Annotated in this window: 54 protein-coding genes and 1 tRNA gene (2 of these 55 running past the window's edge); 32 read left to right on the top strand and 23 right to left on the bottom strand. The window is 69.8% G+C overall.

All coding sequences use genetic code 11. The annotated features are described in order from the left end of the window. On the top strand, nt 1–2,182 hold the 3' portion of the coding sequence (pyc, locus tag RSP45_RS15260) for a pyruvate carboxylase (RefSeq protein ID WP_415392583.1). Its footprint begins 1,259 nt before the window's first position; 2,182 of the gene's 3,441 nt are visible here — the last part of the coding sequence; the start codon falls outside the window, past its left edge; it ends in the stop codon at nt 2,180–2,182. Between the two features lie 103 nt (nt 2,183–2,285). Here pyc and RSP45_RS15255 read toward each other — a convergent pair whose 3' ends face one another. Continuing rightward, on the bottom strand, nt 2,286–2,741 hold the full coding sequence (locus RSP45_RS15255; protein ID WP_415392582.1) for a hypothetical protein: 456 nt from the start codon (nt 2,739–2,741) through the stop codon (nt 2,286–2,288). Further along, a complete protein-coding gene (locus RSP45_RS15250) occupies nt 2,734–3,357 on the bottom strand; it encodes a DUF5671 domain-containing protein (RefSeq protein ID WP_415392581.1) in 624 nt (207 codons plus the stop codon). Before RSP45_RS15250 ends, RSP45_RS15255 begins: the two co-directional genes overlap by 8 nt. Nucleotides 3,358–3,571: 214 nt before the next feature. Here RSP45_RS15250 and RSP45_RS15245 point away from each other — a divergent pair. After that, nucleotides 3,572–3,646, top strand: a tRNA-Gly gene (locus RSP45_RS15245). A gap of 107 nt (nt 3,647–3,753) precedes the next feature. On the opposite strand, the gene RSP45_RS15240 is transcribed toward RSP45_RS15245, so the two are convergent. Further along, nucleotides 3,754–4,755, bottom strand: a complete 1,002-nt coding sequence (locus RSP45_RS15240) for a D-glycerate dehydrogenase (RefSeq protein WP_324331511.1) — start codon at nt 4,753–4,755, stop codon at nt 3,754–3,756. Between the two features lie 123 nt (nt 4,756–4,878). Between RSP45_RS15240 and RSP45_RS15235 the strand changes: the two genes are divergently transcribed. After that, nucleotides 4,879–5,514, top strand: coding sequence for an SH3 domain-containing protein (locus RSP45_RS15235; RefSeq protein WP_415392580.1), 636 nt, complete (start codon nt 4,879–4,881; stop codon nt 5,512–5,514). An 81-nt stretch (nt 5,515–5,595) separates the two neighbouring features. Here RSP45_RS15235 and RSP45_RS15230 read toward each other — a convergent pair whose 3' ends face one another. Then, nucleotides 5,596–5,754, bottom strand: a complete 159-nt coding sequence (locus RSP45_RS15230; protein WP_415392579.1) for a hypothetical protein — start codon at nt 5,752–5,754, stop codon at nt 5,596–5,598. 232 nt (nt 5,755–5,986) lie between these two features. Between RSP45_RS15230 and RSP45_RS15225 the strand changes: the two genes are divergently transcribed. Then, a complete protein-coding gene (locus tag RSP45_RS15225) occupies nt 5,987–7,951 on the top strand; it encodes a DEAD/DEAH box helicase (protein WP_415392578.1) in 1,965 nt (654 codons plus the stop codon). Nucleotides 7,952–7,964: 13 nt separating this feature from the next. Here the strand turns inward: RSP45_RS15225 and RSP45_RS15220 are convergent, their stop codons facing one another. Further along, nucleotides 7,965–8,717, bottom strand: coding sequence for an SDR family NAD(P)-dependent oxidoreductase (locus RSP45_RS15220; RefSeq protein WP_415392577.1), 753 nt, complete (start codon nt 8,715–8,717; stop codon nt 7,965–7,967). Nucleotides 8,718–8,978: 261 nt separating this feature from the next. On the opposite strand from RSP45_RS15220, the gene RSP45_RS15215 reads away from it, so the two are divergent. From RSP45_RS15215 to RSP45_RS15160, 12 genes are all read left to right on the top strand, one after another. Next, entirely contained in the window at nt 8,979–10,772 is a 1,794-nt protein-coding gene (locus tag RSP45_RS15215) for a sigma-54-dependent Fis family transcriptional regulator (protein WP_415392576.1), read from the top strand. 121 nt (nt 10,773–10,893) lie between these two features. Beyond that, entirely contained in the window at nt 10,894–13,047 is a 2,154-nt protein-coding gene (locus tag RSP45_RS15210; protein WP_415392575.1) for a hydantoinase/oxoprolinase family protein, read from the top strand. A 15-nt stretch (nt 13,048–13,062) separates the two neighbouring features. Beyond that, nucleotides 13,063–15,372 carry a hydantoinase B/oxoprolinase family protein gene (locus RSP45_RS15205; protein ID WP_415392574.1) on the top strand — a complete coding sequence of 770 codons (2,310 nt, stop codon included), beginning with the start codon at nt 13,063–13,065 and terminating at the stop codon, nt 15,370–15,372. A 55-nt stretch (nt 15,373–15,427) separates the two neighbouring features. Beyond that, a complete protein-coding gene (locus tag RSP45_RS15200) occupies nt 15,428–15,931 on the top strand; it encodes an acetone carboxylase subunit gamma (RefSeq protein ID WP_415392573.1) in 504 nt (167 codons plus the stop codon). 125 nt (nt 15,932–16,056) lie between these two features. Continuing rightward, nucleotides 16,057–16,470: a hypothetical protein gene (locus RSP45_RS15195; RefSeq protein ID WP_415392572.1), complete on the top strand. Its 414-nt coding sequence runs from the start codon at nt 16,057–16,059 to the stop codon at nt 16,468–16,470. Nucleotides 16,471–16,637: 167 nt separating this feature from the next. Continuing rightward, nucleotides 16,638–17,735, top strand: coding sequence for an NADH:flavin oxidoreductase/NADH oxidase (locus tag RSP45_RS15190; RefSeq protein ID WP_415392571.1), 1,098 nt, complete (start codon nt 16,638–16,640; stop codon nt 17,733–17,735). A 225-nt stretch (nt 17,736–17,960) separates the two neighbouring features. Continuing rightward, nucleotides 17,961–19,361 carry a cytochrome B6 gene (locus RSP45_RS15185; protein WP_415392570.1) on the top strand — a complete coding sequence of 467 codons (1,401 nt, stop codon included), beginning with the start codon at nt 17,961–17,963 and terminating at the stop codon, nt 19,359–19,361. Nucleotides 19,362–19,376: 15 nt separating this feature from the next. Next, nucleotides 19,377–20,093 (top strand): DUF4142 domain-containing protein, encoded by a 717-nt coding sequence (locus RSP45_RS15180; protein ID WP_415392569.1) that lies wholly within the window; start codon nt 19,377–19,379, stop codon nt 20,091–20,093. A 7-nt stretch (nt 20,094–20,100) separates the two neighbouring features. Continuing rightward, complete coding sequence (locus RSP45_RS15175; RefSeq protein WP_415392568.1) at nt 20,101–21,387, top strand: SDR family oxidoreductase; 1,287 nt, start codon at nt 20,101–20,103, stop codon at nt 21,385–21,387. After that, a complete protein-coding gene (locus RSP45_RS15170) occupies nt 21,387–21,860 on the top strand; it encodes a DUF2269 family protein (RefSeq protein ID WP_073064036.1) in 474 nt (157 codons plus the stop codon). Before RSP45_RS15175 ends, RSP45_RS15170 begins: the two co-directional genes overlap by 1 nt. A 109-nt stretch (nt 21,861–21,969) precedes the next feature. Continuing rightward, complete coding sequence (locus RSP45_RS15165) at nt 21,970–22,524, top strand: SWFGD domain-containing protein (RefSeq protein WP_415392567.1); 555 nt, start codon at nt 21,970–21,972, stop codon at nt 22,522–22,524. 204 nt (nt 22,525–22,728) lie between these two features. After that, a complete protein-coding gene (locus tag RSP45_RS15160) occupies nt 22,729–23,136 on the top strand; it encodes a hypothetical protein (protein WP_415392566.1) in 408 nt (135 codons plus the stop codon). Between the two features lie 133 nt (nt 23,137–23,269). Here RSP45_RS15160 and RSP45_RS15155 read toward each other — a convergent pair whose 3' ends face one another. Beyond that, nucleotides 23,270–23,641 carry a hypothetical protein gene (locus tag RSP45_RS15155; RefSeq protein WP_415392565.1) on the bottom strand — a complete coding sequence of 124 codons (372 nt, stop codon included), beginning with the start codon at nt 23,639–23,641 and terminating at the stop codon, nt 23,270–23,272. Nucleotides 23,642–23,650: 9 nt separating this feature from the next. On the opposite strand from RSP45_RS15155, the gene RSP45_RS15150 reads away from it, so the two are divergent. Then, on the top strand, nt 23,651–24,811 hold the full coding sequence (locus RSP45_RS15150) for a hypothetical protein (RefSeq protein ID WP_415392564.1): 1,161 nt from the start codon (nt 23,651–23,653) through the stop codon (nt 24,809–24,811). A gap of 71 nt (nt 24,812–24,882) precedes the next feature. Here the strand turns inward: RSP45_RS15150 and RSP45_RS15145 are convergent, their stop codons facing one another. Together RSP45_RS15145 and RSP45_RS15140 are read right to left on the bottom strand one after the other, a co-directional pair. After that, nucleotides 24,883–25,629: a hypothetical protein gene (locus tag RSP45_RS15145; protein WP_415392563.1), complete on the bottom strand. Its 747-nt coding sequence runs from the start codon at nt 25,627–25,629 to the stop codon at nt 24,883–24,885. A gap of 79 nt (nt 25,630–25,708) precedes the next feature. After that, on the bottom strand, nt 25,709–26,257 hold the full coding sequence (locus tag RSP45_RS15140) for a cysteine hydrolase family protein (RefSeq protein WP_415392562.1): 549 nt from the start codon (nt 26,255–26,257) through the stop codon (nt 25,709–25,711). A gap of 214 nt (nt 26,258–26,471) precedes the next feature. On the opposite strand from RSP45_RS15140, the gene RSP45_RS15135 reads away from it, so the two are divergent. The 4 genes from RSP45_RS15135 (at nt 26,472) to RSP45_RS15120 (ending at nt 29,010) form a co-directional block, all read left to right on the top strand. Beyond that, nucleotides 26,472–26,660, top strand: a complete 189-nt coding sequence (locus RSP45_RS15135) for a hypothetical protein (RefSeq protein ID WP_415392561.1) — start codon at nt 26,472–26,474, stop codon at nt 26,658–26,660. 209 nt (nt 26,661–26,869) lie between these two features. Next, nucleotides 26,870–27,994: a sensor histidine kinase gene (locus RSP45_RS15130; RefSeq protein WP_415392560.1), complete on the top strand. Its 1,125-nt coding sequence runs from the start codon at nt 26,870–26,872 to the stop codon at nt 27,992–27,994. A gap of 251 nt (nt 27,995–28,245) precedes the next feature. Beyond that, nucleotides 28,246–28,419: a hypothetical protein gene (locus RSP45_RS15125; protein ID WP_159435562.1), complete on the top strand. Its 174-nt coding sequence runs from the start codon at nt 28,246–28,248 to the stop codon at nt 28,417–28,419. A 111-nt stretch (nt 28,420–28,530) separates the two neighbouring features. Further along, the gene (locus RSP45_RS15120; RefSeq protein WP_073064015.1) at nt 28,531–29,010 is read left to right on the top strand and encodes a sigma-70 family RNA polymerase sigma factor; all 480 of its coding nucleotides are present in this window, start codon (nt 28,531–28,533) and stop codon (nt 29,008–29,010) included. Between the two features lie 147 nt (nt 29,011–29,157). Here RSP45_RS15120 and RSP45_RS15115 read toward each other — a convergent pair whose 3' ends face one another. After that, nucleotides 29,158–29,655 (bottom strand): ferritin-like domain-containing protein, encoded by a 498-nt coding sequence (locus tag RSP45_RS15115; protein WP_415392559.1) that lies wholly within the window; start codon nt 29,653–29,655, stop codon nt 29,158–29,160. A 137-nt stretch (nt 29,656–29,792) separates the two neighbouring features. Here RSP45_RS15115 and RSP45_RS15110 point away from each other — a divergent pair, with 137 nt between their 5' ends. After that, nucleotides 29,793–30,338, top strand: a complete 546-nt coding sequence (locus RSP45_RS15110) for a hypothetical protein (RefSeq protein ID WP_415392558.1) — start codon at nt 29,793–29,795, stop codon at nt 30,336–30,338. 96 nt (nt 30,339–30,434) lie between these two features. Here the strand turns inward: RSP45_RS15110 and RSP45_RS15105 are convergent, their stop codons facing one another. The 5 genes from RSP45_RS15105 to RSP45_RS15085 form a co-directional block, all read right to left on the bottom strand. After that, nucleotides 30,435–31,172, bottom strand: a complete 738-nt coding sequence (locus RSP45_RS15105) for an ABC transporter ATP-binding protein (RefSeq protein WP_415392557.1) — start codon at nt 31,170–31,172, stop codon at nt 30,435–30,437. Continuing rightward, nucleotides 31,169–31,975: an ABC transporter ATP-binding protein gene (locus tag RSP45_RS15100; RefSeq protein ID WP_415392556.1), complete on the bottom strand. Its 807-nt coding sequence runs from the start codon at nt 31,973–31,975 to the stop codon at nt 31,169–31,171. The genes RSP45_RS15105 and RSP45_RS15100 overlap by 4 nt, the downstream gene beginning before the upstream one ends. Then, the gene (locus RSP45_RS15095) at nt 31,972–33,105 is read right to left on the bottom strand and encodes a branched-chain amino acid ABC transporter permease (RefSeq protein ID WP_415392555.1); all 1,134 of its coding nucleotides are present in this window, start codon (nt 33,103–33,105) and stop codon (nt 31,972–31,974) included. The genes RSP45_RS15100 and RSP45_RS15095 overlap by 4 nt, the downstream gene beginning before the upstream one ends. Before the next feature lie 4 nt (nt 33,106–33,109). Then, nucleotides 33,110–34,138: a branched-chain amino acid ABC transporter permease gene (locus tag RSP45_RS15090; protein ID WP_073064003.1), complete on the bottom strand. Its 1,029-nt coding sequence runs from the start codon at nt 34,136–34,138 to the stop codon at nt 33,110–33,112. Between the two features lie 96 nt (nt 34,139–34,234). Beyond that, nucleotides 34,235–35,584 carry a substrate-binding protein gene (locus tag RSP45_RS15085; protein WP_303731283.1) on the bottom strand — a complete coding sequence of 450 codons (1,350 nt, stop codon included), beginning with the start codon at nt 35,582–35,584 and terminating at the stop codon, nt 34,235–34,237. 168 nt (nt 35,585–35,752) lie between these two features. Between RSP45_RS15085 and RSP45_RS15080 the strand changes: the two genes are divergently transcribed. Continuing rightward, the gene (locus RSP45_RS15080) at nt 35,753–37,309 is read left to right on the top strand and encodes a helix-turn-helix domain-containing protein (protein WP_415392554.1); all 1,557 of its coding nucleotides are present in this window, start codon (nt 35,753–35,755) and stop codon (nt 37,307–37,309) included. On the opposite strand, the gene RSP45_RS15075 is transcribed toward RSP45_RS15080, so the two are convergent. The 5 genes from RSP45_RS15075 to RSP45_RS15055 form a co-directional block, all read right to left on the bottom strand. Then, a complete protein-coding gene (locus tag RSP45_RS15075) occupies nt 37,288–40,059 on the bottom strand; it encodes an ATP-binding protein (protein ID WP_415392553.1) in 2,772 nt (923 codons plus the stop codon). The two genes, RSP45_RS15080 and RSP45_RS15075, sit on opposite strands and share 22 nt — an antisense overlap. Next, complete coding sequence (locus RSP45_RS15070; protein ID WP_415392552.1) at nt 40,059–40,313, bottom strand: hypothetical protein; 255 nt, start codon at nt 40,311–40,313, stop codon at nt 40,059–40,061. The genes RSP45_RS15075 and RSP45_RS15070 overlap by 1 nt, the downstream gene beginning before the upstream one ends. Nucleotides 40,314–40,322: 9 nt before the next feature. Beyond that, nucleotides 40,323–40,715, bottom strand: a complete 393-nt coding sequence (locus tag RSP45_RS15065) for a response regulator transcription factor (RefSeq protein ID WP_415392551.1) — start codon at nt 40,713–40,715, stop codon at nt 40,323–40,325. Nucleotides 40,716–40,837: 122 nt separating this feature from the next. Further along, entirely contained in the window at nt 40,838–41,317 is a 480-nt protein-coding gene (locus RSP45_RS15060; RefSeq protein ID WP_415392550.1) for a hypothetical protein, read from the bottom strand. A 37-nt stretch (nt 41,318–41,354) separates the two neighbouring features. Further along, a complete protein-coding gene (locus RSP45_RS15055) occupies nt 41,355–42,176 on the bottom strand; it encodes an AraC family transcriptional regulator (protein ID WP_415392549.1) in 822 nt (273 codons plus the stop codon). Between the two features lie 72 nt (nt 42,177–42,248). Between RSP45_RS15055 and RSP45_RS15050 the strand changes: the two genes are divergently transcribed. The 9 genes from RSP45_RS15050 to RSP45_RS15010 all read left to right on the top strand — a co-directional run bounded on the left by RSP45_RS15050 (nt 42,249) and on the right by RSP45_RS15010 (nt 51,712). After that, nucleotides 42,249–43,643: an SLC13 family permease gene (locus RSP45_RS15050; RefSeq protein WP_415392548.1), complete on the top strand. Its 1,395-nt coding sequence runs from the start codon at nt 42,249–42,251 to the stop codon at nt 43,641–43,643. Nucleotides 43,644–43,698: 55 nt separating this feature from the next. Further along, nucleotides 43,699–43,917 carry a hypothetical protein gene (locus RSP45_RS15045; RefSeq protein WP_415392547.1) on the top strand — a complete coding sequence of 73 codons (219 nt, stop codon included), beginning with the start codon at nt 43,699–43,701 and terminating at the stop codon, nt 43,915–43,917. Continuing rightward, the gene (locus RSP45_RS15040) at nt 43,917–44,570 is read left to right on the top strand and encodes an ATP-binding cassette domain-containing protein (protein WP_415392546.1); all 654 of its coding nucleotides are present in this window, start codon (nt 43,917–43,919) and stop codon (nt 44,568–44,570) included. The genes RSP45_RS15045 and RSP45_RS15040 overlap by 1 nt, the downstream gene beginning before the upstream one ends. Before the next feature lie 558 nt (nt 44,571–45,128). Then, nucleotides 45,129–46,532, top strand: coding sequence for a hypothetical protein (locus tag RSP45_RS15035; protein ID WP_415392545.1), 1,404 nt, complete (start codon nt 45,129–45,131; stop codon nt 46,530–46,532). Further along, on the top strand, nt 46,438–46,920 hold the full coding sequence (locus tag RSP45_RS15030; RefSeq protein WP_415394087.1) for an alginate export family protein: 483 nt from the start codon (nt 46,438–46,440) through the stop codon (nt 46,918–46,920). Before RSP45_RS15035 ends, RSP45_RS15030 begins: the two co-directional genes overlap by 95 nt. Nucleotides 46,921–46,963: 43 nt before the next feature. Beyond that, nucleotides 46,964–48,076, top strand: coding sequence for an SDR family NAD(P)-dependent oxidoreductase (locus RSP45_RS15025; protein ID WP_415392544.1), 1,113 nt, complete (start codon nt 46,964–46,966; stop codon nt 48,074–48,076). A gap of 70 nt (nt 48,077–48,146) precedes the next feature. Beyond that, on the top strand, nt 48,147–49,202 hold the full coding sequence (locus RSP45_RS15020) for an SDR family NAD(P)-dependent oxidoreductase (protein WP_415392543.1): 1,056 nt from the start codon (nt 48,147–48,149) through the stop codon (nt 49,200–49,202). Nucleotides 49,203–50,214: 1,012 nt separating this feature from the next. Beyond that, nucleotides 50,215–50,748, top strand: a complete 534-nt coding sequence (locus RSP45_RS15015; protein ID WP_415392542.1) for a helix-turn-helix domain-containing protein — start codon at nt 50,215–50,217, stop codon at nt 50,746–50,748. A gap of 220 nt (nt 50,749–50,968) precedes the next feature. Further along, the gene (locus tag RSP45_RS15010) at nt 50,969–51,712 is read left to right on the top strand and encodes a sulfite exporter TauE/SafE family protein (protein ID WP_415392541.1); all 744 of its coding nucleotides are present in this window, start codon (nt 50,969–50,971) and stop codon (nt 51,710–51,712) included. Nucleotides 51,713–51,751: 39 nt separating this feature from the next. On the opposite strand, the gene RSP45_RS15005 is transcribed toward RSP45_RS15010, so the two are convergent. From RSP45_RS15005 to RSP45_RS14990, 4 genes are all read right to left on the bottom strand, one after another. Then, complete coding sequence (locus RSP45_RS15005; protein ID WP_415392540.1) at nt 51,752–52,765, bottom strand: YeiH family protein; 1,014 nt, start codon at nt 52,763–52,765, stop codon at nt 51,752–51,754. Nucleotides 52,766–53,576: 811 nt separating this feature from the next. Further along, nucleotides 53,577–54,938, bottom strand: coding sequence for an FtsX-like permease family protein (locus RSP45_RS15000; RefSeq protein WP_415392539.1), 1,362 nt, complete (start codon nt 54,936–54,938; stop codon nt 53,577–53,579). Further along, on the bottom strand, nt 54,938–55,618 hold the full coding sequence (locus RSP45_RS14995; RefSeq protein ID WP_415392538.1) for an ABC transporter ATP-binding protein: 681 nt from the start codon (nt 55,616–55,618) through the stop codon (nt 54,938–54,940). Before RSP45_RS14995 ends, RSP45_RS15000 begins: the two co-directional genes overlap by 1 nt. A gap of 6 nt (nt 55,619–55,624) precedes the next feature. Then, nucleotides 55,625–55,933: the 3' portion of a hypothetical protein gene (locus RSP45_RS14990; RefSeq protein WP_303729859.1), read on the bottom strand. 147 nt of this gene lie beyond the right edge of the window; 309 of the gene's 456 nt are visible here — the last part of the coding sequence; the start codon falls outside the window, past its right edge; it ends in the stop codon at nt 55,625–55,627.

The following is a 55,933-nucleotide window of genomic DNA, read 5'->3' as shown; positions in this document are numbered from 1 at the left end:
GCGGGGCGTCTCGACCAACATCGACTTTGTCATCAACCTGCTGAAACACCCGGTGTTCCTGTCTGACCAGGCCACCACCAAATTCATCGACACCACGCCCGAACTGTTCGAGTTCGCCCCCCGCCAGGACCGCGGCACCCGCATCCTGAACTATCTGGCCGACATCAGCGTGAACGGGCACCCCGAAACCGCCGGCCGCCCGCGCCCCGCCCGCGCCCGCGCGCCGGTGCCCCCCGCGCCGCGGACCGGAGCCACGGGCCAGCCGCCCGAGGGCACCCGCCAGATTCTGGAACGCGAGGGCCCGCAAGGGGTGGTGGCGTGGATGGAGCAGCAGCGCCGGCTGCTGATCACCGACACCACCATGCGCGACGGGCATCAGTCGCTGCTGGCGACACGGATGCGGTCCATCGACATGATCCGGGTCGCGCCCTCTTACGCGGCGAATCTGCCCGGGCTGTTCTCGGTCGAATGCTGGGGCGGGGCGACCTTCGACGTGGCCTATCGCTTCCTGCAGGAATGTCCGTGGCAGCGGCTGCGCGACATCCGCGCAGCGATGCCCAACGTGATGACGCAGATGCTGCTGCGGGCGTCGAACGGGGTCGGCTATACCAACTATCCCGACAATGTGGTGCAGGAATTCGTGCGCCAGGCGGCCGAGACCGGGGTCGATGTGTTCCGGGTGTTCGACAGCCTCAACTGGGTCGAGAACATGCGCGTCGCCATAGATGCGGTGATCGATTCGGGCAAGCTGTGCGAGGCCGCGATCTGCTATACTGGCGACCTGCTGGACCCCGCCCGCGCCAAGTATGACCTGAAATACTACGTCGCCATGGCTCAGGAGCTGCGCGCCGCCGGTGCCCATGTGCTGGGCGTCAAGGACATGGCCGGGCTGCTGAAGCCCGAGGCCGCGCGGGTGCTGTTCGCCGCGCTGCGCGACGAGGTGGGACTGCCGATCCATTTCCACACCCACGACACCAGCGGCATCGCCAGCGCCACCGTGCTGGCGGCGGCGGAAACCGGGGTGGCGGTGGTGGATGCGGCGATGGACGCGTTCTCGGGCGGCACCTCGCAGCCCTGCCTGGGCTCGATCGTGGCTGCGCTTTCCGGCACCGACCGCGACACCGGGCTGGATCTGGCCGCGATCCGCGAGATTTCCAACTACTGGGAACGGGTGCGCGATCTCTACTGCGCCTTCGAGGCCGGCAGCCGCGCCCCGGCCTCCGAGGTGTATCTGCACGAGATGCCGGGCGGCCAGTTCACCAACCTCAAGGCGCAGGCGCGCTCGCTCGGGCTCGAGGACCGCTGGCACGAGATCGCGCAGGCCTATGCCGACGTGAACGCGATGTTCGGCGATATCGTCAAGGTCACCCCCAGCTCGAAGGTGGTGGGCGACATGGCGCTGATGATGGTGGCGCAGGGGCTGACGAGGGCGCAGGTCGAGGACCCCGCGGTCGAGGTCGCCTTCCCCGATTCGGTGGTCGACATGATGCGCGGCAACCTGGGCCAGCCGCCCGGGGGCTGGCCACCGGCGCTGCAACGCAAGGTGCTGAAGGGCGAGGCCCCGATCACCACCCGCCCCGGCGCGCTGATGCCGCCGGTCGATCTGGCCGCCGCCCGCGCCGAGCTGGAAGCGGCGCTGGAACGCCCGGTCGACGACGAGGACCTGAACGGCTGGCTGATGTATCCCAAGGTGTTCACCGACTATGCCGAGCGTCATCGCATCTACGGCCCGGTCCGCACCCTGCCCACCCCGGCCTTCTTCTACGGGATGGAGCCGGGCGAGCAGATCAGCGTCGAGATCGACCCCGGCAAGACCCTGGAAATCCAGCTGCTGACGCTGGGCGACCGCGACGACGCCGGCCACGTCAAGGTGTTCTTCGAGCTGAACGGGCAGCCGCGCACCGTCCGCGTCCCCGACCGCGGCGCCAGCGCCACCGCCGCCGCCCGCCCTCGTGCGGAATCCGGCAACCCTGCCCATGTCGGCGCGCCGATGCCGGGGGTGGTGGCCAGCGTGGTGGTCCAGCCCGGGGCCAGCGTGCAGCCCGGCGACCTGCTGCTGACCATCGAGGCGATGAAGATGGAAACCGCCATCCACGCCGACCGCGCCGGCCGGATCAAGGCGATCCATGTGGCGCCCGGCGCGCAGATCGACGCCAAGGACCTGCTGGTCGAGCTGGAGTGAAGCAAGGGGGCACTCGCGCCCCCTCTGCCGCGCGCGGGCGCGCGGCATTCACCCCCTGAGGATATTTGCGACCGCCCGAAGCCCTTGGCGGTGCGGGTTGCGCTCAGGCGGGGGCGGCGGCCGGCGGCGCCGGCTGCGGCCGCGCGGGCAGCGTGTAGATCAGGCAGTCGCCGTCGCGCCGCTCGCCGCCCCAGCGATAGGGAGGGTCGGCCGGGGGCAGCTCGAATGCGGCGCAGAGCCGGTATTTCCCGTCGGCGAGCGGCTCGATCCGATAGGGTTCGCCGCTGCGGCTGTCGGTCAGCGGCACCGGGCCGGGGCAGCCCTCGGTCGGGGACAGATCGGCGGGCAGCTCGCGCGGACCCGAATCGCCGACCAGGCACGAGATATGGCTGGACAGGCGCGACAGATCGGCGGCGCGCGCGTCGTCGCGGAGTTCCTTGCGCGCATGCACCGGCCCGCCCGCGATCGCCAGCCCGGCGACCACCGCCCCCGCCGCCAGCGCGGCGATGGCCCAGCTGGCCCAGCCCTGCCCCTGTCTGCGCCCGCCCGGCTCAGTCATCCAGCTCTCCCCGGTAATAGGCGAACACCAGCGTGCCCACGGCGGCGATCAGCGCCGCCTTGGCGGCAAAGCGCGGCGTCAGATCGCCGTTCAGCAGCGAATAGATCACCGCCACCAGATCGCCCAGCAGTGCCAGCGAGGCCAGCAGCAGCGTCATCGCCGCGAACCACTTGCGCACCAGCGAGCGGCGGCGGCCGCTGTCCTGCGCGGTGTCCCGCATCACCCTGCGGTTGAGCAGCAGGAACAGCGGCACGGTGGGAATCAGCGTCGCCATGCTCCACCGCATGGACGAGGTGGAGGGATAGTAATAGCGCTGGTCCGGGTCCGGCAGCAGCGCCTCGATCACCTCGAAGCCCAGCATGGTGACATGCCAGCAGATCAGCCCCAGCAGCAGGAACAGCAGCCCGTAGATCAGCCCCTCGCGCGCCGAGACATAGGCGCGGGGCCGCGGCACCGGCGGCAGCCCGGGCGCCGCGGGCAGCCAGGCGGCCAGTGCGGCGGCGATCTCGCGCCCGCTCCACCCCGCTTGCGTCAGCGCCCCCGCCAACTCGTCGCCGCTGCGCCCGGAGGCCAGTCCCGCGCGCACGAAATCGTTCAACTCGTCGCTTCGCGCCATGTATTGCCGCCCCTGTGGTCCGCCGCCATTGGCCAGCAGCACGCCGCCCGCGTCAAGAGCCGCCCCCCGGCGGCAGGCATCTTCTGTCCCCAAATATCCCCGCCGGAGGCTCCGGCCGCGCCAATGGGCGAGACGGTGCATTTTACCTCTTGCACCCCCCGGCAAGCTTGTCTAAATCCCCCTCCACCGGCAGCGGATGCTACCGGGACGGGGCGCGGGCGTAGCTCAGGGGTAGAGCATAACCTTGCCAAGGTTAGGGTCGTGAGTTCGAATCTCATCGCCCGCTCCAATCGAAAAAGGCCGGTCCTGCGGGGCCGGCCTTTTCCGTTCCCGGATCGTCCACGCGACCACGCGCAAGAAAACGCCCCGCAGCAGCTGCGGGGCGTGTGTGTCGACTTACAGCATCGAGGGCAGCACCATGTCCGGCGGGCGGTGGCCGTCGGCAAAGGTCTTGATGTTGATGATGACCTTTTCGCCCATCTCGTTGCGCCCCTCGACCGTGGCCGAGCCCATATGCGGCAGCAGCACCACGTTCGGGGCCTCGCGCAGCCGCGGGTTGATGTCGTGGCCGTGCTCGAACACGTCGAGCCCCGCCCCCGCCAGTTCGCCCGCGCGCAGCATCCTGGTCAGGGCGTTCTCGTCGATCACCTCGCCGCGCGAGGTGTTCACCACCACCGCCGTCGGCTTCATCAGCTTCAGCCGCCGCGCGTTCAGCAGGTGAAAGGTCGAGGGGGTGTGCGGGGCGTTGATCGACAGGATATCGATGCGCGCCAGCATCTGGTCGAGGCTTTCCCAATATGTCGCCTGCAGGTCGGATTCGACCTCTGGGCGCAGCCGGCGGCGGTTGTGGTAATGCACCTGCATCCCGAAGACATTGGCCCGCCGCGCCACCGCCTGCCCGATCCGGCCCATGCCCAGGATCCCCAGCCGGCGCCCGCCGATGCGCCCGCCCAGATGCGCGGTGGGCGACCAGCCCTGCCAGCGGCCGGACTGCATCTCGGCCAGGCCCTCGGGGATGCGGCGGGTCACGGCCAGCATCAGCGCGATCGCCATGTCGGCGGTGTCCTCGGTCACGACCCCGGGGGTGTTCGTGACCTGGATGCCGCGGCTGCGGGCCGAGGCCACGTCGATGTGATCGAACCCCGCCCCGTAGTTGGCGATCAGCCGCAGCCGCTCGCCCGCCTGCGCCAGAAGCCCCGCGTCGACCTGGTCGGTGATGGTGGGGACCAGAACGTCGCTGTCCCGCATCGCCCGCGCCAGTTCCTCGCGGGTCATCGGGGTGTCGGTTTCGCGCAATGACACGTCGAACAGCTCGGCCAGACGCGCCTCGACCGCCTGAGGCAGGCGGCGGGTCACGACGACCTTGAGCCGATCACGCTTGGGTGCGATGTCAGCCATGTGACCTCTCTTCCAATGCCGGATTACGTTTGGCAAACTGCCCGCAAGCCGGGGCTTGCACAAGACCCCGGACGGGCGGGCAGACATGCCGCGGTGCTTTCCGCGGCCGGCAAGGAAGACGACATGACCAAGCGATCCGGGGCAGAGGCTGCACGGACCGGGTATCCGGGTTGGGCGGCGCTGCTGGCCGCGGCGGTGACCGCTGCCGCGCTGTGGGGGGCGCCGGCCGCCGCGCAGGACGGGGGCGCCGACCCGGCGATCGAGATCGACCGCAGCGACGTGACCGCCGATTCCCTGATCAGCCGCCATCAGGCCACCCCGCGCGACCCCAATCGCGGCCCGGTCACCAACCTGCCGCTGCCCCGCTACGTCAGCCTGAAGGGGGGCGAAGGCAACGCGCGGCGCGGCCCCTCGCTGTCGCACCGCATCGACTGGGTGTTCCGCCATCCGGGGATGCCGCTGCTGGTGGTGGCCGAGTTCGGGCACTGGCGCCGGGTCGAGGACCAGGACGGCGCCGGCGGCTGGGTGCATTATTCGCTGCTGTCGGGGGTGCGCACCGCCATCATCACCACCGACATGGCCGAACTGCGCAGCCGCGCCGACCTGAACGCCTCGGTGCTGGCGCGGGCCGAGGCCGGCGCCATCGTACGGCTGCACGAATGCACGCCCGACTGGTGCCGGGTGTCGGGCGGCGGGGAAAAGGGCTGGGTGCCCAAGACCTCGCTGTGGGGGGTGGATCCCGACGAGATCCGCGACTGAGCCCGCAGCCGGGCCGGCATTCCAGCGCCGGCGCGCCTGGGGACGGCAGCCCCGTGGACGGCACCGGCGCCGGCTGGCCGGTCAGGGCGTGACCACCGTCACGGAATCGCCGCCGGGCGGGGTGACGACCTTGACCGGATCGCTGCTCGGGGTGGTGATGGTGGTGGTGGTCGGCCCCGGGGTGCAGGCCGCCATCGCCAGGATCGCGGCCACCGCCAGGGCGGGCTTGATGCAGGACATGTCGGGTCTCCTTCCTGTGATGAGGGTGCGGCGGATCGCCGCCTGATGGAAACGCCGGACCCCCCGGTTTTCGTTCCCCCACCGTGGCATACGGGGTTGACTTCGCGGCGCCGGGGCGGCAGGAACCCGGCTTTCGGCCCATGGACACCGGGGCGGCAGGCCATGGCGGCCCGCGCGCAAGGGGCTAGGTGCCGTCCCACGGATGCGCGCCATCCCCTTCAGGCTGATTACAATGACCGATCACGAACTCGCCGCGCCGCTGGCCGCGGCCTTGGCTGCCAAGGGCTATGCCAGCCTCACCTCTGTCCAGCAGGCGGTGCTGACCCCCGAAACCACCGGGCGCGACCTGCTGGTGTCGGCGCAGACCGGCTCGGGCAAGACCGTGGGTTTCGGGCTGGCGATGGCCTCGGACATCCTCGACGACGGGCAGCTGCCGCTGGGCGGGCTGCCGGTGGCGCTGGCCATCGCCCCCACGCGCGAACTGGCGTTGCAGGTGGCGCGCGAGCTGGGCTGGCTTTACGCCGGGACCGGGGCGCAGATCGCTACCTGCGTAGGCGGCATGGATTTCCGCACCGAGCGCCGGGCGCTGGACCGCGGCGCGCAGATCGTCGTCGGCACCCCCGGGCGGCTGCGCGACCATCTGGAACGCGGCAGCCTGGACCTGTCCACCCTGCGCGCCTGCGTGCTGGACGAGGCCGACGAGATGCTGGACCTCGGCTTCCGCGAGGATCTCGAGTTCATCCTGCAATCCGCCCCGGCCGAGCGCCGAACGCTGATGTTTTCGGCCACCGTGCCGCCCGCCATCGCCAGGCTCGCGACCGAGTTCCAGCGCGACGCCCTGCGCGTGGTCGCGACCGGAGAGGCGCGCCAGCACGGCGACATCGCCTATCGCGCCGCCAGCGTCACCCTGCGCGACCGCGAGAACGCCATCTTCAACCTGCTGCGTTTCCACGATGCCCGCACCGCCATCGTGTTCTGCAAGACCCGCGCCAATGTGAACCACCTGCTGGCGCGGATGGGCAACCGCGGCTTTCGCGCCGTGGCGCTGTCGGGCGAGCTCAGCCAGCAGGAACGCACCCACGCCCTGCAGGCGCTGCGCGACGGGCGTGCGCAGGTCTGCATCGCCACCGACGTGGCCGCGCGCGGCATCGACCTGCCGGGGCTCGAGCTGGTGATCCACGCCGACCTGCCGACCAATTCCGAAACCCTGCTGCACCGTTCGGGGCGCACCGGCCGGGCGGGGTCCAAGGGGATCTCGGCGCTGATCGTCACGCCCGCGGACTACAAGAAGGCGCAGCGGCTGTTGCAGGGGGCGCGGGTGACGGCGGAATGGGGCAAGGCGCCCTCGGCCGACGAGGTGCGGGCGCGCGACGATGCGCGGATGCTGGACCACCCGGCCCTGATCGCCGACGCGGATGACGAGGCCGAGGCCGCCGACCGGCTGCTCGAGCGTTTCGACGCAAGACAGGTCGCCGCCGCCTTTGCCCGGCTGTGGCGCGAGGGGCGTCCGGTCCCCGAGGAACTGGCCGACGCGCCCGTTCCCGGCGGCCCGGCCCCTGCCCCGCGCGAGCGCGGCGATTTCAGCGATGCCGCCTGGTTTTCGCTGTCGGTCGGCCATACCGGCCGCGCCGAGGCGCGCTGGCTGCTGCCCAAGATCTGCGAGGCCGGCGGCATCACCCGCGACGCCATCGGCGCGATCCGCGTGCGCGAGACCGAAAGCTTCGTGCAGATCGCCGCCGCCATGGCCTCGCGCTTTGGCCCGCTGACCGAGATCGAGCCGGGGCTGGTCATGCGCCGCATCGACGGCGAACCCGCCGATGACCGCGCCCCCCGCCCCCGCACCGCCGCACCCCGCCGCAGCGCCGCCCCCGAACCCTCGCACCCGCCGCGGTGGCAGCCGCTGCCGGACGCCGACGGCCAGCCGCCGCAGGCGCCGGCGAAATACGGCGCGAAGAAACCCGGTGCGGGCAAGTTCGGCGCCGAGAAATACGGCACCCCCAAATACGGGGCCAGGAAATACGGCGCCGAGGACCCGCGGCCCGACGAGCAGCCGGACGCACGGCCCGCCACTCCGCGGGCGAAACGCGCCGCCGCGGCGGCGCCCGGGGCCAGGCGCCCGGCCAAGCCTGCGGGCGGTGCGGCACGGCCGCAGCGCCCGGGCAAGCCGCGGGGACCGGGCAAGCCGCCGCGGCGCTGAGCCGGGGTGCCGTTCAGGCGGCGGTATAGCCGCCGTCGACCACCAGCGCGGCGCCGGCCATGAAGCTGGCGCCCTCGGACAGCAGGAACGCCGCCGCATGGGCGATCTCCTCGGCCCGGCCCAGCCGTCCGATGGCGTGCTGCCCGACCAGTGCGGCGCGGGTGTCGGCGTCCAGCGCGTCCAGCAGCGGGGTGTCGACATAGCCCGGGTGGATCGAGTTGATCCGCACCCCCTGCGCCGCATAGGCCAGCGCGGCCGAGCGGGTCAGCCCGGTGACCCCGTGTTTCGCCGCCACATATGCGGGCGCACCGGGATTGCCGACCAGCCCCAGGATCGAGGACATGTTCACGATCGCCCCGCCCCCCGCGGCCAGGATCGCCGGGATCTGGTGGCGCAGCCCGTATTGCACGCCGCTGAGGTTGATGGCGATGACGCGCTGCCAGTCCTCGGGGGACAGCTCGCCCGCCGGCAGCAGCGTGCCGCCGATGCCGGCATTGTTGAAGGCCATGTGCAGGACGCCGAACCGCTCGACCGCCAGCGCCACCGCCGATTGCGCATCCTCGGGGCGGGACACGTCGCCCGCATGGGCCACCGCCTGCCCGCCCGCGTCCCTGATCGCGGCGGCCAGCGCCTCGGCCTTGCCCGAATCGATGTCCGACACCACCAGCCGCAGCCCGTTGTCCGCCAGCAGCCGCGCCGTCGCCTCGCCGATGCCGGAACCCGCGCCGGTGACAAGGACGGTATCGCCTTTGAAGCTGTATTTCATGGAAATCTCCGTGGTTTGCCGGGTGCTCGGGCGCCGGATGCCGGCCGCGGCCGCTTTGGCGCGGCCGGATGATGCGCCCGCGCCCCAGAATAACTCCGCCCCCGCCCGTGGCCAGAGCATCGCGCCGCCTGCGTCGATATGTGGCCACCCCCGTCCCCGCACCGGCGGCGCACCGCCCGCGCCGGGATGAATCGTTGCGGCACTGCGGCCCGTGTGCAAGATAATCGCGAGTGCACGGACCGTTTGTCAGGGGAGGGGCTGATGGTCGCCAGCATTTCGAAATCCGATTGGGAAAGTTTTCGTGCTGTCGGGCGGGTGCCCCCCAGCATCCGCGAAGTCGTGTTGCAAAGCTGGAAACGCTCGTCAAAGCTGGCCATGGCTTCGCCGAAATACGCCCCGATGCTGGCGCCTGACGACCTGCATACGACCCGGACCCGCGCTCGGCGCCTGCGGCAGGCGGCACAGGCGGCGCTGTCCAAGGCCGATTTCCTGCTGCGCCAGTCCGGCAACATGCTGCTGCTGTGCGATCACGATTGCGTGGTGCTGGATGCGGCGGGTGATTCGGACACCATCGCCCGCGGCCGGGAAAACCACCTGCATCTGGGCGGGAAATGGTCCGAAACCGCCATCGGCACCAACGCCATCGGCACCGCGATCCACCTGGGACGCTCGGTGCAGGTCGACGGGCCGGAACATTTCTTCGAGGAAATCCAGCGCTGGAACTGCGCGGCCAGCCCGATCAAGGACCCCGGCACCGGGCAGCTGCTGGGGGTGCTGAACATCTCGTGGTCGGCGGGGCAGAAACAGCCGGGCAGCACGGCGCTGTCCTCGGCCTTTGCGTTGCAGGTGGAAAGCGAGCTGGCCCACCGGCTGGCGCAGGACCGCCAGCTGCTGCTGCAATGTCTGCACCAGCGCCGCCTGTCGGAACCGGTGCTGCTGCTGGACCGCACCGGCGCCGAGATCTTTTCGTCGGGCGAGTTCGCCCATGCGCCCGAGTTTTCGCAGGCGCTGGCCGGGCTGCGCCAGCGCCTGCCCGAGCTGATCGAGCTGGGCGCCGACCGCGCCGCCGAGGCGCTGGCCGGCCATCTGCCCGACGCGGCGCTGGACGTGATCGAGCCGCGCGCCGATGCGATCGGGGTGGTTATCTCGCTGAAAGCCCGCCGCGCCCGGCGCAAGCCCGAGGCGCTGGACCTGGCGCAGCTGGGCCGCACCGGCGCCACCATGGCCGAGCTGGTGGCGCAGGCGCAGCGGCTGCTGGACACCAGCCTGCCGATCCTGATCGAGGGCGAGACCGGCACCGGCAAGGCCACGCTTGCCCGCGCCATGCACGACGCCGCGTCCGCCGCCCGCGCCGGCCGCTTCACCATGCTGGAATGCGCGCTGCTGTCGGACGAGGGGCTGCGCGCGGACATGGCGCGCGGGGCGCTGGCGCTTGACGGCGGCACGCTGTGCCTCGACAGCCCCGGCCGCGCCAGCCCGGCGGTGCAGAAGCTGCTGCTGAGCGTGATCGAGACCGCCGAGCGCGCCGGCTGCCGGGTCATCACCCTGGCCTCGCGATCGCTGTTCCAGATGATGCAGGACGGCAGCCTGCACCGCGAGCTTTACTATCGCATCGCGGGCGCAAGGCTGACCATCCCGCCGCTGCGCGACCGCCCGGCGGAAATCCCGCTGTATCTGCAGGCGATCCTGGCCCGGCACCGGCAGGAAAACGGCGGGCGCGAGCTGCGCTTCACCGCCGGCGCCATGGCGGTGCTGCGCGCGCATTCCTGGCCCGGCAACCTGCGCGAGATGCAGAATCTGGTCTCGGCCCAGTCGGCGCTGTCGCGCAGCGCGCTGATCGACGCCCGCGACCTGCCGCCGGAAATCGGCCGCCCCCCGGCCGAGCCCCTGCGCGAGGACAGCCTGCTCGACGTCGAAAAGGCCGAGATCATCGCCGCGCTGGACGCCACCGCCGGCAACATGACCGAGGCCGCGCGGCGGCTGGGGATCGCGCGCTCGACCCTCTATCTCAAGCTTGACGCCTACGGGATCGCGCGGCCGCGCAGCAAGCCGTAAGGCGCGTCCGCAGCATGTCCGTCAGCCTGTCCGAATATCGGACACCCCGCCGATCACGCCTGATTCCATCCTGACCCCGACCCGCCAGCCATGGCGGGCCGGTCAAAGGGAGGAGTGAGACGTGCCACTTGACAGCAAGAACAAGCGGTCCGTGCAGGTGCTGGGCATCGACGCCGGCGGGACCATGACGGACACATTCTTCGTGGATGCCGACGGCGATTTCGTCGTGGGCAAGGCGCAATCGACGCCGCAGGACGAATCCATCGGGCTGATCGAATCCTCGCGCGAGGGGCTCGAGGCCTGGGGGCTGAACCTGTCCGACGCGCTGGCCTCGTTGCAGACGGGGGTCTATTCCGGCACCGCGATGCTGAACCGCGTGGTGCAGCGCAAGGGGCTGCGCACCGGGCTGATCGTCAATGCGGGGATGGAGGATTTCCACCGCATGGGCCGCGCGATCCAGGCCTATCTGGGCTTCGCATACGAGGACCGCATCCACCTGAACACCCATTACTACGACGACCCGCTGGTGCCGCGCCACCTGACCCGCGGCGTGATGGAACGCGTCGACATGTTCGGCACCGTGGTGATCCCCCTGCGCGAGGAGGGCGCAAGGAAAGCCGCGCGCGAGCTGATCGAGCAGGATGTGGAAGGGATCGTGATCTCGTTCCTGCACAGCTACAAGAACCCCACGCATGAGCGCCGCGTCCGCGACATCGTGCTGGAAGAGGTCAAGGCCGCGGGCAAGGACATTCCGGTGTTCGCCTCGGTCGACTACTACCCGCTGCGCAAGGAAACCCACCGCACCAACACCACCGTGCTCGAGGCGTTCGCGGCGGAGCCCTCGCGCAAGTCGCTCAAGCAGATCTCGGCCGCGTTCCAGGAACATGGCGCAAAGTTCGACATGCGGGTGATGGCCACCCACGGCGGCACCATCAGCTGGAAGGCCAAGGAGCTGGCGCGCACCATCGTGTCCGGCCCCATCGGCGGCGTGATCGGGGCGAAATACCTGGGCGAGACGCTGGGCTATTCCAACATCGCCTGCACCGACATCGGCGGCACCTCGTTCGACGTGGCGTTGATCACCCAGAACGAGCTGACCATCAAGAACGACCCCGACATGGCGCGGCTGGTGCTGTCGCTGCCGCTGGTGGCGATGGATTCGGTCGGGTCGGGCGCCGGCACCTATATCCGGCTGGACCCCTACACCAAGGCGATCAAGCTGGGACCGGACAGCGCCGGCTATCGCGTGGGCGTCTGCTGGGCGGAGTCCGGGGTGGAAATCGTCACCATTTCCGACTGCCACGTCATCCTGGGCTATCTGAACCCCGACAACTTCCTGGGCGGGCAGGTCAAGCTGGACCGAGAGCGCGCCTGGAACGCGATGAAGGAACAGGTGGCCGACCCGCTGGGCCTGTCGGTCGAGGATGCCGCCGCCGGGGTGATCGAACTCTTGGACAGCGACCTGCGCGACTATGTGCGCTCGATGATTTCGGGCAAGGGGTCGAGCCCCAGCAACTTCGTCTGCTTCAGCTACGGCGGCGCGGGGCCGGTCCACACCTACGGCTATACGCAGGGGATGGGGTTCGAGGACATCATCATCCCGGCCTGGGCCGCGGGCTTCAGCGCCTTCGGCTGCGCGGCGGCGGATTTCGAATACCGCTACGACAAGTCGCTGGACATCAACATCGCCACCGATGCCGCCGACGGCGCCAAGGCCGATCAGGCCCGCATCCTGCAGGCGGCCTGGGACGAGCTGAAGGAACGCGTGCTCGAAGAGTTCGCCATCAACGGCTATTCCGCCGACAGGGTGACGCTGCAACCCGGGTTCCGGATGCAGTACCGCGGCCAGCTGAACGACCTTGAAATCGAATCCCCGATCTCGTCGGCCGCGACCGCCGAGGACTGGGACAAGCTGGTCGAGGCGTTCAACGACACCTACGGCCGGGTCTATGCCGCCTCGGCCCGCTCGCCCGAGCTGGGGTATTCGGTCACCGGCGCGATCATGCGCGGCATGGTGCCGATCCAGAAGCCCAAGATCCCGCATGAAGAGCTGGGCCCGGAAACCCCGCCCGAGGGCGCGAAACTGGGCACGCGCAAGTTCTACCGCCACAAGAAATGGGTGGATGCGCAGCTGTACCAGATGGAAACCCTGCAACCCGGCAACCGCATCACCGGCCCCGCGATCATCGAATCCGACGCCACCACGCTGGTGGTGCCCGGCGGCTTCGAGACGTTCCTGGACGGCCACCGCCTGTTCCACCTGAAAGAAATCTGAGGGGAGGAAAGACCAATGAACATCCAAGCCAATTTCGAGGGCATCGTCCGCGGCGGCGAGACCCTGAAACAGCACCGCGACCGGCTGATGGAGGCCACCAAGCGCACCGGCCATTACGCCGGCATCAAAAAGCTGGAACTGCGCGACAGCCAGCCGATCCTGTACAACAAGCTGTTCTCGCGGCTGCGGGCCGGGGTGGTGGACGCCCGCGAGACCGCCAAGAAGATCGCGGCCAGCCCGATCGTGGAGCAGGAAGGCGAGCTTTGCTTCACGCTCTATAACGCGGCGGGGGACGCGATCCTGACCTCGACCGGGATCATCATCCACGTCGGCACCATGGGCGCGGCGATCAAGTACATGATCGAGAACGACTGGGAATCGAACCCCGGCATCAACGACAAGGACATCTTCTGCAACAACGACAACCTGATCGGCAACGTCCATACCTGCGACATCCACACCATCGTGCCGCTGTTCCACGAGGGCAAGCTGATCGGCTGGGTCGGCGGCGTGACGCACGTGATCGACACCGGCTCGGTCGGCCCGGGCTCGATGTCCACGGGACAGGTGCAGCGCTTCGGCGACGGTTATCAGATCACCTGCCGCAAGATCGGCCAGAACGACACGCTGCTGCGCGACTGGCTGCATGAAAGCCAGCGCTCGGTGCGGACCACGCGCTACTGGATGCTGGACGAGCGCACCCGCATTGCCGGCTGCCACATGATCCGTGATCTGGTCGAGCAGGTGATCGCCGACGAAGGCATCGATGCCTATATGAAATTCGCCTATGAATCGATCGAGCACGGTCGGCAGGGCCTGCAGGCCCGCATCAAGGCGATGACCATCCCGGGCAAATATCGCCAGGTCGGTTTCGTCGATGTGCCTTACGAGCACGAGGATGTGCGGGTGCCTTCGGATTTCGCGAAGGTCGACACGATCATGCACACCCCGTCCGAGATCACCATCCGCCCCGACGCAACATGGCGGCTGGACTTCGAGGGCTCGTCCCGTTGGGGCTGGCATACCTACAACGCCCATGCGGTCAGCTTTACCTCGGGTATCTGGGTGATGATGACGCAATCGCTGATCCCGACCGAGATGATCAACGACGGCGCCGCCTACGGGACCGAGTTCCGGTTGCCCAAGGGCACCTGGATGAACCCCGACGACCGCCGGGTGGCCTTCAGCTATTCGTGGCACTTCCTGGTCAGTTCCTGGACCTCGCTGTGGCGCGGGCTGTCACGCAGCTATTTCGGGCGCGGCTATCTGGAGGAGGTGAACGCCGGCAACGCCAATACCTCGAACTGGCTGCAAGGCGGTGGCTTCAACCAGTTTGACGAAGTTCACGCCGTCAACTCGTTCGAATGTGCCGCCAACGGGGTGGGCGCCAGCGCCCACAAGGACGGGATCAGCCACGCCGCAGCCATCTGGAACCCGGAAGGCGACATGGGCGACATGGAAATCTGGGAGCTGGCCGAGCCCCTGATCTATCTGGGGCGCGAGATCAAGGCCTCGTCGGGCGGCGCGGGCAAGTATCGCGGCGGCTGCGGCTTCCAGTCGCTGCGCATGGTCTGGAACGCCAAGGACTGGACGATGTTCTTCATGGGCAACGGCCATATCAGCTCTGACTGGGGTCTGATGGGCGGTTATCCGGCGGCATCAGGCTATCGCTTCGAGGCCCATGACACCAACCTCAAGCAGATCATCGCGGATGGGGGCGAGATCCCGCATGGCGGTGACCACGACCCGGAAAACCCGGTCTGGGACAGCCTGATCCCTGACGCGCTGATCAAGCGCGACAAGCAGGCCATCACCACCGAAGCGATGTTCAAGGATTACGATCTTTACCTGAACTACATGCGCGGTGGTCCTGGCTTTGGCGACCCGCTGGACCGCGTTCCCCAAAGCGTGGCCGACGATGTGAACGGCGGCTATCTGATCGAGCGTTTTGCGAACTCGGTCTATGGCGTCAAGCTGGTCAAGGGCGAAGACGGGCTGTTCGGCGTAGATGAGGCCGGAACCGAGGCACGCCGCGCGGAAATCCGCAAGCAGCGGCTGGCCCGCGCGGTTCCGACCCGCGACTGGATGGCCGGCGAACGCGAACGCATCCTGGCCAAGGACGCCGGCGTCCACGTCCAGCAGATGTTCGCCGCCAGCTTCAAGCTGGGGCCGCGCTTCGAGGAAAGCTTCCGCAAGTTCTGGGACCTGCCCGCCGACTGGCAGCTGCAGGAGGCCGACCTGCCGATCCCCTCCTACGGGCGCGAATACTCGATGGACATCTCGGAACTGCCGGATGTCCGCACGGTCAAGTTCGTCGACGAGTGATGCCGCGTGCCGCCCCTGGCGGGCGGCACCCCCTTGAACCCGAAAGGAAATCACGATGGCTTACACAAAGAACAAGATCCGGGACCTGGTGGAAGGCACCATCGACCGCGACACCCTGCACACCATGCTGTCCACCCCCAAGGACAAGGAGCGGTTCGAGATCTACCTGGAAATCCTGCAGGAACAGGTGCCGTGGGACGACCGCATCATCCTGCCGCTGGGGCCCAAGCTGTTCATCGTCCAGCGCAAGTCGGACAGGAAATGGGTGGTGAAAAGCCTGGCCGGGCATGAGTTCTGCGACTGGCGCGACAACTGGAAACTGCACGCGGTGATGCATGTCCGCGAAACCGACGCAGAGATGGAGGAGCTTTATCCCCGGCTGATGGCCCCCACCACCAGCTGGCAGGTGATCCGCGAATACTACTGCCCGCTGTCCGGCGACCTGCTGGATGTCGAGGCGCCGACCCCGTGGTATCCGGTGATCCACGATTTCGAGCCCGACATCGACAGCTTCTATCAGGACTGGCTGGGGCTGGAACTGCCCGAACGCGCCGCCTGAGCCGCTGCCCCCCGCATCAGATGCCGCGCCCGGTCCCCGCCGGGCGCGGCCGCTGCATTCGGTCACGGTTGACCTGCCGGCCCGGTTTCGTCACCTTGCCCGCGAGAAAAACGAACGAGGTCAACATGCGCGCCGTCGCCGCCGCCACCGCCATCGCCCTGCTGACCGCGCTGCCGGCCGGGGCCGAGACCCGGGGCTTCATCGGCTTCAACTGGAGCTTCGACAGCTACGGCTCGACCCCGGAAGGGGTGCTGGGCATCGCCAAGATCCGGCTGGATTCCGATGGGGACGCGCGCGGGGCGAAAGCCTCGGTGCATCTGCCGCTGGCCGACGGGCTGTCCTTCGGCAGCGCCAAGCTGGTGGGCGTGCGCGGCAAGAGCGACCGGATGATCGAGGCCGGGGTCGGCTGGTCGGCCGCGACCGGCTCGGTCATCGGCACCGCCGGGCTCTGGGCGCCCTACGTGGACGCGGGGCTGGACTTCGACCTGTCCGGCGTGCGCGGCTATGGCGGCATCAACAGCCTGAAGGAGTGGGACTGATCTCTGCCGCCCGAGCGGGGACCAGCCTGCGTTCGGCCGGGCTTTCCAAGGCCGGGTTTTGTGGGGATCGGTCGCATATGACGGGCTGCGCCGCGGGCCGGGCTTGACCTCGCGGTCGCATCGGGACCACATCCCCCCTGCCCCACCCCCGCCTGAAGGAGAGCCCGATGCCCCGTCTGTTCACCCCGCTTGCGGTCGGCGGCCTGCAGCTTTCCAACCGCATCGTCATCGCGCCGATGTGCCAGTATTCGGCCGAGGACGGCTGCACCACCGACTGGCACCTGATCCATCTGGGCCAGCTGGCGCTGTCCGGCGCGGCGCTGCTGACCATCGAGGCCACCGCCGTCCTGCCCGAGGGCCGCATCTCCTACGCCGATGTCGGGCTGTGGGACGACCGGACCGAATCGGCGCTGGCCCGCACGCTGGAGGGCGTGCGCCGCTGGTCCGACATGCCCATCGCCATCCAGCTGGCCCATGCCGGGCGCAAGGCCTCGACCGACCTGCCGTGGCTGGGCGGCAGGCAGATCGCGCCCGATCATCCGAACGGCTGGCAAACGGTCGCTCCCAGCGCCGCGGCGTTCCAGGACGGCGAGATCCCCCCCCATGCGCTGGACCGCGCCGGGCTCGACCGGGTGCGCGACGCCTTTGCCGCCGCCGCCGCGCGCGCCGGGCGGCTGGGGCTGGACGCGGTGCAGATCCACGCCGCCCATGGCTATCTGCTGCACGAGTTCCTGTCGCCGTTGTCGAACCTGCGCGACGACGACTATGGCGGCAGCCTGGAAAACCGGATGCGCTTCCCGCTTGAGGTGTTCGAGGCCGTCCGCGCCGCCTTTCCCGCCGAACGCCCGGTCTCGGTCCGCGTCTCCGGCACCGATTGGGTCGAGGGCGGCTGGGACATCGCCCAGACAGTGGCCTTTGCGCAGGCGCTGGAGGCAAGGGGCTGCGCCGCGATCCACGTCTCCAGCGGCGGGCTGGACCCGCGCCAGCAGATCCCGGTCGGGCCGGGCTATCAGGTGCCGCTGGCCCGCGCCGTGAAACAGGCGGTAGGCATCCCGGTGGTCGCGGTCGGCCTGATCACCGGCTACGACCAGGCCGAGGCCATCGTCGTCACCGGCGACGCCGACCTGGTGGCGCTGGCCCGCACGGTGCTTTACGACCCGCGCTGGCCCTGGCACGCCGCCGCGCATCTGGGCGCCAGCGTCAAGGCCGCGCCGCAATACCTGCGCTGCCAGCCCCGGCAATTCCGCGAGCTGTTCGAGGCATAGGGGCGCCGCGGCTCCAACCGGGCCGTGAGGCCGCTGCAAACCGACCGATACTGACATGTCCGGGACGCCCGCCGGGGTGCGAGATCCGCCGGGTCGCGGGGGGCGCAGTCGTCATTGCCCCACCGGGCCACGGCGCCGCCCCGGCCACCGCCAACTAACCCACAGTCGACATGGGAACAATCCGCCCCGCCGCCGGTTACCGCGTCCCAGCAAAAGGAGGATGCCATGCCGGTCCATCGTGCCCTGGCCCCGATCTGCGCGGCGTTGTTGGCCGGCGCGCAGCCCCTGCCCGCCGCCGCCGATCCCTTGCCACCGGACACCACCTATCGTCCGCTGCCGGTGATGCCCCCCTCTCGCGCCCGCGTCATCGACGAGGCGCAGAAGCCCGCCGTCATGGCCCGCCAGCGCGAGCTGCTGGACAGCCGCTACGACCTCGCGGACCGGCCCCTGCCGGGGGCGATGATGTCGGGCGGAACCAAGCCGGTGCAAGAGGGGGTGCGCGTGCGCCTGCCCGACGGGCAGGACTGGGACTCGCTGGCCGCCATGACCCCGGCCGAGATCCGCGACGGCGACCTGCTGCCGCAGGGCTTCCTGCCGCTGCCGCATGTCAAGCAGGCCACCGGCGGACAGGTGTTCCCGCAAAACCAGATCGACCGGATCGCCGCGCAGGAACAGCGCGACCTGCGCCGCTTCGACGTCGATTTCGACCTGCCCGACCATCTGACGCCCGAGTTCCCGCCGCCGATCTTCCTGACCACCCAGCCGCATCTGGGCGATGTGTCACGCGGCGAGCTGCTGACCATCCGCAACTATTACGAGATCATGAACGGGCTGGTCACCCCCGTGCAGATGGAAGGGCTGCGCCTGCTGCTGACCCCGTTCCCGCAGGAAGAGTTCAACCAGACCGAGGACCGCAAGGTCGGCGACCCCTCGCTGGGGGTTGCCTGCCTCGACTGCCATTCCAACTTCCACAGCAACGCGGCGTTTCACCAGACCCCGGACGTGCGCCCGCAGGCCAGCCGCTTCCGGCTGGACACGACCAGCCTGCGCGGCATGTTCAACCAGCAGATCCACGGCTCGAAACGCTCGCTGCGCTCGATCGAGGATTTCACCGAGTTCGAGCAGCGCACCGCCTATTTCAACGGCGACCACGTCAGCGCCACCCGCAAGGGCGTGCATCTGCCCGACCGCGCCAACCAGGTGGCGATGATGGCGCAGATGCAGAACATCATCGACTTTCCCCCCGCCCCCAAGCTGGACCCGTTCGGGCGGCTGGACCCCACGCTCGCGACCGAGCAGGAACTGGCCGGCGAGGCGGTCTTCATGGGCAAGGGCCGCTGCGCGGAATGCCACAACCCGCAGACTGCCTTCATGGACAACCAGATGCACGACCTGAAGCTGGAGCGGTTCTACAAGCCCGGGCAGGTCCATAATGACATGGCGACGCTGCCGGACGGGCCGATCAAGACCTTCACCCTGCGCGGCATCAAGGATTCGCCGCCCTATCTGCACGACGGCCGCCTGATGACGCTGGCCGACACGGTCGAGTTCTTCAACCTGGTGCTGGGGACGGGGCTGAGCGGCGACGAGAAAGAGGCGCTGACCGCCTATCTGCTGACGCTTTAGGAAAGGATGGACATCATGTTCCCCAGGATGATCGCGGCGGGGTGGGTGCTGCTGGCGGCCCCGGCGCTGGCCCAGATCGGCAACCCCGGCAATCTGGCCCCCGACACGGCGATGCAGGACGCGGCCACCCCGGCGCCGCATCAGCGCAACGCCCACGACACCTTGTCCTATCAGCTGCTGGCCGCCGGCGGCATGGCCGAGGTGGCGCTGGCGCAGCTGGCGCTGGACCGCGCCGGCTCGGACGAGGTGCGCGGCTTTGCCGAGATGATGGTGCGCGACCACTCCGACGCCAACCAGCGGCTGGCCGCGCTGGCCGAGGACGCGAACGTGCCCCTGCCCGAAGGGCCGGACCCCGAGCATCAGGCGATGCAGGTGCGGCTGGCCGGGCTCGAGGGCAGTGATTTCGACCTGGCTTATATCCGCGGCCAGATCACCGACCACCAGAAGACCGTGCAGCTGCTGTCGGCCGAGGTGACCGGCGGGCAGGACGCCGAGCTTCAGCGCCTTGCGGCCGAGCTGCTGCCGGTGGTGCAGGGGCATCTCGACCACGCCCGCGATATCCACGCGCGGCTGGCCGGCATTTCCCCGGCCGTGTCCCCCGCACCCGTGGCGCGTCCCGACCCTGCCGCGACCCCCGACACCGCCGCTTCTCCTGCCCCCGGCGCTTCTCCCGACCCCGCCGCGGCTTCGCCAGCGCCCCCTGCGGCGCCGGCGGCGCCCGAGACGCCCTGAGCCCACCATGAAGCTGCTGGTCACAGGGGCAAGCGGGCTGATCGGGCAAAGCGTCTGCACCCGGCTGGCGGCAGACGGGCACGAGGTCTGGGGCGCCACCCGCGGCGCCCCGCGCCCCGGGCAAGGGGCGGTCGCGGGCTGGCTGCGCATGGATTTCACCCGCCCCGATCCCGCGGGCTGGCGCGCGCAACTGCAGGGGTTCGAGGCGGTGGTGAACTGCGTCGGCGTCCTGCAGGACAGCCCGCGCGAGGATACCGCCGCCGCCCATGACAGCGGCGCCGAGGCGCTGTTTCGCGCCTGCGCCGAGGCGGGCGTGCGCCGCGTCCTGCATTTCTCGGCCATCGGGGTCGACCGCCACCAGCTGTCGGGGTTTTCGGCCAGCAAGCTGGCGGGGGATCGGGCGCTGATGGCGCTGGATCTGGACTGGGTGATCCTGCGCCCCTCGGTGGTGCTGGGCGGCCCGGTCTATGGCGCCAGCGCCCTGATCCGCGGGCTGGCGGCGCTGCCGCTGCTGCCGGTGATGCCCGCGACCGGCCCGCTGCAGGTGGTGGCGCTGGAGGACGTGGCCGAGACCGTGGCCTTTCTGATCCGCCCCGAGGCCCCTGCCCGGCTGGTGCTGGAGCTTGCCGGCCCGGAACGCCTGTCCTTTGCCGAGGTGGTGGCGCGGCATCGCGCCTGGCTGGGCTGGCGCCCGGCGCGGCGGATCGGGGTGCCGGGGTGGCTGGCGGGGCTGCTTTATCGGCTGGGCGATGCGGCGGCGCGGCTGGGCTGGCGCCCGCCCCTGCGCAGCACCGCCCGGCGCGAGATCACCCAGGGCGCGGTCGGCGATCCCGCCCCGTGGATGGAGGCGACGGGGATCTTTCCGCTGAGCCTGTCCGAGGCGCTGGCCCGGCGCCCGGTCTCGGTGCAGGAACGCTGGTTCGCGCCGCTCTATGTCATCCAGCCGGTGCTGATGGTGGTGCTGGTGCTGTTCTGGACGCTCACGGCGGTGATCTCGCTGACCACCGGCTATCACAACGGGGTCGAGCTGATGCACCGCGCCGGCACCGGGCCGCTGGCTGGGCCGGGGGTGGTGGCCGGGGCGCTGGCCGATCTGGCGGTCGGGCTGTCGATCGCCTGGCGCCCCAGCGCGCGGCGCGGGCTGTGGGCCGCAATCGCGCTGTCGGCGTTCTACATAGTCTCCGGCACCCTGCTGCTGCCCGAGCTGTGGAACGAGCCGCTGGGGCCGCTGCTGAAGATTTGGCCGATCCTGATGGCGCATTTCGTCGCGCTGGCCATCCTGGACGAACGCTGATGCTGTATTACGCGCTGAAATACCTGCATGTCATCGGCGCCTCGGTGCTGCTGGGGACGGGGGCGGGCATCGCCTTCTTCATGCTGCTGGCGCATTGGACCGGCAGCAAGCCGCTGATCGCCGGGGTGGCGCGCATCGTGGTGATCGCGGATTTCCTGTTCACCGCCACCGCGGTGGTGGCGCAGCCGGTCACCGGGCTCGCGCTGGTCTGGGTGATGGGCTACGGGCTGGGCGAGCACTGGATCGTGCTGTCGATCCTGCTTTACATCGTCACCGGGGCGTTCTGGCTGCCGGTGGTGTGGATCCAGATGCAGATGCGCGACATGGCCCAGGCGGCGCTGCGCGACGGCACCGAACTGCCCGCCCGCTACCACCGCCTGTTCCGGGTCTGGTTCGTCTTCGGCTTTCCGGCGTTCTTCGCGGTGCTGGGGATCCTGTGGCTGATGATCGCCCGCCCGGCCCAGATCTGGTAGGTGGGCCGCGATTTTCGCGCCCCCACGCAGGAACAATCCGCCCCGCTTCCGGTTGTCCGCCCCCGCCATCGCCGATGGCAGGGATCAATCCGTGACACAGGAGGACAGCATGGCAGATCGCTGGAGGGATGACGAGCGCAGCCGCTGGGACGAAAACCGCAACCGCGGCAGCTACGGCAGCGCGTCCAGCAGCCGCTACCGCGAGGGCTATGGCTCGCAGGGCCAGGGCCGCGTGGCCCGTCAGGAGGATTACTGGCGCGCCGGCCAGGGCAGCCTGTCCCGCAATACCGGCAGCTACGGGGGCTCGTCCGGCAGCCGGGATTACGACCGGGGGTATGGCGCGGGCTACTCGGGCTCTTCGAACTATGCGGGCCGCGCCGGGCGCGACACCGACTATGGCTCGGGCTATCGCGGCTATCGCAGCTATGACGATGACGACCGCCGCAGCGGCTATCGCAGCGGGGATTACCGCAGCGGCGACTATCGCAGCGGCGACCGCGGCTGGATGGAACGCGCGGGCGACGAGGTGGCGTCCTGGTTCGGCGACGACGAGGCCGAGCGCCGCCGCCGCATGGACGAGCTGCGCGACGACGACGACCGCCGCGGCGCTTATTCCCGCAGCGGCTACAACCGGATGGGCGGGCGCTACCGCGACGACTGGTAAGGCGCCACAAGCGCGCCCGCCACAGGTGACGGGCAAGGGGCCGGATTGCCGCGGGGCGATCCGGCCCCTTTTGCGTCCCGCCCCTTCCGATTCCCGGCCGGCGGCGGGGAACCGCGGCCGGGCCGGCGCGCTTTCCCCCTGTCGGCGAAACGGGCGGGTGCGGGTGCCCGCCCGCCGCCCCCGGTATGAAGAAGGAGCGGGATCTTGCGGAGTCTGGAGCGGGGGAATGGCAACCGCGCCGCCGCACAGCCGGCAGGCGAGATCACCGAACCCGACCCCGGCATCTCGCCGCCGCTCGCCGGCCACAAGGGCGCGAGCCCCTGCCCTATGGTCCCCGCCGCCGGGCTCGGGGACATCCGGTTCCAGTCGCCGCCCGTCCCCCTGCCCGCGCCCACGGCTGGAAGCCTGGAACAGATCATCCGCGCCATGCTGGCCGAGGCGCGCCCGGCGCTGCAGGACCCGGCTGCGGCCGAGCGGCTGGTGGCCGCGGTGCTGGAACGCGCGATCCGCAGCTGCCGGCGCGGCGAACTGGGTGAGGCGGCGCTCGAGCAGCCGGGCCCATGGCTTTTCCGGTTGCTCGCGCAGGAAATCCAGCGCCGATATCCGGGCTGACTCGGGCACCAGTCGGGCGGTGGGGCGGCACGCGGTTCCCCCCCTGCTCCGGCGCCCGCAAGACGCGCGGAAAAATCCCGCCCGTCCCCGGCTTCGCCGCTTTTCTTCTGGAACATTTGCCTCCGCCGCCGGTTCAGGGCGCCCACAGCATGGAGGCGACCACATGGCACGCGAAGCAGAGCCATCCGGGAAAAAGAAGGATGGCGATCAGCCGGGCGACACCGCGCAGGGCAGCGCGACCCAGGGAAGCACGGCTTCGGGGAACCAGGACCAGACCCAGGGCCAGGGCAGCCAGAGCCAGTCGGGTCAGGGTCAGGGTCAGTCGGGTCAGGGTCAATCGGCCCAGGGGCAGTCGGGCCAGTTCGGCCAGAAACCGGCCGCCGGAACCCAGACGCGGAGTGCCGTCCAGGGGCAAGGCGCGCGGTCGCAGAACGACGACACCGATGATGACGACGATGACGATGGCGACATCGCCAATGATGGCTTCGCGCAGCTGCGGGCGCATCACGGCACCTTGCGCGCCCTGCTGGGCGAAGCCTCGAAGGTGACCGACGGCGAAGAGGCCGAGGAGCTGCTGGACCGCCTGTCCTCGGCCTGGGCCCGCCACGCCGCGGCGCATGAGCTGCTGTACGAATCCGCGACCGACGCCGGGCTGCGCGAGTTCCCGGCGCTGAACGAGACCGCCATCGACGGCGATCTGGTGTCGTTCCTGCTGCGCGCCGGAGAGCAGCTTTACGGCCCCATGGCGCTGGCCGCGCTGCGGGTCGCCGCACGGCTGATCGGCGAGATCATCGAACGCGAGGAGAAGCCCCGCAGCGGGCTTCTTGCAAAGGCAAAGGCGGCCGGGGTCGACCCGGCGGCCCTGGGCAGGGACCTCGGTTCCTACCTTACGGCGCCATCCCGACGGGGTGGCATGAGATCGCCGCGTCTGCGGCACCTTACGGCAATTCAGGAGGACAACATGCCGAGGAATTCGAACATGCCTGAGCGCGACGAATACGGACGTTTCGTCAGCGACGACGATCGTGGGGGCCGGGGTCGCAGCTCTGGCCGGGACAGCGACGACCGCGAACGCGACAGCCGCGGCCGCTTCATGAGCGACGACGACCGTGGCGGTCGCGGGCGCAGTTCCGGCCGCGACAGCGACGACCGTGAACGCGACAGCCGCGGCCGTTTCATGAGCGACGATGACCGTGGCGGACGCTCGCGCTCGTCGCGCCGGGACGACGACGACGACCGCCGCTATTCCTCGCGCGGGCGCGACGACGATGACGACCGCGGCTATTCGCGCGACCGTGGGCAAGGCGGCTGGTTCGGCGACCCCCGCGGCCATTCGGAAGCCGCTCGGCTTGGCTGGGAACATCGCCGCGACGATGACGACGACGATTACGGCCGCGGCCGCTCGCGCTCGTCCAGCCGCTACGATGACGACGACCGCCGTTATTCCTCGTCCTCGCGCGGTGGGCGTGATCGCGACGACGACCGCGGCTATTCGCGCGACCGCGGGCAAGGCGGCTGGTTCGGCGACTCCCGCGGCCATTCGGAAGCCGCGCGGCTTGGCTGGGAGCATCGCCGCGACGATGACGACGACGATTACGGCCGCGGCCGCTCGCGCTCGTCCAGCCGCTACGATGACGACGACGACCGCCGTTCGTCCTCGCGCGGCCGCCGCTGACCGACCCGGACGACGACAGGCAGAAAGGGGGCCGCGAGGCCCCCTTTTTCATGCGCCCGCCGTGGGGGCGGTCAGCAGGGGCGCGACAGTTTCTGCCGATGCCACAGCCGCTCGATCAGCATGACCAGCAGCGCCCCCACCTCGGCTTCAGAGCCGAGCGGCGGCACATAGGCCAGCGCCTGCACCATCGCCTCGGCCAGCAGGTCGTCGGCCAGCGCCGCATCCGGCACCAGCACCCGCGCCATCGCCCGCAGCCCCGGCACCATCTCGATCAGCGACATTCCGGGGCCGGACAGGTCCGGGGTGACCGGCAGGCCCGAGCGGAAGATCGCCACATGCAGCAGCACCGCCGAGGCCAGCGCCTCGGGCCCGTCCTCGCTGTGGACGCAGCTGCCGGCAGGGTAATGTTCAAGGCAGCGTTCCGGGTGGTCGGTGAAGATCACGAAGGGAACCCCCGTCGCCTGCAACCGCCGCGCCAGGGGGTTCGGGTCGCCCAGGTTCACCACCGCGGCGTCGAGTTCCAGCACCGCCGCGCCGCCCGGCTGGCCGTTCACCGCAGACAGCCCGCCTTCAGTCTTCGCGCCTCCGGCACTAGGCGCGCAGCGGGCGCGCAGCGGCAGCGGCGGCATGCCCTGCCCTGCCCCGTCACCGGGCGGCAGCACCTCGACCGCCGCACCGGCCTCGCGCAGATAGGCGGCAAGCGAGGCGCTGCCCGCATCCTCCCACAGCGCCAGCCGCAGCCCGGACAGGTCGCTGGCGCGGTAGTAATGGCTCAGCCCCGCCGGGATTGCAGAGGGGGCAGCCGGGCGATGGGTCATGGTCGCGCTCCGTCACATGTGGCTGGCCGCGGGGGCGGGACGCCCGGCGGCCGCTGGCCGGTCGGGGGGCGCCTGCCCCTCATACCGGCCAGCTGTCGAGGATTTCGTCAAAGGGCGCGGTCTCGATCTGCTGGGACAGCCGGGTGCGAAACAGCGTCATCGCCGCGTCATGGCCGGTGTCGGTGGACGAGCACACCCCGTCGCTGACCAGCACCACCCGGTAGCCCAGGTCCACCGCCCCCATGACGGTGGCCATGACGCAGATGTCGGTCTCTCCTCCGGTCATCACCAGCGTGTTGATTCCGGCGCCGCGCAGGAAATGATGCAGCCGCCCGTCGTGCCAGGGCGAATACACCGGTTTGTCGATCACCCGCGCCGGCGGCACATGGCCGGCCAGCTCGGGCAGCAGCTCCAGCCAGCTGGGGTCCAGCCGCTCGCGCAGCATCTCGGGCCATTCGGCGTAATAGCGCGCCCAGGCGCCGCCGGTCTGGGCATGGCTGGCCGGGGGGACAAAGCGGGTGAACACGGTGCGCTCGGTCCGCGCGGCCACCAGATGCGCCACCACGGGGCGGACCTTTTCGATCCACGGGATCGCCCAGGGCGAACCGGCGCCGAACAGCCTTTGCATGTCTATGCAAAGATGCGCCGCCTCATCGCCCAGGGGGCCGAATCTCAGGGTGTCCTGCATGTATGTCCGCCGGGTCGGAATGGTCGGGGGATCGGGATGATCTGGGGGACGAACCGGAATCCGGCAGGTTTCGTTCCGCTGCCGCCGAATTATTGGAACATCGGACAGGCTGGCCGGTTGGAGGGTCCGCATCGAGCACGAGGAGGATGCCCCGATGAACCAGAACAACCAGAACAATGACAAGAAGGGCCAGGGCCAAGGCGGCCAGGGCGGCGGTGGCGGTCAGGGCGGCGGCAAAGGTGGCGGCCAGGGCGGTCAGGGCGGCGGCCAGGGCGGCGGTCAAGGCGGCCAGGGTGGCGGCCAGGGCGGCGGCCGCAAGGACGACGATCAGCGCCGCGGCTGATTCCTGCCCAAAGCGGTGACCGCAAGGTCATCGCCCCTCACGATCGTGGTTTTCCGCTTCTGGCCGGGCGGTTACCGCGCTATCATCCGGTTGCGCTCGAACGTCCCGACGGATGTGCCTCGCACCGGATCCGGCCCCGTCTTCCAAAGCCTGCATTCCGTGATGCGTCGCATCCCCCGGGAAAAGGGTGTTCAGCGAAGGGGGGACGGATGGCCGGTTTGCACTTTCTGGACGGCGGCGGCGAGATGGCGCAGGCCATCCGGGCCAAGGACTGGTCCGCACATGAGCTGGGCCCCCCCGAGGGCTGGCCCTCGGCGCTCAAGGTCACGCTGGGCATGGCGCTGAACTCGAAGTTCCCGAAATGCCTGGTCTGGGGCCCCGGTCTGGTCACGCTTTACAACGACGCCTTCCGCCCCATCCTGGGGGACAAGGGCGATGTACTGGGCGGCTCGTTCGCCGAGATCTGGCACGAGGTCTGGGACGAGGTCGGTCCCATCGCCGCGCGCGCCTTTGCCGGCGAGGCGACCTTTATCGAGGACTTCCCCCTGACCATCGACCGCTACGGCTACCCCGAGCCCTGCAACTTCACCTTTTGCTACAGCCCGATCCGGGACGAGAACGGCGTGGTGCGCGGCATGATGGACACGGTGATCGAAACCACCCGCACGGTCGAGACCGCCCGCCAGCTGCAACTGCGCAACAGCGAGCTGGCGCACCGGATCAAGAACACGCTGACCGTGGTGTCCGCGATCGTCAACCAGACCCTGCAAAGCCACGAGGGCCCGGACGCCGGCGACCACCTGCGCCAGCGGATCGGCGCGCTGGCCCATGCGCAGACCCTGCTGACCCGGGCGCAGGTCCAGAACGCCCGCATGGGCGAGGTCGTGCTCGAGGCGCTCAAGCCCTTCCGCAGCGGCCAGGGCCGGTTCCACATCGACGGCCCCGCCGTCGGCGTCAGCGCCAAGCAGGCCCTGACCCTGGCGCTGGCCATCAACGAGCTGGCGACCAACGCCCTGAAATACGGGGCGCTGTCGGCGCCCGAGGGGCGGGTCGAGCTGCGCTGGACCGCCGGCCGCCCGGGCAGCGACGACGACTTCACCCTGGTCTGGACCGAAACCGGCGGCCCGCCGCCCAAGCCGCCCGCCGGCCGCGGCTTCGGCTCGCTGATCATCGAGGAGGTGCTGCCCGAGGATTTCATGGGCGAAAGCACCATCTCGCATGATGCGCCGGGGCTGTGCTGCCGGCTGCGGACCCGGATGCGCCACCTGGGCACCTCGGGGCCGGATGACGCCGGCGACGATCACGGCAAACACCCCCGTTCCGCCAGCATGTAAGGGGGCGCGGGACCGCGCCGGACCGGCGGGATACGGCCGCCGCCGCCGGTCCGCGCAAGGGCGTCGGAACAACTGCGCGCCGGGCAGGTTGTCGGGCCGTCCGCGTCCCGGCGGGCAGGCCCCATGGGAAAGATTGATTTGTTTTCGGATTTTGTTGTCACAGGGGCGGAAAATCTGATGCGGACGGGCTGCCCCTGAGGAACGGGTTCGACTAGACTGGCCCTGCTGACGACAGAGACATGGAGTTCCCGATGGCCAACAGCGACTGCGGCCCGGTTGTCGATCCCGAGCTGGACAAGGCCCTGTCCGAGCTGCTGGCACAGACGGCGAAAGAGCCGATCTCGCCCCGGCTGCGCGAACTGGCGCAGCAGCTCGAGGCGGCGCTTGCCCAGGCGCGCGAGCGGCGGGGCCGCGACGCCTCCTGACGCACCCCGGCCAGTTTTCGCCAAACCCGCCCCCGCGGCGATTTCCGGCGGAACCGCCTGCGCGCCCCGGCATTGAGCCTCCGATACACTCGGACTTGCAGGGGAGCGCCCATGTCGGACGATATTCTCGGATATATCCCGGCGCTCCGCGCCTATTCGCGCGCCCTGTGCCGGTCGGTCCCGGATGCCGAGGACCTGGTTCAGGAAACCCTGCTTCGCGCCATCGAGAACGTGCACCAGTACCGCCCCGGCACCAACATGCGGGCCTGGCTGTTCACCATCATGCGCAACCGTTTCCTGACCAACTGCCGCAAGTCGGCGCGCGAGCGGACGGGGGCGGCGGATTGCGTGTCAAGCTCGGTGCGGGTGCAGGTGAAGCCGGGGCAGGACTGGCACATGCAGGCACGCGAGATGCAGGCGGCGCTGCGCGAGATGCCCCCCCATTACCGCGAGGCGATCGTGCTGGTCGGCGCCCTGGGCGAGAGCTATCTGGACGCCGCGCGCATCCTTGGCTGCGACATCGGCACCATCAAGAGCCGGGTGAACCGCGCCCGGCACATCCTTCAGGACCGGCTGGAACCGGCGCTGTAGGCGGCCGGGGGACGCAGCGCCTTCGAAAAGACAGCCCCTTGAAAATGACAAGGGCGGCCCACCGGCCGCCCCTTTTCGCATCCGCCCCGACCGGCCCCGCCCGGCGGCCGCCCGGCGGCCGCCGGACAAAGCCGCCGGGTGCAGGCGTCAGGCGGGCGCCGCCGCCTCGACGTTCGCCTCGCTCTCGGCGATCTCGGTCAGCAGTTCGTCGGTGTCGGATTCCTCGGTCAGCGTCTCGTCCAGCAGCGCGGCGGCATCGTCCAGCCCCAGCTGCCGCGCCCATTGCCGCAGCGTGCCATAGCGGGCGATCTCGTAATGCTCGACCGCCTGCGCCGCCGCGATCAGCCCGGCGTCCAGCGCCGGCGAGCCCTTGAAGGCCGCCATCACCTCTTCGCCCTCTTCGATGATGCCGTCGATGGCCGGGCAAGTCTTGCCGCGGGGGGACTTGCCGATGATGTCGAACACCTGCCGCAGGCGCTCGACATGGGTTTCCGTCTGGTCGCGGTGCTTTTCGAAGGCCTGGCGCAGATGATCCGACTGCGCGCCGCGCGCCATCTTGGGCAGCGCCTTCAGGATCTGGCGCTCGGCGTAATAGATGTCCTTCAGCGTGTCGTGGAACAGGTCGTCAAGAACCTTGTCGGGCATTGGATTTCTCCCTTCCGTTGGCGCCGGCGGGGGCCGGCGTCGGTTTCGCGGGGGCTGAACCGGCACGCCCGGGGAATGTTCCCGGGAACATTCCGCCCCGCCGCGGATTGCCGTCTTTTGAGGCAAGGGAAGAACCGATGACCCGTCCGATCGCGATGGCACGTTTCGACCGCGGCTGGCCGCTGGCCGGGGGTGCCGCCACGGTGCTGTCGGTGCTGGTGCTGGGGCTGGCCGCGATGGCAGCCGGCCTGCCGTTCTGGATGCCGCTGAACGCCACCAGCCACGCGCTGCACGGCCCCGAGGCCGGGCAGTTCGCCGGGCTCGACCTCGCGCATACCGGGGTTGGCGCCGTGATCCATGTCGCCGCCTGCTTCTTCTGGGCGGCGGTGGCGGTGCTGATGCTGCGCGCCGCCGAACGGGGCAGCCCGATGCTGGCCTGGGCGGCAGGGCTGGCCACCGGCGCGCTGGCCGGGGTGGTGGATTACGCGCTGATGCCCGCCCGCCTGACCCCGGGGTGGGAACTGGTGCTGCCCGCCGCCGGGGTGATGGCGGGGCTGGCCGCGATGGGCGTGGGCATCGCGCTGGGGCTGCGGGCCGCGCATGTGCCCGACACCCCCGCCCACCTGCACGCCACGCCGCCGCCCACCGCCGCCGACCAACCCGGCATCGTCCACGAGGACTGACGCAGGCAGGCCCCTGCCCGCGCCAGCTGCTTCTTTCTGGCCCAAATACCCATGCTGCGGCGACGCAAACCCCTCGCCGCAGCCCCGGGGCCCGGCCTAGATCGCCAGATAGCGGTTGCGCAGATCGGCGTCGTCCAGCAGCTCCTGCGCCGAGCCGGTGAACACCAGCTCGCCGGAATCGAGGATCACCGCCCGGTCCGCCAGCCGCAGCGCCGCCACCGCGTTCTGTTCCACGATGATGGTGGTGATGCCGCGGGCCTTGATGTCCTGCACGATATGCTCGATCTCGCGCACGATCACCGGGGCCAGCCCTTCATAGGGCTCGTCCAGCAGCAGCAGCTTGACCTCGCGCGCCAGCGCCCGGGCGACCGACAGCATCTGCTGCTCGCCCCCCGACAGGGTGACGCCCTCCTGGTTGCGGCGCTCGGCCAGGCGCGGGAAATGCTCGTAGATCTGGGCGATCTCCCAGCCCTTGTTGGGGGCGACCTGCGACAGGATCAGGTTTTCCTCGACGGTCATGCCGGGGATGATGCGGCGGTCCTCGGGGACCAGCTGGATGCCCGCCTGGCTGGCCTGCCAGGATTTCATCTGGTGGACCGGCTGCCCCTCCAGCCAGATTTCCCCGCGCATCACCGCCGGGTTGTCGGCCCGGGCGATGGCGCGCATGGTCGAGGTCTTGCCGGCGCCGTTGCGGCCCAGCAGGGCCAGCACCTCGCCCTTGCGCAGCTCGAGGCTGACGCCCTGCACGATGTAGCTTTCGCCGTAATAGGCATGGACGTCGCGCAGCGCGAAGAACGCATCCGGCGCCGGGCCGGTCACTGGTGCCGCATTCATTCCGCCGCCCCCCCGAGATAGGCTTCCTGCACTCTGGGGTCCTCCTTGATGTCCTGCGGCAGGCCCGAGGCGATGATCCGCCCCTGCGCCAGCACCGAGATCTTGTCGGCCAGCGAGAACACCACATGCATGTCGTGTTCGATGATGACCTTGGTCATGCCGCGCAGCTTGATCTTCTTCAGCAGCTCGATGGTGGTGTTGGTGTCGTGGCGCGACATGCCGGCGGTGGGTTCGTCCAGCAGCAGCAGCCGCGGATGCTGGATCAGGCACATGCACAGCTCCAGCCGCCGCTTGTCGCCCCGCGACAGCGCGCCGGAATGGTCGTCGCGCCGGTCCCACATGCCGAAATCGTTCAGCAGGCTTTCGGCCTCTTCCCGGATCTCGGCTTCGCGGGCGGTGGTGCGGAACATGTTCAGCCGGAAGGCCCCGTCGCGGCGGGCGAAGGCCGGGGCCATGACATTGTGCAGCACCGACAGGTCGGCGAAGATCTCGGGCGTCTGGAACACCCGGGAAATCCCCAGCTGGTTGATCTCGTGCGGGGCCTTGCCGGTCAGCACGGTGCCGTCGAACACCACCGCCCCCGAGGTCGGCGCGATCCGCCCGATGATCACGTTCAGCAGGGTGGACTTGCCCGCGCCGTTCGGCCCGATGATCGCGTGGGTCTTGCCCTCTTCGATCTGCAGGTCGATGTCGGACAGCGCGCGCAGCCCGCCGAAGTTCTTGATCACGTCCGCGGCGTGCAGGACGATGTTCTTGCCGTTCGCGGCCGTGCCGGCCGCTGCGTTTTCGCTCGTCACGCTCATTTCCCGCCAGCCTCCGGTTTGGTGCCGCGCCCGCGCCGGAACCGCGCGACCAGCTTCAGATAGCCCTCGACCAGCCCGCCGGGCAGGAACACCACGATCAGCACGAACAGCAGCCCCAAGGTCAGGTGCCAGCCCTCGCCCACGAACTTGGACAGCACGGTGACGGCGACGTTCTGCACCCCGTCAGGCAGGAAATCGAAGGCCGCGTTCAGCATGTTCTTGTTGATGGCCGAGAAGATGTTCTCGAAATACTCGATCACCCAGGCGCCGATCACCGGGCCGATCAGCGTGCCCACCCCGCCCAGGATGGTCATCAGCACAATGTTGCCCGATTCCGTCCAGCGCATCCGTTCCGCCCCGGCGATGGGGTCGGTGACCGACAGCAGCCCGCCGGCCAGCCCCGCGAACATGCCAGAAATCACGAAGGCCGCCAGCATATAGGGCCGGATGTTGAAGCCGGTATAGATCATCCTCGTCTGGTTCGACTTGATCCCCCGCAGCGCCAGCCCGAAGGGCGAGGCAAAGATCTTCTGCGAGATGAAGAAGGCCAGGATCAGCAGCGCCGCACAGATGTAGAAGCCGAAATAGCCGCTGACGGTGTTGCCCAGCAGCGCCGGCGTCGGCAGCCCGGCGCCCCCCACGGTCCCGGCCCCCAGCGCCGCGTCGATCACCCGCGGGTCGTTGCGGGCCAGCAGCAGCCCGGTTTCGCCGTTGGTGATCGGGGTCAGCACCGAATAGGCCAAGCTGTAGCACATTTGCGCGAATGCCAGCGTCAGGATCGAGAAATAGATCCCCGTCCGCCGCAGGCTGAAGAACCCGATCACCAGCGCGAACACCCCCGCCAGCAGCGTCGAGAAGATCAGCGCCGGCACGATGTCCATGGTCAGCAGCTTGAACGACCAAACCGCGGTATAGGAACCGACGCCCAGGAAGGCGGCGTGACCGAAGGACAGATAGCCGGTCAGTCCGAACAGGATGTTGAAGCCGATGGCAAAGATCGCATAGATCGCGAATTTCTGCATCAGCCCCGGATATGCGGCGCCCAGCGGCGCCAGCCAGATCGGCATGGTGACGACGACCAGGGCAAAGATCGCCAGCTTGATCTGGTCCTTGCGGGAAAGATGGAACATCGGATCAGCCCTCCATCACGCCGCGCCGGCCCATCAGGCCGCGGGGCCGCACCAGCAGGATCACCACCGCCACCAGATAGATGATCACCTGGTCGATGCCAGGGATCAGCGACTTCACCTCGGTCATCGAGGCGAAGCTTTGCAGGATGCCCAGCAGGAACCCGGCCAGCACCGCGCCCGGCAGCGAGCCCATGCCGCCCACCACGACGACGACGAAGCTGAGCACCAGGAAATCCATGCCGATCTGGTAGTTCGGCGGCAGCAGCGGCGTGTACATCGCCCCCGCCACCCCGGCGACCACGGCCGCGAGGCCGAAGACCACGGTGAAGCGCTTGTCGATGTTGATGCCCAGCAGCCCCACCGCCTCGCGGTCAGCCATGCCGGCACGCACCACCATCCCGAAGGTGGTGAAGCGCAGGAAGGCGAACACCGCCGCGATCACCCCCAGCGAGAACATCAGATAGATCATCCGCCACCACGGATAGGTCAGGGTATTCGGCTCCATCCCCAGCCAGCGGCCGATGTCGGCGGCCGAGCGCAGGTCCGAGGGGATCGGCTGCGGCCAGGGGTTGGGGCCGTAGATGCTTTTCACGATCTCGCCGATGACGATGGCCAGGCCGAAGGTCACCAGGATCTGTTCCGCATGGGTGCGCTTGTAGAAATGCTTGATCAGCCCGCGCTCCATCCCGATGCCGATGGCCAGCATCACCGGGATGGTCAGCAGGATCGAGAACGGCACCGAGTAATCGACCAGGAACAGCCCGAAATCGCCCAGCCAGTCCTGGACGATGGGGGCGCGCACCTCGAGCGGCTGCCCCCAGGGCGACAGCTGCGTCGGGTCGGTGGTGACCTTTTCGATGGTGATCAGATAGCGGAAGGTCACCGCCATGAAGCAGCCCAGCATGAACAGGGCGCCATGCGCGAAATTGACCACGCCCAAGGTGCCGAAAACCAGGGTGAGCCCCAATGCGATCAACGCATAGGCCCCCCCCTTGTCCAGCCCATTGAGCAGCTGCGCGAGAAACGCGTTCATTTTCCCCCCTGCGGGTCAGACCCCGGTATTTTCTTGTGATTGGTGACGGCAGGGCCCGGCCCGCTGACGCGCGCCGGGCCCCGGATCACTGCGCGATCAGCACTGGTTGGGCTCGTAGGGGCCCAGCTCGCCGCCGAAGATCGCGGGGTCATAGGTGACGTCTTCGCGCGCCGAGCGGCCGATCACGTTCAGCACGTCGAACTTGCTGGTGGGGGCGTCGTTGCCGCGCACGACCAGCACTTCCTTGAAGCACTGGTGATCGCTGTCGCGATACAGCGTCGGGCCGTTGCCCATGCCGTCGAACTCGTGGCCTTCCAGCGCCTTGATGACCTCGGGCGGATAGAAGGACCCGGCGCGTTCCACCGCATCGGCGTAAAGGATGGCCTGCACATAGCCGGTATGGGCCGACTGCGAGGGCGGCGCGCCGTAAGCCTCGCCGTAGGATTTGGTAAAGGCCTTGGTGCCCTCGTCCTCAAGCGCCCAGTGCCAGTTCGAGGTGCCGATGATGCCCTTGACCGCCTCGCCCGCGCCCACGGCCATCAGCTCCGAGAACATTGGCACCACGATCTCGAAGTTCTTGCCGTTGGCCTGGCGGTCGCGCAGCCCGAACTGCACCGCCTGCGGCAGCGAGTTCACCATGTCGTGGCCGTAGTGGTTCAGGATCAGCACGTCGGCGCCCGAGTTCAGCACCGGGGTCAGGTATTGCGAATAATCACCCAGCCCCAGCGGCGTGCGCACGGTGGCGACGGTTTCCCAGCCCAGCGCCTCGGTGGCGTTCTTGATCGATTCTTCCTGCGTCCAGCCCCAGGTGTAGTCGGCGGTCAGGTGATAGGCGCGGCGGTCGCGGCCATAGGCCTCGGCCAGATGCGGGGCGATGGCGACGCCCGACTGATAGGCGTTGAAGAAATGCCGGAACCCGTAGCGGCGCTTGTCCTTGCCGGTGGTGTCGTTGGAATGGGTCAGCCCCGCCATGTAGATCACGCCGCGTTCCTGGCACAGCGACTGCACCGCGATCGCCTCGCCCGAGGTCACGGACCCGGTGACCATGATGGCGCCGTCACGCTCGATCATCCGGCGCGCGCCGTCGCGGGCGGCGTCGGTGTTGGTCTGGGTGTCGCCGGACACGAAGGCGACCTTCTGCCCCAGCACCCCGTTGCCCTTGAGGCTGAGCGGCTTGAGCGTGTTGAGCAGCCCGCCGTCGCCCTCGCCGTTGATGTGCTTGACCGCCAGCTCGTAGCCCTTGAGCTGGTCCAGCCCCTCTTCGGCATAGGATCCGGTCTGCGGCACGTTGAAGCCGAACACGATCTTGCCGCTGGCGGTGGGGTCGTTGCAGAAGTTCTGCGCCCATGCGCCGCGGGTGAAGAACATCGGCGAGGCCAGCGTCGCCGCCGCCCCCGCCCCCATGGTGCGCAGCAGCCCGCGCCGGTTGATGATCAGTTTCGACATTTCATTCCTCCCTGGTGCGACTTTTTGTCATTGTTACTTGCATCAAGAGGACATGGATGGAACGATTTCAATAAGAACCTGATTGCAAACAGTTTTTTTGTAAACCATCAAACGATTTACAAGAAATCCTGTCAATGATTGACTCAGGGACGGGAAGACAGGGGGGACATGATGCGCGCGCCGGTCGGCATCAGGATACGTCGGCAGCGGCTGGACCGCGGCATCTCGCAGGCGGCGCTGGCCCGGATGGTCGGGATCTCGTCCAGCTACCTGAACCTGATCGAGAACTCGAAACGCGACGTCGGCGGCGCACTCTTGCTGCGCATCGCGGAACATCTGCAGCTGGACATCGACGCGCTGTCCGGCGACCAGGAGCAGAAGACCCTGCAGAACGTGCAGGAGATGCTGCGCGACCCGGTGCTGCAGGGGCTGGATTTCGGCCAGACCGATTTCCGCGACCTGCTGGCCCGCTTCCCCGAGGTGGCGCAGGCGCTGATCCGGCTGCACCGCATGGGCGCCGAGGCGATGGCCGAGGTCGAGGCCTTCACCAACCGCTTCGCCTCGGACCCGCTGCTGGGGCAGATGCTGCACGAGGTGCTGAACCGGCTGACCGGAATGCGGTCCAGCGCCGAGATCATCGCCCGGGTCGAGGATCTGAGCGAGGCCGACCGCCGCCGCTTCACCGTCGCCATCAACCGCGAGGCGCAGGAGCTCAGCACCACCATGCGCGGGCTGGTCGGCTATTTCGACCGCGCCACCATCAAGCGGCGCACCATCTCGCCGGTCCGGCAGGTCGAGGACGCGTTCATCGCGGCCAACAACCATTTCCCCGAGCTGGAGGATCTGGCCGAGCAGTTGCGCGCCAGCATCCCCCGCGCGTTCGGGGAAACCGCGCTGGCCACTGTGCTGGCCGAGCGTTTCGGCCTGCGCTGCCAGCGCTGGCCCGAGGCCCCCGGCGCCCCCGCCCCGCGGCTGGCCGAACGCTCGCGCGCCGATGTCGAGGCCGGGGTGCTGTGGCTGCGGGCCTCGGCACCGCTGGCGACGCGGGTGTTCCGTATGTGCCGCCAGATCGCGGAACTGGCCGCGCCCGAGCTGCTGGACCGGACCTGCGCGGCGCTGGAACCCGCCTCGGACGAGGCGCGGCAGCTGATGCGGGGGGCGCTGTCATCCTATGTCGCCGGGGCGATGATGATGCCTTACGAGCGGATCAGTGCCACCGCCGCCGAACACCGCTACGACATCGACCTGCTCAGCCATATCCACGGCGCCAGTTTCGAGCAGGTGGCCCACCGGCTGGTGACGCTGCGCCGTCCGGGGGCCGAGGGCGTGCCCTTCGGGTTCCTGCGCGCCGATCCCTCGGGGCGGCTGACCAAGCGGTTCCCGCTGCCCGGGCTCAGCCTGCCGGGGGGCGGGCATGGCTGCCTGCTCTGGCCGATCTATCACACCGCGGCGGCGGGCGGGGTGATCCGCCAGATCGCCGAGTTCCCGAACGGGGCGCGCTTCCTGATGATCGCGAAATCGGTGCCCAAGCGGATCTCGACCTGGGCCGAACAGCCGCTGGTGTTTTCGGTGATGCTGGCCTGCGACATCCACCACGCCGACCGCACCGTCTATGGGCAGGGGCTGAACCTGTCGGACACAAGCACGCAGCTGGCGGTGGGCCCGTCCTGCCAGCTGTGCATCCGCCAGAACTGCAGCCACCGTCAGGAGGATGCGCCCGCCTGACAGGACCCCTCAAGGGCCGGCTGCGGCGCCGGGCACAGCGGCAGCGAGATGCGGAAACACGCGCCGGGCAGCGCGCCCTCGACCAGCTCGATCCGGCCCTGCAGCTTGCGCACGATGGTGTGGCTGATGTTCAGCCCCAGCCCCAGCCCCGGAAAGGCACCGCCGGTGTTGCCCGCCTCGCCGATGCGGACGAACTTGTCGAAGATGGTGGCGCGGAACTCGGGGGCGATTCCGGCCCCGTTGTCCATGATCTCGACCTGATATTCCGTCGCCGTCACGCGCGAACGCACGTGCACCCGCGGTTCAGGGTCGCGGTTGTGGGCAATGGCGTTGGCGATGATGTTGATGAAAACCTGGCACAGCCGGTCGCTGTCCCCCGCCACCACCACCGGCACCGGCGCGTGTTCTCGCGAAAACCCGATGTTGCGCTGGCGGGCGATGGCGTCGCAGACCTCCATCGCGCGGCTCAGCGCCGCCTCGGGGTCGACGGGGTGGTTTTCCCAGTCCCGCTCGCCATGTTCCAGCGCGCTGAGATCCAGGATCTCGTCCAGCAGCCGGGTCAGCCGCACGCTTTCGTGGTGGATCAGCCCGACGAAGCGGTCCCGCTGCGCCTCGTCCAGATCGGGCTGGCGCATCAGGATTTCGGAAATCGAGCGGATCGAGGTCATCGGCGTGCGCACCTCGTGGCTGACCTGGCTGAGGAAATCGTCCTTCTGCCGGTGCAGCGCGTGCAGCTTTGCGTTCGCCTCTTGCAGCTGCCGGGCGGTCTGGCGCAGCTCGTTGGATTTCTTTTCCAGCTCATTGGAGTGCGAGATCACCTGCAGCGTCTCGTCGGCGATCTGCATCACCTCGTCCAGCGACAGCGCGTCGCCCCGCACCACCTTGGACAGCAGGATATGCGCCGAGGCCGCGCCGATGGAACTGGCCAGCTCGCGTTCCAACCGGATGACGAAGGCGGGAGGCGCGTCGGCGCCGCGGGCGTGCGCACCATGGCGGATCCCCGCATCCTCGAACAGCGCGCGGGCGCGCTGCCAGCCCAGCACCCGCTCGGCCAGAAAGAACAGGTCGTCGGCGGTGGCGGTGCTGCGGATCGCCCGGCCGGTGCCGCCGTGCCCCTGCCCGCGCTGCCCCGAGCGGAACACGTCCACGAACACCCCGGCCTGGATCCGCTCCAGCCGGTCCTGCCTTGTCGCCAGCGAGGTCAGCACCAGCGTGCCCGCGTTCAGCAACATGCTCCAGAACAGCGAATGCACCAGCGGGTCGGTGTCGCCCATCCCGAACAGCGCCTGCGGGCGCAGCGCGGCGATCCCCCAGGGCCCCTGGGCCAGCAGCGCCGCCACCATGTCGCTGCCGGCGGCGAAACTGGGCAGGAACAGCGTCCAGCCCCAGACCGCGAACCCCAGCCCCATCCCGGCCAGTGCGCCACGTACCGTGGCGCCGCGCCAGTACAGCGCCGCCAGCAGCGCCGGCAGGAACTGCGCCACCCCGGCGAAAGAGATCAGCCCGATCGGCGCCAGCGCCCCGCTTTCCCCGGTCAGCCAGAAATAGATGAACCCCAGGAACAGGATCACCGCGATCGAGGTGCGCCGGCTGACCAGCAGCAGCCGCGCGATGCCCTGCGCCTCGTGCGCGGCCAGGTCGCGGGTAAAGCGCAGTGCCAGCGGCAGCACGATATGGTTCGACACCATGATCGACAGCGCGATGGAGGCCACGATGATCATCGAGGTGGCCGAGGAAAACCCCCCGATAAAGGCAAACAGCGCCAGCGCATTCTGGTCGGCCGCCATCGGCAGGGTCAGCACGAACATATCCGGGTTCGACCCCGCCGGCATGGTCGCCAGCCCGTAAAAGGCGATGGGCAGGGTGAACAGGCTCATCAGCAGCAGATAGGCCGGGAACGCCCAGGCGGCGGTGCGCAGGTGGTTTTCGTCGGCGTTTTCCACCACGGTGATCTGGAACTGCCGCGGCAGGCAGATCACCGCGCAGGCCGACAGGAACAGCACCGTGACCCAGCGGCTGCCGAAGGGGCCGGGCTCGTGGATGGTGAACCCGGCCTCGGCGGCGCGGGCGTAGATCTGCGCGGGGCCGTCGGACAGGCCGAAGACCACGAACAGCCCCACCGCCACCAGCGCCACGAACTTGACGCTGGCCTCGAATGCGATGGCGGCGACCACGCCCGGGTGCTGTTCGCGCGCGTCCACGTTGCGGGTGCCGAACAGGATGGTGAACACGGCCATGCCCATCGCCACCGCCAGCCCCAGCCCCGCGTCGCCCAGCCCCGCCAGCCGCCCGCGCCCGTCCGCGGTCGAGATCACTTGGATCGAGGTCGTCACCGCCTTGAGCTGCAGCGCGATATAGGGGGTGATCGTCACCACCGCGATCACCGTCACCAGGATCGCCAGCTTGCTGGACTTGCCGAAGCGCGAGGACAGGAAATCCGCGATCGAGGTGATCCGCTGCCCGTGCGCGATCCGCAGCAGCTTGCGCAGCAGGAACCACCAGCCGACGAAGACCAGCGTCGGCCCCATATAGATCGCCATGAACTCCAGCCCGTTGCGGGCCGCGGTGCCCACCGCGCCGTAGAACGTCCAGCTGGTGCAATAGACCGAGATCGACAGCGTATAGACCAGCGGCGAGCGCAGGAACCCCGCCCGCCCCTGCCGCGCCCGCAGGTCCGAGACATAGGCCAGCGCGAACAGCAGCCCGACATAGGCGACCGCGGTCAGGATGACGAAATCGGGCGACAGCATCAGCCGTCATCCCCGGGCGCGGGGTCCTCGGCGGTGTCGGGGCGGCGCCTTGTCATCGCAAAGGCGCCCAGGATCAGCGCGAGCCAGACGGTGAACAGATACACCGCCTCAAGCGGGATGCCGAACACCAGCAGCCCGCGGTTGAACAGGTTCAGGAACGGCGGCAGCAGCAGCAGCGTGCCGAAGGCGGGCAGGACAAAGGCCGCGTCCCGGCGGCGCGTGTCCCCGGCGGGGCGGTTCGGCGACCCGGCCACGCCCGTGCCTTAGCCCGGGGTGGTGATGCGGGCGGCGCGCTGCCCCAGCAGGCGCTGCACCTCGTCCACCACGTCGTCGTTGGCGAAGGGCTTGGAAATGAAACCGTCGGCCTTGAGATCCAGCGCCAGCTGCCGGTCGTGGCTTTGCCCGCGCGCGGTCAGGATCAGCACCGGCATGTCGGCCTGTTCCGGGTCCGCACGCAACGAGCGCAGGATGTCGAGCCCGCTGCGCCCAGGCAGCATCACGTCCAGCACCAGCATTCCCGGGCGCGTGCGCCGCACCATGTCCAGCACCGCCGCCCCGTCGGTGACCGAGGCCACGCTCCACCCCGCGCGCCCCAGCAGGAAGCTCAGGGTTTCGAGTATGGTGGGCTCATCCTCCGCGATCAGGACATCGCACATCTCGGCCGCTCTCCTCCTCGTCCGGGGCTGGATGCTAGGACGGGCCGCGGCGGTCTGGCAAGGGTCAAGGGCGGCGGGCAAAGCCGCCGCCGGGGGACGGGGCGCCCGACGGGCGCCCGCGCCTAGAACTTGGCCACCAGGTTCAGGAACAGCCCGTCGCCAAGATAATCGAGGTCGGTCAGGTCGTCCGAGACCTTGCCCCATTCATAGCCGACCCCGATCTTGGCGTGGTTGCCGAGATGGCGATAGACGCCCAGCAGTGCGCCGGTTTCGTCGATCTTCAGCTCGCGCGTACGCAGGATCCGGCCCTCGGCCAGGATGTCCCACATGTGGACGACGTGCCAGTCCAGCCGCAGGATCGCCAGATCGGCGGAGGAGGTCACGAAATCCTCGGTCCCGCGATCCGCCACCTTGGAGCGGCGATAGCCGTATTTGCCGCCGATGGTCAGCTTGGGCGTCAGGTCGTAGTTGGCATCCACCGAGAACACATGGCTTTTCTGCGTCGGCCCATCCTCGGACCCCGAGGCGGTGACCTGATCCTCGCCCGGCAGGTCGTGCAGATAGGTGTATTTCAGCAGCATGTTCAGGCGGTCGTTCAGCACCGCAGGCGCTGACCCGGGCAACCGCGCCCTGTCGCCCCTACCGCCCGCGCAGCCAGCTTTGCGGGGGGCTGCCGAAATGGCTGCGGAAGGCGGCGACGAAGGCGCTGGGGCTGCGCCAGCCCAGCGAATGGGCGATGGTGGTGCTGCTTTCGCCGCGCTCGAGCCGGCCGACGGCGGCCAGCAGCCGCACCCGCACCCGCCAGTCGCGGAACGACAGGCCGGTCTCGGCGCGAAACAGCCGCGCCAGCGTGCGCGGGCTTGCCCCCACCTCGGCTGCCAGCACCGGCAACGGCCGGGGGTCGGCCGGGTTGCGGCCCAGATGCGCGGTCAGCCGGCGCAGCCGCTTGTCGTGGCCGGCGGGCAGGTCCAGCGGCGCGGGCCGGGCGGATGCGATCTCGTCCAGCGCCACCGCCCCCAGCCGGGCAAGTCGGGCGGGATCGGTTTCCTCCACCATCCGCAGGATCACCTCGCGCAGAAGCGGCGCGACCGGCAGCACCTCGCACCCCTGCGCCCCTCCCTGCGCCCCGGGCCGCAGCGGGCACGAGGGATCGACGTAGAGATTGCGCGTCCGCGCCCCCGTGCCGGGGCGAGAGACCACCCGCATCTCGTGCCTTGTGCCGCCGGGGATCCAGATGCCGAAGCCGGGCGGGACCAGCCACACGCCATCGTCCGCGCTCAGCCGCAGCAGCCCCTCGGCCGCCCACAGCAGCTGCCCGCGCGGGTGGGCGTGGGGCGCGACATGGGCGCCCGCCGCCAGGTCGCGCCCATGCGCCAGCACCGGCCGCGCGGGGTCCAGCACATAGGCCGCGCCGCTGGGGTCAAAGCGCAGCTGTGGCGACTCGGCGATATCCTTTGTCATGATGGCGATCTTACGCAGGTGCCCGGGACTGGTCCAGAATGTGGCGAACCTAGTCCACGCCCCGGCACGCCCATGTCCCACGTCCTTCCCCTTGCCCCGCGCCGCCTGTCGCCCCGGCCGCTGATCCTGCTGGCCAGCCTGCTGGCGGCGGTGGCGCTGGGGCTGGCGCTGCCGCAGCCGATGGGCGCTACCGCCGCGGTGGTGCTGGCGACGCTGGCCCTGTGGAGCACCGGGGCGATCCCGCCGTTCCTGACCTCGCTGGTCTTCTTCGCCGCCGTGCTGATCCCCGGGCTGGCCCCGCCCGAGCTGGTGTTCGCCGGCTTCGGCTCGGCCGCGGTGTGGCTGATCGTCTCGGGCTTCGTGATCGGGGCGGCGATCACCACCTCGGGGCTGGGCGCGCGGCTGGCCGAGGCGCTGGTGCCGCTGGCCGGCCACAGCTATCCGCGGCTGGTCGCGGTGCTGACGCTGGCAGCGATGGCGCTGGGGTTCGTGATGCCGTCCTCGGTCGGGCGGGCGGTGGTGCTGGTGCCGGTGGGCATGGCGCTGGCGCAGCGGCTGGGGCTGGCGCCGGGCTCGAACGGGCGCATCGGGGTGGCGGTGGCACTGACGCTGGCCTGCAACATGCCCAGTTTCGCGATCCTGCCGTCGAACATCCCCAACATGATCCTGGCCGGCGCGGCCGAGGGGCAGCACGGCGTCTCGTTCGGCTATCTCTCCTATCTGCTGCTGCATTACCCGGTGCTGGGCATCGTGAAATCGGCGCTGACCGTGGCGCTGGTGGTGTGGCTGTTTCCCGACCGGCTTGCCGCAGGCCCTGCAGAGACGCAGGCCGGCCGCACCAGGCTTTCGGCGGCCGAGCGGCGGGTGGCGCTGATCCTGGCCGCGACGCTGGCGCTGTGGATGACCGACCGGCTGCACGGCATCGGCCCGGCCTGGATCGGCATCGCCACCGCCGCGGCGCTGCTGATGCCGCGCCTGGGGGTGGTGGCGCCGAAACAGTTCAACGCCTCGGTCGATTTCGGCATGGTGCTGTTCGTCGCCGCGGCCCTGGCGCTGGGGGCGGTGGTCAACGCCTCGGGGCTGGGGGCGCTTGCCGGGGGCGCCCTGCAGGAGCTGCTGCCCCTGCGCGAGGGCGCCAGCTTCACCAACTTCCTGTCACTGACCGGGATGGCCGGGCTGATGGGGCTGGTCACCACCATGCCGGGGGTACCCACGGTGCTGACGCCGATGGCCCCCGATCTGGCGGCGGCGACCGGGCTGTCGCTGCAGGCGGTGCTGATGACGCAGGTGGTCGGCTTTGCGACGGTGATCTTTCCCTATCAGGTCGGGCCGCTGGTGATGGCCATGCAGCTTTCGGGGGAGCGGCTGGCGCATGTGCTACGCGCCACCCTGCCGCTGGGGGTGCTGACCTTCGTGGTGCTGATGCCGATGGACTGGCTGTGGTGGCGGCTGCTGGGCTGGCTGTGACGCCGCCCCGCAGCGCCAGCCCTTCCGTCGCCCACGTCTTGCCGCAGTCCCCCCCGTGCAACCATATCGGTGGAACCCCGGCCCCCCGTTTTCCCGCAACAGCTTGATCGGGGGCGGGCTGCTGACGCTGATGGGGCGGATCACCACCCTGCCGCTGGCGGTGACGCCCGGAATGGTGCTGTCGGTGCTGGCCGGCACGCTGGTGTTTTCCATCCTGTCGGGCGCCATCGCCACAAGGCGGCTGGCCGGCGCCGACCCCGCGGACCTGTTCTGATGGGGGACGAGGATTTCCCCGTGCAGGCCCGGGCGCTGAACCACTGGTTCGGCCGCGGCGAGGCGCGCAAGCAGGCGCTTTACGACATCAACCTGCGCATCGCGCGCGGCAGCCTGACGGTGCTGGTCGGCCCCTCGGGCTCGGGCAAGACCACGCTTCTGACGCTGCTGGGATGCCTGCGCGAGGTGCAGCAGGGCTCGGTCGTCCTGCTCGGCCATGAATTGCACGGCGCCACCCCGGCGCTGGCCACGGCGCTGCGGCGGCGGCTGGGCTTCATCTTCCAGGCGCATAACCTGCATGAAAGCCTGACTGCGGCGCAGAACGTGATGATGGGGGTGCAGGTGCTGGGCCGGGTGGACAAGGCCCAGGCACAGGCGGCCGCGGCGCATGTGCTGGGCCTGCTGGGCCTGTCCGAGCGGCTGGACTATCTGCCCGCGAACCTTTCCGGCGGGCAGAAGCAGCGCGTCGCCATCGCCCGCGCGCTGGTCGGAACCCCGAGCTGGTGCTGGCCGACGAACCCACCGCCGCGCTGGACCGCGACAGCGGCGCCAATGTGGTGGAGCTGCTCAAGCGACTGGGGCAGGCGCGCGGCACCACCACGATCATGGTCACCCACGACAACCGCATCCTGGACCGCGCCGACCGCATCCTGACGCTCGAGGATGGCCGCATCGTCGGCGACGAGGCCCGCGGCGGCTGAGCCGCTGCGGCAGCCGCCAACCCCGGCTGTCCGGGCGATTTCGGCACGGATTCAGCGCGCTTTCGCGACCCGCCCGCGCGCAACCGAAGCGCGACCCCCGCTTCGTCGCCTGCCGGGGCGCGGAATCTCGCCTTTTCCCTTGCCGGATTTGAGCGGAAAACCACTTGATTCGACATGATTCGCCCCAAAATGGGCAGCAACAGCGTTGTGCGGGCCAAATCGCCCGAATAACCCGGTTCAGTCAACAGGCGCATCCCAGCGGAACCCTCCCCCGGCGGAGCGTTCCCCGGCCGCGTCTCCGTGGAAGGCAAGGATGGCGGACGCGCTCGCGCTCCGCACCGGCCGGTGCAGCCGACAGGCGCCCGGCCCCTGACTGCGCATGGCCGCCCGGCAGCGACGCCGGGCCCCCGCGACCCCGGTTGCGACGGCCGGCTGCGCGGGCGCCGGTGGGCTCCGCGGGGCGCTGTGGATGGCGCGCAGGGTCGGCAGGCAACATCGTGGGAGTGAGACCATGGCTGAAAGGACTGGCAGGCGCGGGGTTCCGCCGCAGGCGGCGTCCGGCGGGAAACGGGCGCGGGTGCTGGCCGCGCTGCTGTGCGGGGCGGCGGTGCTGCTGCCGGCCGGCGGCGGCAGCTGGGCGCAGGGTGTCACCGATGCGCATCCCTTTGCCATGCGGTCGATCGACACGATCTCGGTCCGGATCACCAACCCCACCGGGGACCCCGCCTATGACGACCGCATGGTCGACAACGTGCGCCGGGCGATGGGGCTGTTTCCCGGATCGGCCTTCTCGGACGACCGGATGCGGTTCGCGCTGGCGGCGGTGCGCCGCAACCCCGCCGTGCAATCTGTCGATTACGATGTGCTGCCTTCTGCCACCGGCGGGGTCGATCTGGCGGTCTCGTTCTCGCTGGGCGACCAGGCGCAGCCCGCCCGGGGCCGGGGCATGGCGGTCAGCGGCGATCCCGGGGATTTCCCGCTGATCGTCGATCACAACGGCACCATGCTGCGCTTCAAGCTGGATGCGCTGGGATTGTACTACGCCAACAACAACGCGTGGTATGGCCGCCCCGACCTGATGCTGAGCGGCAATCCGATGGTCGAGGGCCGCCCCTCGGGCCGCGGCTATGACGACTGGACCGAGGCGTATCTGCATTACGGCGTCTATGGCATCACGCCGCTGAGCGAATCGCTGTCGCTCTATGGCGGGCTCAGCGCCATCACCTCGGGCTCGTTCGGGCAGGAGCTGTTCACCGACGAGACCCGCAGCTACACGTTCTTCGAGGACGCCTATGTCGGCATCGTCGGCGGCGGCGTCGATGCGCGCGGCAACCGGCTGGCCTTCAACGTCACTGCCGGGCGCCAGCGCTTCACCCTGTCCAACGGCTTCCTGATCGCCAACACCGCCGCCAACGGCGGGGAACGCGCGGCCTTGCAGGCCAATGCCCGCTGGGCCTCGGATTTCCTGGCGCTGGCGCAGATCTCGTACAACGACACCAAGTTCGAGGCGTTCTATCTCGACCCCGACGAATTGCCGATCCTGGACACCAAGACCCGGATCCTGGGGCTGAACCTTGAAACCCGGCCGCTGTCGGGGCTGAGCCTGGGCACCAGCTATCTGTCGGTCCCCCGTTCGGACAGCCGCTATTTCGGCCCCACCGGCACCGTGGTCGGCACCCGCGAGGGTGCTGGAGCTTTACGACGTACGCCTCAACTACCAGCCGAACCCGGCGGGCAGCGCCGGCCCGTTCTTCGGGGCCGAGATCGCCCGGCAGACCAACCGCAATTTCGACATGGACGCCCGCGCCGGCTGGGTCGAGCTGGGCTACAACCTGCCCGAGGCGCGCTGGTCGCCGACCGTCAGCTATCGCGTGTCCTATTTCTCGGGCGACGACCCCGCCACCTCGACCTATGAGCGCTGGGACCCGCTGCTGTCGGGCGGCACCGGCGAGCAATGGGTGCAGGGCGCCAACCATTTCAAGGTGGTGCAGGACAGCAACGTCATCGCCCACCGCCTGCAGGCCCGGCTGAAGGTCGCGCCCCGGGTGGAACTGGTGCCGCAGCTCTGGGCCTTCAAGGCCGACCAGCTGAACAACATCGGCGGCAACCCGGCGCTGTCGCTGCTGGACGACGACGAGCTGGGATACGAGGCGAATCTGACCGTCAAGTGGTTCAAGTCCAAGAACGTCTATGTCCACGGCCATATCGCCTACACCATCCCCGGCGACGGGGTGCGCGAGGCGCTGGACGGCTCGGCCAAGGATTGGCTCAGCGCAATGGTCTTTGTCCGCTACGCCTTCTGACGGCGCAGCGGACCCCGATTTCTGCAAGCAAGGAACCTGCCCCATGTGCAACGATGATGAAACCCGCGACGGTATCGAGCGCCGCGACTTCCTGAGGGTGATGGGCGTAGCCGCCGCCGGCGGGCTGGCCGGCAGTGCGGTGGCATCCCCCGCCGCCGCCGCGACCGAGGCGCCCGCCGTGGCCGCTGCTGCTGCCGCCGCACCCACGCCGCTTGGCGCCTATGCAATGCCCTGGGATCCGGCCGACCCCGCCATTCCCGGCCGGCAAAGCTTGGTGCCGGTGCCCGAGGATTATTTCGTCCCCAACCGCTTTGCGGGCAAGACCGCGCTGGTCACCGGCTGCGCCCGCGGCATGGGCCGCATCGCCGCGATCCGGCTGGCGCGCGAGGGCGCCAATGTGGTCGGCGTCGACTGGCTGGCCGACGAGGGCCAGGCCGTGGTCGACGCGATCAACGCCGAGGGGCTGAAGGCGGTGTTCGTCGAGGGCGACATCTCCGAAACCGCGGTTTGCGATGCCATGGTCAAGGCCGCGGTGGACAGTTTCGGCGGGCTCGACTGCGCGCTGAACAACGCGGGCGTGATGGACGCGATCTTCCCCGGCGATCCCATCGACTATGCCAGCCAGAAGGATCTTGTAATGTCGCGCATCGACGAGGCCACGGACGCCTATTGGGACGTGGTGATGCGGGTGAACGCCACCGGCACCTTCCGCTCGCTGCGGGCCGAGCTGCGGCAGATGCTGGCGCAGGGCCGCGGCGGCAGCATCGTCAACGTGGCCTCGGTGGCCGGGCTGCGCGGCTTCGGCGGCACGCCGTCCTATGTCGCCTCGAAACACGCGGTTAACGGGCTGACCAAGAACGCGGCCATCGACTATGCGCCTTACGGCATCCGGGTGAACTCGGTCTGCATGGGCACCACCGTCACCCCGATGTACGAGCGCGCCTTTGAACTGCTGGGCCAGCGCGCCCGCAGCGGCTTCAAGGATACCGGGGTCGGCATGGCCAAGGTCAAGAGCCTGCTGGAGATGAGCAACCAGCAGGGCCGCGGCTCGACCCCGGCCGAACAGGTCGCGGTGATGCTGTTCCTGCTGTCGCCGGAATCCTCGAACCTGACCGGGGCGAATTACGCCACCGACGGCGGCTTCACCACCTACTAGGGCCGCCGCGGCCGCGGGCGGGGTCCGCGCGCGGCCGCGTTCCAGACCAACACCAGATGAAGGAGCGGCCATGGATCGTCGCGATATCCTGAAAACCATGGGCGCCGCCGCCGGGCTGGCCGTCACCGCCGCCACCGCCGCCGCGGCCCAGGCGCCGGGCGCAGCCGGGACGCCGGCGGGCGGCGCGGCAGCAGACGCTGCGGGCAGCACGGCCGGCAAAGCGGGCGGCAATGCGCTGGTGCCGATGGTGCCGCCCCGCCCCGACCATCACATCCCCGGCCGCTTCGCCGGCAAGACCGTCATCGTCACCGGCTCGGCCCGCGGCATGGGCGCGGCAGCGGCGCTGCGGCTGGCGCGCGAGGGCGCCAATGTCGTCGGCGTCGACTGGCTGCGCGACCAGGGCGAGGCCACCGCCGCCGCCATCCGCGCCGAGGGCGGCAACTGCATCTTTGTCCATGGCGACATCGCCGATCAGGGCACCGCCGAGGCCGCCGTCGCCGCCGCGGTGGCGCAATTCGGCGGCCTCGACGGGGCGATCAACAACGCCGGGGTGATGGACGGGGTGTTTTCCGGCGACGAGCCCGACTACGCTGCCCAGAAACCGCTGGTCTTCGCCCGCATCCACGAGGCGACGCAGGAATACTGGGACAAGGTGTTCCGCACCAATGCCCTGGGCACCTTTCTGGCGCTGCGTGCGCAGCTGGGCTGGCTGGTCGAACAGGGTCGCGGCGGCACCATCGTCAACGTCGGCTCGATCGCCGGCATGACCGGGCTGGCGGGCAACCCGGCCTATGTCGCCTCCAAGCACGCGGTAAACGGGCTGACCAAGAACGCGGCGGTGGATTACGCGCCCTACGGGATCCGGGTGAACTCGGTCAACATGGCCGCGACCGACACGCCGATGATCGCCCGCGCCGGGGCGCTGGTCGCCGCCTCGATGCGCGAGGCGCAGGGCCCGCAGATGGGCCGCATCAAGACCGACAGCATCCTGTCCTGGACCGACCCGCACCACCGCCCCGCAACCGTGGCCGAGCAGGTATCGATGATGCTGTTCCTGCTGTCGGACGAAGCCTCGAACCTGACCGGCGCCATCTACGCCACCGACGGCGGCTGGACGGGGTACTGAGCGGCTGTGGGGGGGCGGAGGGGCGAGGGGCCTGCAGCGCATTGCCCCAAGCGTCCCGGCGTCGGTGTGACGCTTCCCCATTGCTCCCGCCCGGTCTCCGCATCCAGACCCAACGAACACTCCTCCCGGTCCGCAACTTGCGGTGGCCCGCCTGCACAAGCCGCCCGCGGCGCCTGCCGGGGCGTGGAGCAGTAGGACCGTAGGGCGCAGAATGGCAAGCGGCCCGTAACTGTTTCATGCGTCGCCAGTCGGTGGGACTGGCCGTCTCCTTTGCCCGAGCGTGGCCTCCGCCTCCCGACCTTCCGAACACCCTCCCGGCCGCGCAACCTGTAGCCTGCCGGCCTCCACCTGCAGGGGGTTACCCGCCGCCGAGGGAGGTGCGGGGCCGTATTGCACAGAATGGCCAGCAGCCCGCAGCGTCTGGCCCAAGCGGCACCAGGTCGGTGTGACTGACCGTCCCTTCTTGCCCTCGCATGGTTTCTGCCCCCGGCTCCCGTCCTTCCCTCCGGCCGCCCCTTGGCTTGCGGTCGGGCAATCCTGACTGCACAAACTCACCCGCCGCGCCTGCCGGGGCGTGGCCCCTCGGGCGCAGAGTGGCAAGCGGCGTAGCGCCTTAGCCCGAGCGTCGCAAGTCGGTGTAGCTGGCCTCGCCTTTGCTCCAGGGTTTTCTTGCCGCCGCCCGCCTCTTCCGGTCCCGCCGCCTACGGCAGGGCAGTCCCCACCTGCACGGAGTCGCTCGCCCCTCGGGGGCGTCCGGGGTCCTGCGGCACAGCATGGCTGGCGGGCCGCGGCTGGTCCGGGAGTCGCCAGGTCAGTGTAACTGGCCCCGTTTGCTCCAGCCCGCCCTCTCCGCCCCTTCCCCCAGATCCCGCAATCCGCGGCCCCACTCCAGCTGCTCCCACGCCCCCATTCTCGCGACTCCCTGCCCATATTGGGCAGGGGGCGCTTTCGTTTGCGGGGCATCGCTGGTAGAAGCCGTCTGATCCCGCGCCCCGAATGGGAAGAGGTTGACATGTCCAGCTCTGCATGGGCGGCCGCGCCGGTCGCCGGCCACGACACCGCGCCTCCGCGCATTTCCCCGCCCCGGTCCGCCGAGGTCGAGCGGGCGCTGCGGCAGAACTATCCCCGCTTTCAATACTGCTTCGTGGATTTCCTGGCCGAGCAGCTCGCCGACATGAGCCGCAGCTTTCAGGGCGACCTGCAGATGGTGGTGCTGCTGGCCACCGTCGGCCAGGTCTCGCTGAGCGCAGCGATCGCGGCCGAGGCCGGCGGGCGCAGCCCCGCCGAGCTGGCGCCCGAGCGCCGCGGGATGACCACCAACCGCCTGGCCGACTGCACCGGCATCCCGCGCGAGACCGCGCGCCGCAAGCTCATCGCCATGGAAAAGAGGGGCTGGCTGACGCGCGAGGATAATTTCTGGTACCTGACCACCAGCGGCGAGGACACGGTGGCCCGGCAGGCGCTGGCCGCGCTGGACGACCGCGCCCTTTCGCGCACCGCGCGGCTCTACAGCAGCCTGTCGCGGCTGATCGACCCGGCGACCTGATCCCTCGGCCAGCACGCGGCCGGGGTGGTTTACGCGGGGAACCGCAGCCCGGGGCCGTTGGCCTTGGCGGGCTTGCGCAGAGGTCCCGCAACAGGCACTCCATAAGAATGTCTGTATAAACCCTTGCCCCCGCAACCCCGGCTTGCAATGCCCCCGCGGCAGCCGTCCCTTCGGGACGGCATCAGAGCCACCGCACCACCTCCAGAACAACACGGACGACATGACGCTGGATTATCTCGCGGTGCTGATGGCCGGGGCGGTGGCCGGCGGCTTCATCAACGGGCTGGCCGGGTTCGGGACGGCGCTGCTGGCGCTGGGGCTGTGGCTGCAGATCATGCCCGCGCAGCAGGCGGTGGCGGTGGTGGTGGTGATGTCGGTGGTCAGCGGCCTGCAGGGGCTGTGGGTGATCCGGCGCGAAATCCGCGCCCAGCCCGGGCGGCTGTCCCGGTTCCTGCTGCCGGGGCTGGTCGGGCTGCCGAGGGGGGTCACGCTGCTGGGCATGGTCAGCGTGCTGGCGCTGAAGCTGGCCATCGCCGGGTTCATGGTGGCCTATGGCGGCTTCTTCAGCCTGCGCCGCTCTCTGCCGCGGTTCCAGCGGCCGACGCCGGTGCTGGATGCGGGCATCGGGTTCGTGGGCGGGGTGCTGGGGGGCGCGGCCTCGCTGTCGGGGGCGCTGCCGACGATGTGGTGCGCCATGCGCCCCTGGCCCAAGGGCGAGACCCGCGCGGTGCTGCAGCCCTATAACGTTGGCATCCTGGGCGTGGCGGTGCTGCTGTTCGCCCTGCAGGGCATCTATGACCGCGAGACCTTGCTGCTGGTCGGCCTTGCCCTGCCGGGCACGCTGATCGGCGCGCAATTCGGCATCGCCCTGTTCCACAGGCTCAGCGATGCGCAATTCCGCCGGCTGCTGATCCTGGTGATGTTCGGCTCGGGACTGGCGCTGGCGCTGCGCGAGCTGGTCTGAGCGGCGCTTGCCGCCCGCGCCTGCCGGGGGACGGCAGGGTCAGATGTGCAGCAGCTCTATCGCCGCCAGCGCGAATGCCGCCAGCAGCACCGTCAACCCGCAGACCATGGCGATGGCGCCGCCGCCGACCTCGCCCAGCTTCTTCAGCGAGGTCTTCATTCCCAGCGCCGCGATGGCGATGATCAGGCACCAGCGCGACAGTTCCAGCAGCAGCGCGGTCGCCTCGGGCGGGATGACATTGGCGCTGCCGACCAGCACCAGCGCGGCAAAGCCGATGACGAAGAACGGGATCGGCAGCCCGCGGGGCTGGCCGGGCGCGCGGCCCTTGCCGAAGACCACCGACAGCCCCACCACCACCGGCACCAGCAGCGCCACCCGCAGCAGCTTGACGAAGGTGGCAGTGGCCCCGGCCTCGTCCGACACCGAATAGCCTGCGCCCACCACCTGCGCCACGTCGTGGATGGTGGCGCCGAAGAACACCCCCATCGCGTGGTCCGACAGCCCCAGCGCCGCGCCGATGATCGGGTAAAGGATCATCGCCAGCGTCGACAGCGCGGTGACGGCGATCACGGTAAAGATGGTGTCGCGCTCGTGGTTGGGGTCGGTCTTCGGCAGCACCGAGGCGATCGCCAGCGCGGCCGAGGCCCCGCAGATCGCCACCGCGCCCCCGGCCAGCAGCCCGAAGGGCAGCGACCGCCCCGACAGCCGCGCCAGCACCACCCCGCCCGCGATGGTCAGCGCCACCCCGGCCAGGATGACGAACACCACCTCGACCCCCGCCGCGGCAATCTGCTGGACGGTGATCCCCAGACCCAACAGCGCCACCCCGAAGCGCAGCAGCGCTCTCGAGGCGAACTCGATGCCCGGCTCGGTCGGCGCCCCGGGCTCGGCCAGAAAGGCAAAGGCCATGCCCAGCAGCAGCGCCATCAGCATCACCGGCGCGCCGTAATGTTCCGAAACGAACTTGGCGGCCAGCGCCACGGTCAGCGAGGACACCAGCCCCGGAAACAGCAGCCGCAGGCGGCGCGGCATGGAGGCGGCAAATTGCATCATCAGATCATCTCTTTCCGGCGGTCGTCCGTTTCGCCCGGGCACCGGGGCACCGCCGGTTACATGCCCGCATCGACGCGTTCAAGCTTGCCGGCGATGCGTCGTCCCGCGTGGGGCAGCGGGGCTGCCGGTCCGACATCGGGGCACCGCCGGCGGGATCACCCACATCGCCCGCAGCGAGCCCCGGCCCCCCGTCCCCAGACCGGGCGAGCGGCGTCGCAACCCGGCAACGCGCCAGCGCCGCACGCTAGGACGAACACCCGCGCTGCGCCACCAGCGCCGACGTATTTCCCACAACCATGCGACGAGATGCCGCCCTTGCAGGAGCGGGAACGAAGGGCAGTCGTGGGAAAAGGCGGAGGCTCCTGATCGTGCAGCCCGGCAACGGCGCCGACAGCCAGCCAAACCGACAGCAGACTGCGGGACTAACGGCAAGGCGAGAAGGAACACTCTCCACCCAACCGGCTGGCAACCGGAGATTGCCGAACGGCCAGCCCCAGCCAGCACCAGCAGCAGGGCAAGCGCCGCAGCAAAGAACGTTCGCTGGCGCTGCGCCTCCAGCCAGCGACCGCCGGTTTTCCCGTCTGCCGCGCGCATGGTGCTGGCAGCAGGCTTAACAGTGGGACTGCCGGATCCGGCGGCCGAGTTTCTCGGGAAGGGACGCCCTCTCCCTACCCGCAAGCCGGCAATCGCAGACTGCCGCGAGAGCCTGCCTCCTCAGGTTGTCGACCGCAGCTTCCGATATGCCAGCAATACCAACAGCAACTCGGCCAGTGTCCGCGGCAGCCGCAGCCCCCGACACGCCGCGTCCGCCCTACCCCCGCAGGCTGGCGACCGGGGGTTGCCGGTAGGCGAGCCAGGCGGGCAGCGCGGACAGCAGCGCCGCCAGGGCCAGCAGCAGCGCAAGCCCCGCCAGATCGCCCGCGGTCAGCGTGACCGGCAGCTGGAACCCCTGCCGCTGCGCGATCGCGGCGGACAGCAGGCGGGCGGCGATTATGCCGGCAGCAAGGCCCAGTGCGATGCCGGTGGCAGCCAGCGCGAACAGCTCGCCCCAGACCATAGCAAAGATCGCCCCGCGCGGCGCCCCCAGCGCCCGCAGCGCCCCGATCTGGCGCCGCCGCTGGCCGACATGGGTCAGCGTCACCAGCAGCAGCGCGACCGCCACCAGCGCCTGCGCCGCGGCGGCGACAGCGGCCAGCACCTGCCGCGCATCGCCGAGCGTGGCGTAAAGGCCGGTCAGCACCTCGGCCGGGAACACCGCCATCGTGCCCTCCTGCGCGCGGTAATCCTGCCGCAGCTTGTAGGCGTCGGCGATGGTGGCGGGCTTGACCAGGATGGCGGGAACGCCGGGGGCGCCGTGCCAGTCCTCACCCTCGGGCAGGGGCGCGTCGGGGTGGAAGCTGCCGTGGCCCTCGTCCTGCGCATGTTCCTGCTCAGCGGAGTCAAGGTCGCCATGGCCCTCGTCCTCGGCGAGGTGCTGCGCAGCGGCGTCGGGGTTGTCGTGGCCCGCGCTTTTCCCCGGGCGCTCCGCATTAGGGCCAAGGTCGCCATGGCCTTCGTCCTCGGCGTGGTCATGCCCGGCCGCCATGCCATGCACCCGCCACACCGACTGGATCGGCACCATGATGGCGCGGTCCCAGGGGGTGTTGGTGGGCGCGAGCCGGCCGGTGATGCGGTAGCGGACGTTCTCGTGGTCGTGGCCCAGCTCGCCGTGGGTGGGGGTGATTTCGTCGCCGGGGGCAAGGCCGGTCAGGGCGCCGGCCACGGCCTCGCCCTCGGTCGCGAACATCCGGCCCTGGGCCATGCTGGGGGCGGTTTCGGAAATCAGGCGGGCGGTGGTGCCGATCACGGGGGTGCCGTCGTGGAAATCGCCAAAGCCCACCGGCGCGGCCCAGGCGACGCGGGGGTCGTCGTGCAGCGCGGCCAGCACGTCGCCGCCCACCAGCGGCAGCGCCGCCGGCTGCAGGAAGACGGTGGAGAGGACCAGCTGCGTCTCGCTGCCCGGGGCGCCGATCACCAGCTCGAACTTGTCGGCGGCGCGGGCGCTGCCCAGCCGCAGCGCGCGTTCCTGCAGGGTGACCGCGACCCCCAGCGCCACCGCCAGCGCCACCAGCGCCACGATGACCAGCGCGCCCGCCTTCATGCGGCCCATATCGGCAAGGATGAAACGCAGCATCAGGCGGGCTCCGTCACGTCGTGGTGGACCACGCCGCCGGCCAGGGTAAGGCAGCGGGGCAGCAGCGCGATCAGCGCGGGGTCGTGCGAGACGACGATCAGCGTCGCCCCGCTGCGGCGCGCCAGCCCGACCAGCAGCGCCCCGATGGCGGCACCGTTGGCGGGGTCGAGGCTGGCGGTCGGTTCATCTGCAACGATCACCCCGGGGCGGCGCAGCAGCGCGCGGGCGACGGCGACGCGCTGCATCTCGCCGCGCGACATGGTCTCGACCTTCTGCGCGGGACGGTGCAGCCCGACCTCGGCCAACAGCCCGGCCGCGCGGGCGGCCAGCGCCCGGTCCGCCACCCGGGCCAGCCGCGCGGGCAGCAGCACATTTTCCAGCGCCGACAGCCCGGGGAACAGGTGGAAATCCTGCATCACCAGCCCGACATTGGCGCCGCGCCAGCGGTCGCGGGCGTTTTCGGGCAGGCGCGCGATGTCGGTGCCGTTCCACAGCACCTGCCCGGCGCCGGGGCGCTCCAGCCCGGTGATCACGTTGACCAGCGTCGATTTGCCGGACCCGGACGGGCCGGCAATCGCCAGCTGCCCGCCCGCGGCGACGCTCAGCCGGGGAATGCTCAGCGCCGGGGTGTCGAGGCCGGGGAACCCGACCTCGACCCCGGTCAGGGCCAGTGACAGCATCCCGGATCAGACCCTGGCGAAACGCGCGCCGCGCAGGCGCAGCTGGCTGACAAAGCCGGTCTCGGGGTCGGTCCAGGACCCGCGTTCCAGCGTGCCCCGGGCCTCGATGCGCTGGTTCGGGTCGGTGAAGGTCTGCTTGCGGTCCAGATAGACCACAAGGATATTGTCCGGCCAGTCCGCATCGGTCGAGCAGAACGGGCACAGCGCCATCGGGATCTCGGTCAGGACGAAGAACTGCGCCTCGGCCTTCAGCGGCGGGGCCATGAAGCCCTGGATGCTGACCTTGCGCCCGGTCAGCTGCTTCACCTTGTCCGA

Source organism: Paracoccus sp. SJTW-4 (assembly GCF_047716885.1).
GTDB classification, from domain to species: domain Bacteria; phylum Pseudomonadota; class Alphaproteobacteria; order Rhodobacterales; family Rhodobacteraceae; genus Paracoccus; species Paracoccus solventivorans.
This window is presented reverse-complemented; position numbering and strand designations above follow the sequence as displayed.

Coding starts and splice junctions, on each gene's coding strand:
- RSP45_RS15130 (WP_415392560.1), top strand. CDS start 26,870: ATGGCCGGTTTGCACTTTCTGGACGGCGGCGGCGAGATGGCGCAGGCC.
- RSP45_RS15105 (WP_415392557.1), bottom strand. CDS start 31,172: ATGAATGCGGCACCAGTGACCGGCCCGGCGCCGGATGCGTTCTTCGCG.
- RSP45_RS15215 (WP_415392576.1), top strand. CDS start 8,979: ATGGTCGCCAGCATTTCGAAATCCGATTGGGAAAGTTTTCGTGCTGTC.
- RSP45_RS15145 (WP_415392563.1), bottom strand. CDS start 25,629: ATGACCCATCGCCCGGCTGCCCCCTCTGCAATCCCGGCGGGGCTGAGC.
- RSP45_RS15165 (WP_415392567.1), top strand. CDS start 21,970: ATGGCAGATCGCTGGAGGGATGACGAGCGCAGCCGCTGGGACGAAAAC.
- RSP45_RS15190 (WP_415392571.1), top strand. CDS start 16,638: ATGCCCCGTCTGTTCACCCCGCTTGCGGTCGGCGGCCTGCAGCTTTCC.
- RSP45_RS15135 (WP_415392561.1), top strand. CDS start 26,472: ATGAACCAGAACAACCAGAACAATGACAAGAAGGGCCAGGGCCAAGGC.
- RSP45_RS15085 (WP_303731283.1), bottom strand. CDS start 35,584: ATGTCGAAACTGATCATCAACCGGCGCGGGCTGCTGCGCACCATGGGG.
- RSP45_RS15240 (WP_324331511.1), bottom strand. CDS start 4,755: ATGGCTGACATCGCACCCAAGCGTGATCGGCTCAAGGTCGTCGTGACC.
- RSP45_RS15250 (WP_415392581.1), bottom strand. CDS start 3,357: ATGGCGCGAAGCGACGAGTTGAACGATTTCGTGCGCGCGGGACTGGCC.
- RSP45_RS15115 (WP_415392559.1), bottom strand. CDS start 29,655: ATGCCCGACAAGGTTCTTGACGACCTGTTCCACGACACGCTGAAGGAC.
- RSP45_RS15080 (WP_415392554.1), top strand. CDS start 35,753: ATGATGCGCGCGCCGGTCGGCATCAGGATACGTCGGCAGCGGCTGGAC.
- RSP45_RS15090 (WP_073064003.1), bottom strand. CDS start 34,138: ATGAACGCGTTTCTCGCGCAGCTGCTCAATGGGCTGGACAAGGGGGGG.
- RSP45_RS15095 (WP_415392555.1), bottom strand. CDS start 33,105: ATGTTCCATCTTTCCCGCAAGGACCAGATCAAGCTGGCGATCTTTGCC.
- RSP45_RS15195 (WP_415392572.1), top strand. CDS start 16,057: ATGCGCGCCGTCGCCGCCGCCACCGCCATCGCCCTGCTGACCGCGCTG.
- RSP45_RS15220 (WP_415392577.1), bottom strand. CDS start 8,717: ATGAAATACAGCTTCAAAGGCGATACCGTCCTTGTCACCGGCGCGGGT.
- RSP45_RS15075 (WP_415392553.1), bottom strand. CDS start 40,059: ATGCTGTCGCCCGATTTCGTCATCCTGACCGCGGTCGCCTATGTCGGG.
- RSP45_RS15040 (WP_415392546.1), top strand. CDS start 43,917: ATGGGGGACGAGGATTTCCCCGTGCAGGCCCGGGCGCTGAACCACTGG.
- RSP45_RS15015 (WP_415392542.1), top strand. CDS start 50,215: ATGTCCAGCTCTGCATGGGCGGCCGCGCCGGTCGCCGGCCACGACACC.
- RSP45_RS15120 (WP_073064015.1), top strand. CDS start 28,531: ATGTCGGACGATATTCTCGGATATATCCCGGCGCTCCGCGCCTATTCG.
- RSP45_RS15235 (WP_415392580.1), top strand. CDS start 4,879: ATGACCAAGCGATCCGGGGCAGAGGCTGCACGGACCGGGTATCCGGGT.
- RSP45_RS15000 (WP_415392539.1), bottom strand. CDS start 54,938: ATGCTGCGTTTCATCCTTGCCGATATGGGCCGCATGAAGGCGGGCGCG.
- RSP45_RS15140 (WP_415392562.1), bottom strand. CDS start 26,257: ATGCAAAGGCTGTTCGGCGCCGGTTCGCCCTGGGCGATCCCGTGGATC.
- RSP45_RS15125 (WP_159435562.1), top strand. CDS start 28,246: ATGGCCAACAGCGACTGCGGCCCGGTTGTCGATCCCGAGCTGGACAAG.
- RSP45_RS15185 (WP_415392570.1), top strand. CDS start 17,961: ATGCCGGTCCATCGTGCCCTGGCCCCGATCTGCGCGGCGTTGTTGGCC.
- RSP45_RS15025 (WP_415392544.1), top strand. CDS start 46,964: ATGTGCAACGATGATGAAACCCGCGACGGTATCGAGCGCCGCGACTTC.
- RSP45_RS15110 (WP_415392558.1), top strand. CDS start 29,793: ATGACCCGTCCGATCGCGATGGCACGTTTCGACCGCGGCTGGCCGCTG.
- RSP45_RS15050 (WP_415392548.1), top strand. CDS start 42,249: ATGTCCCACGTCCTTCCCCTTGCCCCGCGCCGCCTGTCGCCCCGGCCG.
- RSP45_RS15200 (WP_415392573.1), top strand. CDS start 15,428: ATGGCTTACACAAAGAACAAGATCCGGGACCTGGTGGAAGGCACCATC.
- RSP45_RS15180 (WP_415392569.1), top strand. CDS start 19,377: ATGTTCCCCAGGATGATCGCGGCGGGGTGGGTGCTGCTGGCGGCCCCG.
- RSP45_RS15225 (WP_415392578.1), top strand. CDS start 5,987: ATGACCGATCACGAACTCGCCGCGCCGCTGGCCGCGGCCTTGGCTGCC.
- RSP45_RS15035 (WP_415392545.1), top strand. CDS start 45,129: ATGGCTGAAAGGACTGGCAGGCGCGGGGTTCCGCCGCAGGCGGCGTCC.
- RSP45_RS15065 (WP_415392551.1), bottom strand. CDS start 40,715: ATGTGCGATGTCCTGATCGCGGAGGATGAGCCCACCATACTCGAAACC.
- RSP45_RS15175 (WP_415392568.1), top strand. CDS start 20,101: ATGAAGCTGCTGGTCACAGGGGCAAGCGGGCTGATCGGGCAAAGCGTC.
- RSP45_RS15020 (WP_415392543.1), top strand. CDS start 48,147: ATGGATCGTCGCGATATCCTGAAAACCATGGGCGCCGCCGCCGGGCTG.
- RSP45_RS15255 (WP_415392582.1), bottom strand. CDS start 2,741: ATGACTGAGCCGGGCGGGCGCAGACAGGGGCAGGGCTGGGCCAGCTGG.
- RSP45_RS15005 (WP_415392540.1), bottom strand. CDS start 52,765: ATGATGCAATTTGCCGCCTCCATGCCGCGCCGCCTGCGGCTGCTGTTT.
- RSP45_RS15205 (WP_415392574.1), top strand. CDS start 13,063: ATGAACATCCAAGCCAATTTCGAGGGCATCGTCCGCGGCGGCGAGACC.
- RSP45_RS15100 (WP_415392556.1), bottom strand. CDS start 31,975: ATGAGCGTGACGAGCGAAAACGCAGCGGCCGGCACGGCCGCGAACGGC.
- RSP45_RS15010 (WP_415392541.1), top strand. CDS start 50,969: ATGACGCTGGATTATCTCGCGGTGCTGATGGCCGGGGCGGTGGCCGGC.
- RSP45_RS14995 (WP_415392538.1), bottom strand. CDS start 55,618: ATGCTGTCACTGGCCCTGACCGGGGTCGAGGTCGGGTTCCCCGGCCTC.
- RSP45_RS15230 (WP_415392579.1), bottom strand. CDS start 5,754: ATGTCCTGCATCAAGCCCGCCCTGGCGGTGGCCGCGATCCTGGCGATG.
- RSP45_RS15170 (WP_073064036.1), top strand. CDS start 21,387: ATGCTGTATTACGCGCTGAAATACCTGCATGTCATCGGCGCCTCGGTG.
- RSP45_RS15055 (WP_415392549.1), bottom strand. CDS start 42,176: ATGACAAAGGATATCGCCGAGTCGCCACAGCTGCGCTTTGACCCCAGC.
- RSP45_RS15155 (WP_415392565.1), bottom strand. CDS start 23,641: ATGCGCCCGCAGCTGCGCGAAGCCATCATTGGCGATGTCGCCATCGTC.